This is a genomic window from Nocardioides sp. NPDC101246, from assembly GCF_044767415.1.
GTDB lineage: Bacteria > Actinomycetota > Actinomycetes > Propionibacteriales > Nocardioidaceae > Nocardioides.
The window spans coordinates 167,542-224,044 of record NZ_JBIWNX010000012.1 but is presented as its reverse complement, the minus strand read 5'-3'; the positions used below and the strand labels follow the sequence as shown (position 1 = coordinate 224,044).

54 protein-coding genes and 1 tRNA gene (2 of these 55 running past the window's edge) are annotated in these 56,503 nt (G+C 69.8%); 27 read left to right on the top strand and 28 right to left on the bottom strand.

The genetic code is table 11. From position 1 onward, the window contains the following. Positions 1–148 carry the 5' end (the start) of an LCP family protein gene (locus ACIRON_RS22170; RefSeq protein ID WP_402995526.1) on the bottom strand. 1,946 nt of this gene lie to the left of the window's left edge, so the window shows 148 of its 2,094 coding nt (coding positions 1–148); it begins with the start codon at positions 146–148; the stop codon falls past the left edge of the window. 203 nt (positions 149–351) lie between these two features. On the opposite strand from ACIRON_RS22170, the gene ACIRON_RS22165 reads away from it, so the two are divergent. Beyond that, positions 352–424, top strand: a tRNA-Arg gene (locus ACIRON_RS22165). A 40-nt stretch (positions 425–464) separates the two neighbouring features. Here ACIRON_RS22165 and ACIRON_RS22160 read toward each other — a convergent pair. The 5 genes from ACIRON_RS22160 to ACIRON_RS22140 are packed head-to-tail and all read right to left on the bottom strand — an operon-like array spanning position 465 to position 4,906. Then, complete coding sequence (locus tag ACIRON_RS22160) at positions 465–1,670, bottom strand: pyridoxal phosphate-dependent aminotransferase (RefSeq protein ID WP_402995524.1); 1,206 nt, start codon at positions 1,668–1,670, stop codon at positions 465–467. A 21-nt stretch (positions 1,671–1,691) separates the two neighbouring features. Then, positions 1,692–2,363 (bottom strand): GntR family transcriptional regulator, encoded by a 672-nt coding sequence (locus ACIRON_RS22155; RefSeq protein WP_218131244.1) that lies wholly within the window; start codon positions 2,361–2,363, stop codon positions 1,692–1,694. Positions 2,364–2,384: 21 nt separating this feature from the next. Continuing rightward, entirely contained in the window at positions 2,385–2,882 is a 498-nt protein-coding gene (locus tag ACIRON_RS22150) for a flavin reductase family protein (protein WP_402995522.1), read from the bottom strand. Position 2,883: 1 nt separating this feature from the next. After that, on the bottom strand, positions 2,884–3,315 hold the full coding sequence (locus tag ACIRON_RS22145) for an ester cyclase (RefSeq protein WP_402995520.1): 432 nt from the start codon (positions 3,313–3,315) through the stop codon (positions 2,884–2,886). Beyond that, complete coding sequence (locus ACIRON_RS22140) at positions 3,308–4,906, bottom strand: BCCT family transporter (protein ID WP_402995518.1); 1,599 nt, start codon at positions 4,904–4,906, stop codon at positions 3,308–3,310. Before ACIRON_RS22140 ends, ACIRON_RS22145 begins: the two co-directional genes overlap by 8 nt. A gap of 242 nt (positions 4,907–5,148) precedes the next feature. Here ACIRON_RS22140 and ACIRON_RS22135 point away from each other — a divergent pair, with 242 nt between their 5' ends. From ACIRON_RS22135 to ACIRON_RS22110, 6 genes are read left to right on the top strand one after another with little or no spacing between them, the layout of a single operon-like run. Next, positions 5,149–5,754 (top strand): amino acid synthesis family protein, encoded by a 606-nt coding sequence (locus ACIRON_RS22135; RefSeq protein ID WP_176883630.1) that lies wholly within the window; start codon positions 5,149–5,151, stop codon positions 5,752–5,754. Beyond that, entirely contained in the window at positions 5,751–6,302 is a 552-nt protein-coding gene (locus ACIRON_RS22130; RefSeq protein ID WP_402995515.1) for an amino acid synthesis family protein, read from the top strand. Before ACIRON_RS22135 ends, ACIRON_RS22130 begins: the two co-directional genes overlap by 4 nt. A gap of 10 nt (positions 6,303–6,312) precedes the next feature. Further along, positions 6,313–7,044, top strand: coding sequence for an alpha/beta fold hydrolase (locus ACIRON_RS22125; protein WP_402995513.1), 732 nt, complete (start codon positions 6,313–6,315; stop codon positions 7,042–7,044). Beyond that, the gene (locus ACIRON_RS22120) at positions 7,037–8,524 is read left to right on the top strand and encodes an aldehyde dehydrogenase (protein WP_402995512.1); all 1,488 of its coding nucleotides are present in this window, start codon (positions 7,037–7,039) and stop codon (positions 8,522–8,524) included. Before ACIRON_RS22125 ends, ACIRON_RS22120 begins: the two co-directional genes overlap by 8 nt. A 3-nt stretch (positions 8,525–8,527) precedes the next feature. Further along, positions 8,528–8,749 carry a tautomerase family protein gene (locus tag ACIRON_RS22115; protein ID WP_402995511.1) on the top strand — a complete coding sequence of 74 codons (222 nt, stop codon included), beginning with the start codon at positions 8,528–8,530 and terminating at the stop codon, positions 8,747–8,749. Continuing rightward, positions 8,746–9,789: an LLM class flavin-dependent oxidoreductase gene (locus tag ACIRON_RS22110; RefSeq protein WP_402995510.1), complete on the top strand. Its 1,044-nt coding sequence runs from the start codon at positions 8,746–8,748 to the stop codon at positions 9,787–9,789. The genes ACIRON_RS22115 and ACIRON_RS22110 overlap by 4 nt, the downstream gene beginning before the upstream one ends. Before the next feature lie 3 nt (positions 9,790–9,792). On the opposite strand, the gene ACIRON_RS22105 is transcribed toward ACIRON_RS22110, so the two are convergent. Next, positions 9,793–10,968 carry a saccharopine dehydrogenase family protein gene (locus ACIRON_RS22105; protein WP_402995508.1) on the bottom strand — a complete coding sequence of 392 codons (1,176 nt, stop codon included), beginning with the start codon at positions 10,966–10,968 and terminating at the stop codon, positions 9,793–9,795. A 148-nt stretch (positions 10,969–11,116) separates the two neighbouring features. Here ACIRON_RS22105 and ACIRON_RS22100 point away from each other — a divergent pair, with 148 nt between their 5' ends. From ACIRON_RS22100 to ACIRON_RS22090, 3 genes are read left to right on the top strand one after another with little or no spacing between them, the layout of a single operon-like run. After that, positions 11,117–11,878: a response regulator gene (locus tag ACIRON_RS22100; RefSeq protein ID WP_402995506.1), complete on the top strand. Its 762-nt coding sequence runs from the start codon at positions 11,117–11,119 to the stop codon at positions 11,876–11,878. Positions 11,879–11,909: 31 nt separating this feature from the next. Further along, positions 11,910–12,176 (top strand): DUF2277 domain-containing protein, encoded by a 267-nt coding sequence (locus ACIRON_RS22095; RefSeq protein WP_091044268.1) that lies wholly within the window; start codon positions 11,910–11,912, stop codon positions 12,174–12,176. Then, entirely contained in the window at positions 12,176–13,084 is a 909-nt protein-coding gene (locus tag ACIRON_RS22090; protein WP_402995504.1) for a Sir2 family NAD-dependent protein deacetylase, read from the top strand. The genes ACIRON_RS22095 and ACIRON_RS22090 overlap by 1 nt, the downstream gene beginning before the upstream one ends. Here ACIRON_RS22090 and ACIRON_RS22085 read toward each other — a convergent pair. The 7 genes from ACIRON_RS22085 to ACIRON_RS22055 form a co-directional block, all read right to left on the bottom strand. Next, on the bottom strand, positions 13,070–13,336 hold the full coding sequence (locus ACIRON_RS22085) for a hypothetical protein (RefSeq protein ID WP_091042652.1): 267 nt from the start codon (positions 13,334–13,336) through the stop codon (positions 13,070–13,072). The two genes, ACIRON_RS22090 and ACIRON_RS22085, sit on opposite strands and share 15 nt — an antisense overlap. Positions 13,337–13,564: 228 nt before the next feature. After that, positions 13,565–14,251: a metal-dependent transcriptional regulator gene (locus tag ACIRON_RS22080; RefSeq protein WP_091042654.1), complete on the bottom strand. Its 687-nt coding sequence runs from the start codon at positions 14,249–14,251 to the stop codon at positions 13,565–13,567. Positions 14,252–14,352: 101 nt separating this feature from the next. Further along, on the bottom strand, positions 14,353–14,853 hold the full coding sequence (locus tag ACIRON_RS22075) for a MarR family winged helix-turn-helix transcriptional regulator (protein WP_402995501.1): 501 nt from the start codon (positions 14,851–14,853) through the stop codon (positions 14,353–14,355). Next, the gene (locus tag ACIRON_RS22070; RefSeq protein ID WP_402995499.1) at positions 14,850–16,475 is read right to left on the bottom strand and encodes an MDR family MFS transporter; all 1,626 of its coding nucleotides are present in this window, start codon (positions 16,473–16,475) and stop codon (positions 14,850–14,852) included. The genes ACIRON_RS22075 and ACIRON_RS22070 overlap by 4 nt, the downstream gene beginning before the upstream one ends. Positions 16,476–16,828: 353 nt before the next feature. Continuing rightward, entirely contained in the window at positions 16,829–18,817 is a 1,989-nt protein-coding gene (locus tag ACIRON_RS22065; protein ID WP_402995497.1) for an ABC transporter ATP-binding protein, read from the bottom strand. 115 nt (positions 18,818–18,932) lie between these two features. Further along, the gene (locus tag ACIRON_RS22060) at positions 18,933–20,681 is read right to left on the bottom strand and encodes an ABC transporter ATP-binding protein (RefSeq protein WP_402995495.1); all 1,749 of its coding nucleotides are present in this window, start codon (positions 20,679–20,681) and stop codon (positions 18,933–18,935) included. Beyond that, entirely contained in the window at positions 20,682–21,326 is a 645-nt protein-coding gene (locus ACIRON_RS22055; RefSeq protein WP_402995493.1) for a TetR/AcrR family transcriptional regulator, read from the bottom strand. A gap of 180 nt (positions 21,327–21,506) precedes the next feature. Here ACIRON_RS22055 and ACIRON_RS22050 point away from each other — a divergent pair, with 180 nt between their 5' ends. The 8 genes from ACIRON_RS22050 to ACIRON_RS22015 all read left to right on the top strand — a co-directional run bounded on the left by ACIRON_RS22050 (position 21,507) and on the right by ACIRON_RS22015 (position 31,007). After that, on the top strand, positions 21,507–23,219 hold the full coding sequence (locus ACIRON_RS22050) for a S8 family peptidase (RefSeq protein ID WP_402995491.1): 1,713 nt from the start codon (positions 21,507–21,509) through the stop codon (positions 23,217–23,219). Positions 23,220–23,290: 71 nt separating this feature from the next. Beyond that, on the top strand, positions 23,291–23,914 hold the full coding sequence (gene pnuC, locus ACIRON_RS22045) for a nicotinamide riboside transporter PnuC (protein ID WP_402995489.1): 624 nt from the start codon (positions 23,291–23,293) through the stop codon (positions 23,912–23,914). Further along, the gene (locus ACIRON_RS22040; RefSeq protein WP_402995487.1) at positions 23,907–24,941 is read left to right on the top strand and encodes an AAA family ATPase; all 1,035 of its coding nucleotides are present in this window, start codon (positions 23,907–23,909) and stop codon (positions 24,939–24,941) included. The genes pnuC and ACIRON_RS22040 overlap by 8 nt, the downstream gene beginning before the upstream one ends. Further along, the gene (locus tag ACIRON_RS22035) at positions 24,938–26,503 is read left to right on the top strand and encodes a hypothetical protein (RefSeq protein WP_402995485.1); all 1,566 of its coding nucleotides are present in this window, start codon (positions 24,938–24,940) and stop codon (positions 26,501–26,503) included. The genes ACIRON_RS22040 and ACIRON_RS22035 overlap by 4 nt, the downstream gene beginning before the upstream one ends. Then, positions 26,500–27,162 (top strand): hypothetical protein, encoded by a 663-nt coding sequence (locus ACIRON_RS22030; RefSeq protein ID WP_402995483.1) that lies wholly within the window; start codon positions 26,500–26,502, stop codon positions 27,160–27,162. Before ACIRON_RS22035 ends, ACIRON_RS22030 begins: the two co-directional genes overlap by 4 nt. Then, positions 27,159–29,039: a hypothetical protein gene (locus tag ACIRON_RS22025; RefSeq protein ID WP_402995481.1), complete on the top strand. Its 1,881-nt coding sequence runs from the start codon at positions 27,159–27,161 to the stop codon at positions 29,037–29,039. Before ACIRON_RS22030 ends, ACIRON_RS22025 begins: the two co-directional genes overlap by 4 nt. Next, complete coding sequence (locus tag ACIRON_RS22020; protein ID WP_402995479.1) at positions 29,032–29,658, top strand: hypothetical protein; 627 nt, start codon at positions 29,032–29,034, stop codon at positions 29,656–29,658. The genes ACIRON_RS22025 and ACIRON_RS22020 overlap by 8 nt, the downstream gene beginning before the upstream one ends. A gap of 2 nt (positions 29,659–29,660) precedes the next feature. Further along, complete coding sequence (locus ACIRON_RS22015) at positions 29,661–31,007, top strand: hypothetical protein (RefSeq protein ID WP_402995477.1); 1,347 nt, start codon at positions 29,661–29,663, stop codon at positions 31,005–31,007. Here ACIRON_RS22015 and ACIRON_RS22010 read toward each other — a convergent pair. The 3 genes from ACIRON_RS22010 to pdxH all read right to left on the bottom strand — a co-directional run bounded on the left by ACIRON_RS22010 (position 30,991) and on the right by pdxH (position 35,136). Then, on the bottom strand, positions 30,991–32,415 hold the full coding sequence (locus ACIRON_RS22010; RefSeq protein WP_402995475.1) for an ATP-binding protein: 1,425 nt from the start codon (positions 32,413–32,415) through the stop codon (positions 30,991–30,993). The genes ACIRON_RS22015 and ACIRON_RS22010 overlap by 17 nt on opposite strands. 73 nt (positions 32,416–32,488) lie before the next feature. Then, entirely contained in the window at positions 32,489–34,483 is a 1,995-nt protein-coding gene (locus ACIRON_RS22005) for a beta-galactosidase (RefSeq protein WP_402995473.1), read from the bottom strand. 5 nt (positions 34,484–34,488) lie between these two features. Next, entirely contained in the window at positions 34,489–35,136 is a 648-nt protein-coding gene (gene pdxH, locus ACIRON_RS22000) for a pyridoxamine 5'-phosphate oxidase (RefSeq protein ID WP_402995471.1), read from the bottom strand. Between the two features lie 69 nt (positions 35,137–35,205). On the opposite strand from pdxH, the gene ACIRON_RS21995 reads away from it, so the two are divergent. Continuing rightward, positions 35,206–36,309 carry a citrate synthase 2 gene (locus ACIRON_RS21995; RefSeq protein WP_402995469.1) on the top strand — a complete coding sequence of 368 codons (1,104 nt, stop codon included), beginning with the start codon at positions 35,206–35,208 and terminating at the stop codon, positions 36,307–36,309. Positions 36,310–36,366: 57 nt separating this feature from the next. Here ACIRON_RS21995 and ACIRON_RS21990 read toward each other — a convergent pair whose 3' ends face one another. Further along, positions 36,367–36,840, bottom strand: a complete 474-nt coding sequence (locus tag ACIRON_RS21990; protein WP_402995467.1) for a GNAT family N-acetyltransferase — start codon at positions 36,838–36,840, stop codon at positions 36,367–36,369. Positions 36,841–36,883: 43 nt separating this feature from the next. Here ACIRON_RS21990 and serC point away from each other — a divergent pair, with 43 nt between their 5' ends. Further along, positions 36,884–37,999 (top strand): phosphoserine transaminase, encoded by a 1,116-nt coding sequence (gene serC / locus ACIRON_RS21985; RefSeq protein ID WP_402995465.1) that lies wholly within the window; start codon positions 36,884–36,886, stop codon positions 37,997–37,999. 69 nt (positions 38,000–38,068) lie between these two features. On the opposite strand, the gene ACIRON_RS21980 is transcribed toward serC, so the two are convergent. The 3 genes from ACIRON_RS21980 to ACIRON_RS21970 form a co-directional block, all read right to left on the bottom strand. After that, the gene (locus ACIRON_RS21980) at positions 38,069–39,028 is read right to left on the bottom strand and encodes a hypothetical protein (RefSeq protein WP_402995463.1); all 960 of its coding nucleotides are present in this window, start codon (positions 39,026–39,028) and stop codon (positions 38,069–38,071) included. After that, entirely contained in the window at positions 39,025–40,236 is a 1,212-nt protein-coding gene (locus ACIRON_RS21975) for a class I SAM-dependent methyltransferase (protein WP_402995461.1), read from the bottom strand. The genes ACIRON_RS21980 and ACIRON_RS21975 overlap by 4 nt, the downstream gene beginning before the upstream one ends. A gap of 134 nt (positions 40,237–40,370) precedes the next feature. Next, positions 40,371–40,892, bottom strand: coding sequence for a TetR/AcrR family transcriptional regulator (locus ACIRON_RS21970; protein WP_402995459.1), 522 nt, complete (start codon positions 40,890–40,892; stop codon positions 40,371–40,373). A gap of 142 nt (positions 40,893–41,034) precedes the next feature. On the opposite strand from ACIRON_RS21970, the gene ACIRON_RS21965 reads away from it, so the two are divergent. Next, positions 41,035–41,406 (top strand): DUF4267 domain-containing protein, encoded by a 372-nt coding sequence (locus ACIRON_RS21965; RefSeq protein WP_402995457.1) that lies wholly within the window; start codon positions 41,035–41,037, stop codon positions 41,404–41,406. Positions 41,407–41,408: 2 nt separating this feature from the next. Here the strand turns inward: ACIRON_RS21965 and ACIRON_RS21960 are convergent, their stop codons facing one another. Continuing rightward, positions 41,409–44,207, bottom strand: coding sequence for an FAD-binding and (Fe-S)-binding domain-containing protein (locus ACIRON_RS21960; RefSeq protein WP_402995455.1), 2,799 nt, complete (start codon positions 44,205–44,207; stop codon positions 41,409–41,411). Between the two features lie 150 nt (positions 44,208–44,357). On the opposite strand from ACIRON_RS21960, the gene ACIRON_RS21955 reads away from it, so the two are divergent. Both ACIRON_RS21955 and ACIRON_RS21950 read left to right on the top strand, forming a co-directional pair. Then, on the top strand, positions 44,358–45,716 hold the full coding sequence (locus ACIRON_RS21955) for an MFS transporter (protein ID WP_091042709.1): 1,359 nt from the start codon (positions 44,358–44,360) through the stop codon (positions 45,714–45,716). A gap of 18 nt (positions 45,717–45,734) precedes the next feature. Next, positions 45,735–46,697 carry an ornithine cyclodeaminase family protein gene (locus ACIRON_RS21950; protein WP_402995452.1) on the top strand — a complete coding sequence of 321 codons (963 nt, stop codon included), beginning with the start codon at positions 45,735–45,737 and terminating at the stop codon, positions 46,695–46,697. A 126-nt stretch (positions 46,698–46,823) separates the two neighbouring features. Here ACIRON_RS21950 and ACIRON_RS21945 read toward each other — a convergent pair whose 3' ends face one another. Then, entirely contained in the window at positions 46,824–47,756 is a 933-nt protein-coding gene (locus ACIRON_RS21945; RefSeq protein ID WP_402995450.1) for an NUDIX domain-containing protein, read from the bottom strand. Beyond that, the gene (locus ACIRON_RS21940; protein ID WP_402995448.1) at positions 47,756–48,988 is read right to left on the bottom strand and encodes a geranylgeranyl reductase family protein; all 1,233 of its coding nucleotides are present in this window, start codon (positions 48,986–48,988) and stop codon (positions 47,756–47,758) included. The genes ACIRON_RS21945 and ACIRON_RS21940 overlap by 1 nt, the downstream gene beginning before the upstream one ends. A gap of 126 nt (positions 48,989–49,114) precedes the next feature. Between ACIRON_RS21940 and ACIRON_RS21935 the strand changes: the two genes are divergently transcribed. Genes ACIRON_RS21935 through ACIRON_RS21925 form a run of 3 tightly spaced genes read left to right on the top strand, consistent with a single transcriptional unit; the run spans position 49,115 to position 51,911 of the window. Continuing rightward, on the top strand, positions 49,115–50,173 hold the full coding sequence (locus ACIRON_RS21935) for a FecCD family ABC transporter permease (protein WP_402995446.1): 1,059 nt from the start codon (positions 49,115–49,117) through the stop codon (positions 50,171–50,173). A gap of 17 nt (positions 50,174–50,190) precedes the next feature. Then, positions 50,191–51,159: an ABC transporter substrate-binding protein gene (locus ACIRON_RS21930; protein ID WP_402995444.1), complete on the top strand. Its 969-nt coding sequence runs from the start codon at positions 50,191–50,193 to the stop codon at positions 51,157–51,159. Further along, complete coding sequence (locus ACIRON_RS21925; protein ID WP_402995442.1) at positions 51,156–51,911, top strand: ABC transporter ATP-binding protein; 756 nt, start codon at positions 51,156–51,158, stop codon at positions 51,909–51,911. The genes ACIRON_RS21930 and ACIRON_RS21925 overlap by 4 nt, the downstream gene beginning before the upstream one ends. A 7-nt stretch (positions 51,912–51,918) precedes the next feature. Here the strand turns inward: ACIRON_RS21925 and ACIRON_RS21920 are convergent, their stop codons facing one another. The 3 genes from ACIRON_RS21920 to ACIRON_RS21910 form a co-directional block, all read right to left on the bottom strand. Then, positions 51,919–52,404 carry a pyridoxamine 5'-phosphate oxidase family protein gene (locus ACIRON_RS21920; protein ID WP_091042725.1) on the bottom strand — a complete coding sequence of 162 codons (486 nt, stop codon included), beginning with the start codon at positions 52,402–52,404 and terminating at the stop codon, positions 51,919–51,921. A gap of 77 nt (positions 52,405–52,481) precedes the next feature. After that, positions 52,482–52,940, bottom strand: coding sequence for a DUF4232 domain-containing protein (locus ACIRON_RS21915; RefSeq protein WP_402995439.1), 459 nt, complete (start codon positions 52,938–52,940; stop codon positions 52,482–52,484). A 293-nt stretch (positions 52,941–53,233) separates the two neighbouring features. After that, entirely contained in the window at positions 53,234–53,620 is a 387-nt protein-coding gene (locus ACIRON_RS21910) for a winged helix-turn-helix transcriptional regulator (protein WP_402995437.1), read from the bottom strand. 109 nt (positions 53,621–53,729) lie between these two features. Between ACIRON_RS21910 and ACIRON_RS21905 the strand changes: the two genes are divergently transcribed. Continuing rightward, positions 53,730–54,611 carry an alcohol dehydrogenase catalytic domain-containing protein gene (locus ACIRON_RS21905; RefSeq protein WP_402995435.1) on the top strand — a complete coding sequence of 294 codons (882 nt, stop codon included), beginning with the start codon at positions 53,730–53,732 and terminating at the stop codon, positions 54,609–54,611. 63 nt (positions 54,612–54,674) lie between these two features. Here ACIRON_RS21905 and ACIRON_RS21900 read toward each other — a convergent pair whose 3' ends face one another. Beyond that, positions 54,675–56,503, bottom strand: the final stretch of a protein-coding gene (locus ACIRON_RS21900; RefSeq protein WP_402995433.1) for a DNA-directed RNA polymerase subunit beta'. The gene runs 2,047 nt beyond the window's last position; 1,829 of the gene's 3,876 nt are visible here — the last part of the coding sequence; its start codon lies off the right edge, out of view; the stop codon is at positions 54,675–54,677.

Below are 56,503 nucleotides of genomic sequence, written 5' to 3'. Positions count from 1 at the left end.
GACGCGCGGCCCGCCGCCCACCACCGGGCTCCGCGGATGGCTGGTCGGTCGGTACGTCGGCGACCCGAGCACCACGACCCGACGGAGTCCCCCCGGACTCGTCGTTCGCAGGCTCGTCGGCGCCGTACATCCACTCGAATCCGGACACGCCGGAGCCTGAATCCGCACCCCCACGTCGGGGAGGCATGGAGGAGTCAGGCATAGATCACCGTCATTCGTCGCTGGACTTCGGGGGGATTCGGGTTGAGTCGACGGTGACTCAACCTACGCGAGCGCACCAAGTTTGGCCCCTCACCGCATCGAACCCCAAACCGTAGTATTACCCGCCACCATGGCAAGATATCCGCGAATGCCCCAGTAGCTCAGTGGATAGAGCAGCCGCCTCCTAAGCGAAAGGTCGCAAGTTCGACTCTTGCCTGGGGCACAACAAGCACCAGAAGCCTGGACCGAGGCGACGGTGAATCTCACGCGAACAGCTTCTGCAGCCGTCCGACGCCCTCGACGAGGTCGTCGTCGCCCAGCGCGTAGGAGAGCCGCAGGTAGCCCGGAGTGCCGAACGCCTCGCCCGGGACGACCGCGACCTCGGCCTCGTCGAGGATGTAGGCCGCCAGGTCGGCCGAGGTGTCGATGACCTTGCCGTCGTACGACTTCCCGAGCAGCCCCTTGACCGACGGGTAGACGTAGAACGCACCTTCGGGGGTCGGGCAGTAGACACCGTCGATCTCGTTGAGCATCGCGACGATCGTCTGCCGGCGCCGGTCGAAGGCGACCTTCATCTCGTCGACGGCGGTCAAGTCACCGGCGAGCGCCGCGATGGCGGCGCGCTGGGAGACGTTCGAGACGTTGGAGGTCGCGTGGCTCTGCAGGTTGGTGGCGGCCTTGACGAGGTCGGTGGGGCCGACCAGCCAGCCGACCCGCCAGCCCGTCATCGCGTACGTCTTGGCGACCCCGTTCACGATGACGCAGTGGTCCCGGAGCGAGGGGCAGAGGACGGGCAGGGAGCCGGTCGAGACGCCGTCGTAGAGGAGGTGCTCGTAGATCTCGTCGGTCAGCACCCACAGCTCGTGCTCCTCGACCCAGGCGCCGATGGCCCGGATCTCGTCGGCGGTGTAGACGGCGCCGGTCGGGTTCGACGGGGAGACGAAGAGGAGCACCTTGGTGCGCTCGGTGCGCGCCGCCTCGAGCTGCTCGACGGTGACCTTGTAGTCCTGGGTCTCGTCGGCCACCACCTCGACGGCGACGCCCCCGGCGAGCTGGATCGACTCGGGGTAGGTGGTCCAGTAGGGCGCCGGGACGATCACCTCGTCGCCCGGGTCGAGCATGGTCGCGAAGGCCGAGTAGATGGCCTGCTTGCCGCCGTTGGAGACCAGGACCTGCGCCGGCGTGATCTCCAGTCCCGAGTCGCGAAGGGTCTTCTCGACGATGGCCTGCTTGAGCTCCGGCAGGCCGCCGGCGGGCGTGTAGCGGTGGTTCTTCGGATCCCGAGCGGCCTCGACGGCGGCGTCGACGACATAGGACGGCGTCGGGAAGTCGGGCTCGCCGGCGCCGAACCCGATGACCGGGCGGCCCTCCGCCTTGAGCGCCTTGGCCCTGGCGTCGACCTTGAGCGTGGCGGACTCGGCGATGGCACCGATACGGGCGGAGACGCGGCGGTCACGAGGCGAAGTCATAGCGCAGATCCTAGGTCGGCCTCAGCCGGGCAGCTGAAGCCCGGCCATCAGCGCCTGGCGGCTGGCGCGTACGTGCTCCCGCATCACCCGCTCGGCGCTGTCGCCGTCCTTGGCGATGATGAGCTCGAGGACGAGGTGGTGCTCGCGGTCGGACTGGAGGGCCCGCCCGGGTTGGCTGAGCGAGGTCGTGACCAGGCGGGCGTAAGCGAGCTGGTTCATCAGGGTCCGGTAGTGGGACTCGAGCTTGCCGTTGTCGGCGCCGCGGATCAGCAGATCGTGGAACTCGCCGACCAGCCGGGCGTAGGTGTCCCGGTCGTCGCGGGCGACCGCGGCGTCGGCCTCGCGGAGGTTCTCCTCCAGCGCGTCGACCTCGGGCACCCGACCCCGCTGCGCCAGCAGCCGGGCGGCGGCCCCCTCGAGCAGCTCCTTCATCTCGAAGAGCTCGGTGATCTCCCGACGGGACGGCGTGGTGACGAAGGTGCCGACCCGCGGGCGCACCTCGACCAGACCCTCGGTCTGCAGCTGCTTGAGCGCCTCGCGCACCGGGGTGCGGCTCACCCCGAACTCCTCGGCCAGCGCGAGCTCGGACAGCGGCGCGCCCGGGTCGATCGCACCGGTGATGATGCGCTCACGGAGCCCCTCTATGACGCGGCCCTGCATCAGGCTCGACGTCCCGTTCGGACGTGCACTCATCCGACTCTCCCCCTGTGGTCGTCAGCCCAGGCTCGGCAGCGCCGAGCCGTCGAAGAACTGGCCGGAACTGTAAACCATCGCGGCCCGCTCGGAGGCCGTGGCGTGAAGGACGCGGCAGATGAACACGGTGTGCGTGCTGGCCTGCAGCCGCTCCCGGATCTCGACCTCCATCTGCGCGCTGCTGCGCTCGATGAGCGGGCTGCCGTGCGGCCCGGGGACCCAGTCGACCTGCGCGAACTTGTCCGGCGACTTGCCCGCGAACACGTTGACGACGTCGAGCTGGTCGACCGAGAGGATGTTGATCGCCAGGTGGTCGGTCGTATAGAGGCAGTCGTGCGTGGAGGACGTACGTTGCACGCAGATCATCACCGTCGGCGGGTCGAGCGAGATGCTGGCGAAGGCGTTGACCGCCAGGCCGCGGGGCGTCTCCTCGTCCATCGCCGTCACGACGGTGACACCGGTGACGAACTTCCGGTTGACCTGCTTCATGGTGTCGAGGTCGGGGCTTGCGACGGTCATCTCAGTTGTCCTCTCCGACGTGGATGATGCCGAGGGCGGCCAGGAGCGCCCGCGGGTCCCAGGTGACGTGCTCCTCGACGACGAGGCCGTCCTCGAAGCGGGCGAAGGTCGCGCCGCTCACCACGACCTTCTTCCGGGTCGGCGGCACGCCCAGGAAGCCGTGGGTGTGGGTGCCGGTGCTGTGCCACCGGATCGCGGCCAGGTCGCCCTCGACGACGACGTCGTCGACGGTCGTGACCAGGTCGGGGAAGGAGGAGCGGGTCGTGAGGATCATCGCCTTGAGCGCCTCGAGGTCCTGCGCCTCGGTGTTTCCGCTGGTCACCCGGCGGTAAGCGGGTGCGATGAGATCGTCGAGCGCGTCGACCTCCCCGTCGTCCCAGGCGGCACCCCAGGCCGTCACGATCGCCCGGCGGCGGGCTTCGGGGTCATGCATCGTGGTTCTCCTTCAGGTTGGATCGGGCGTCCCTCCGGTCGGCGGAGAGCTCCTTGTAGAAGGCGACCGCCAGCCCGGCGATGATCACCAGGAAGGGCAGCGAGGTGACGATCACGGTGTTCTGCAGGGCGCTCAGTCCGCCGGCCAGCATGAGGACGATGGCGGTGATGCCGGTGAGGACGCCCCACAGGATCAGCACCCAGCGGCGCGGGTCGAGCGAACCCTTGGAGGTCATCATCGACAGGACGTACGTGTTGGCGTCGGCGCCCGAGACGAAGAACATGACCACCAGCAGGATCGCGATCGCCGAGGTGAGGCCGGCCAGCGGGAAGTGGTCGAGGGTCGCGAAGAAGGCGCTGTTGATGTCGGTCGCGGTCTGCTGGGCGATGTCACCGCCCTCGTAGAGATCGATGTGGATCGCGGTGCCGCCGAAGACGGTGAACCAGGTGAAGAAGACGACGCTCGGGACCACCAGCACACCCACGATGAAGCCGCGGATCGTACGTCCCTTGGAGATGCGCGCGAGGAAGACGCCGACGAAGGCGCCCCAGGACACCCACCAGGCCATCATGAAGTAGGTCCACCACTGCATCCACTCCAGGCCACCGAAGGCGGTGCCCTGCAGGCTCATCCGGAAGAAGTCGCTGGCCCACATGCCGATCGACTCGGTGTAGAGGTTGGCCACGAACACGGTCGGACCGACGACGAGGACGAAGACGAAGAGCGCCACGGCGAGGACCGAGCTGGCCTGGCTGAGGTATTTGATGCCCTTGCTGACCCCGGTGACCGCCGACATCGTGAAGACGGCGGTGACCGCGGCGATGATCAGGACCTGGCTGACCGAGGTGACCGGCATGCCGAAGAGGCGCGCCAGACCGTTGTTGACCTGCAAGGCCCCCAGGCCGAGCGAGGTGGTGGTCCCGAACAGGGTCGAGAAGACCGCGAGGACGTCGATCAGCTTGCCGATCGGCCCGTTCACCCGCTCGCCGAGCAGCGGGTAGAACAGCTGGCTGACCAGCGTCGGGCGGCCCTTGCGGTAGGTCGAGTAGGCGATCGCGAGCCCGAAGATGGCGAAGATCGCCCAGGCCTGCAGACCCCAGTCGAAGTAGGAGTACTGCATCGCGCGCACCGCGGCCGCCGGGGTGTTGGGGTCGGCCAGGCCGTGCGGCGGGGTGGCGAGGTGCGAGATCGGCTCGGCGACGCCGTAGGACACCAGGCCGATGCCCATGACCGCGCTGAGGATCATCGCGAACCAGGTGATGGTGCTGAACTCCGGACGGTCGTGGTCCTTGCCGAGCCTGATGTCGCCGGCCGGGCTGAACGCCAGGAACACCAGGAAGATCAGGATCGCCAGCGTCACCACGAGGTAGGTCCAGCCGAACGTCGAGGTCACCCAGTTGAGCGAGTCGGCGGTGACGGCGTTGAGGTTGTCGGTGAACAGCACCGCCCAGGCCACGAAGACCGCCGAGACGCCCACGCTGGCCCAGAACACCGACCCCAGTCGGTTGGCCCTGCGGTCGTCGTTCCCTGCGGACGGGGGCGGCAGCTCGTCGACGGCAACCGCCGTCGCGGTATCGAGATGGTCGGTCATGGGGGACCTCCCCTTGTCAGAGTCGAAGTGTCGAAGTCGAGGGGCCAGTCGCGATGCGCTCTGGCATACAAGAGGACGTTACGCACGTCACAAACATGCTGTCAAGGGGTGGCATACAAGCAGATGTCGTACGCCCCGAAGTTAACGTTTCTGCAGGTTAAGCGGATGAGTCAGGCTCATTTCCGAGAGCCTCACCCGAACGGTCTTGACGTATGCAAGAGCACCGTCTTATGGTCTGTTGTATGCAAGAGATTCCCTGGCTGCGCAAGCTGGTCACCTACCGCGACGAGGTCGTGCTCGAGGCCGGCCGCACTCCCGCCGTTCCCGCCCGGCGCGCCAGCGTCGCGGCCGTCATCAGCAACCCGTGGCTGGGCACCGGCCCGGAGCAGGACCTGAGCGAGGCGGTCGCGGAGATCGCGCCGACACTCGCCCGCCTGCTGACCGACCGGCTCCTCGACTCCCTCGGCGGCGTCGACGCCGTCGAGGCGTTCGGCAAGGCCGCTCTGATCGGCTCCGCGGGCGAGATCGAGCACGGCGGCGCGCTGATCCACACGCCCTACTTCGGCAACCTGATGCGCGAGTTCCTCGGCGGCGAGTCGATCATCTGCTTCGCCGACACCCGTGCCGACGCCGGCCAGCCGCTCGTCGTCCCGCTGTGGCACAAGACCCACGCGGCGACCCGCAGCCACTACCAGACCGTCGACGTACGCGTCTCCGACGCACCCCGCGCCGGCGAGATCGTCGTCGTCGCGGCCGCCTCCACCGGCCCCCGGCCGCACCCGCGGATCGGCGACCGCTCCACCGACCCCGCCATCACGTCCCTCACCCTGGAAGGTGCCCCGTCATGAACGTCCGCAAGATCGTCACCGTCGTCGAAGAGATCCGCTCCGAGGGCGGCCGGCCGGTGTCGCCGCCCGCGAAGGTGGCGATCGTCGCCGCCGTCATCGACAACCCGTGGGCCGGTCAGGGCTTCGTCGAGGACCTCGGCCCCGGCATCGACGAGAACGCCTCCGACCTCGGCGCACTCATCGCCCCGCTGGTGATCGAGGCCCTCGAGGAGGTGCCCGAGGCGTACGGGAAGGCGGCGATCGTCGGCCTGGACGGCGAGATCGAGCACGGCTCGGCGCTGATCCACACGCTGAAGTTCGGCGACCACTTCCGCAAGGCGGCCAACGCGACGACGCTGCTCCCGGCCGTCGAGAAGCGCGGCCCGGCGGGCGTGCTGTTCGACATCCCGCTCAAGCACATCACCGACGCGACCATCCGCTCCCACCACCAGACCGTCGAGGTCCGGATCCCCGACGCGCCTCACCCCGGCGAGATCGTCGTCGCGCTGGCCGCCGCCGCGCAGGGACGCCCGCAGCAGCGGCTCGCGGCGCTCTCGACCGAGCAGTGAGCTGACGACCGTGGCCCGCCCCACCGTGGTCCTCCTGCACGGAGTCGGTCTCGACCGCTCCGTGTGGGAGCCGCTCACCGAGCTGATCGGAGGGCGGTACGACGTCGTCGCGCTGGACCTGCCGGGCCACGGCAGCCGGCAGCCGGTGTCCGCCGGCATCACCCTGAGCGACCTCGCCGACGGTGTCGCCGAGTCGATCCCGGCCGGCGCGCACGTCGTCGGGTTCTCGCTGGGCGCCCTGGTCGCCCAGCACCTCGCCGTCCACCGCCCCGACCTGGTTCGGACCCTGACCTGCGTGAGCTCGGTCTGCGACCGCACCCCCGACGAGCGGACCGCGGTGCTCGCCCGGCTCCGGGTCGCCGAGTCCGCGCTCGCGGCCAGCTCGGAGGCCTCGATCTCGCGTTGGTACGACGGCACCGACGTCCCTGAGCAGATCGTCGCCCACACCCGCGAGGTCCTGCTCGCCAACGACGAGGAGTCCTTCCTCGCCTGCTACCGGGTGTTCGCCACCGCGGACGCCGAGATCGCGCCCCACCTCGGTTCGATCGCGGTCCCGACGCTGGCCATCACCGGCGCCGAGGACCCCGGCTCGACCCCGGAGATGTCGCGCCGGCTCGCGGCCGCGGTGCCGGGAGCATCGGCCGTCATCGTGCCCGGCGCCCGCCACATGCTTCCCGTACAGGACCCGGCGGCCCTCGCCGCCCACCTGACCGCCTTCATCGGAGAGTCCGCCCATGTCTGAGACCAAGCGCCATCACCACTTCATCGGCGGCGAGCACGTCGCCCCGAGCTCCGGCGAATACTTCCCCAGCATCAATCCCGCCACCCGCGGCGTGCTCTACGAGGCCGCGCGCGGCGGCGCCGAGGACATCGACCGTGCGGTACGGGCCGCCCGCGCCGCCTTCGAGGACCCGGCCTGGCGCGACCTGAGCCAGACGAAGCGGGGCCACCTGCTGCGCCGGCTCGGCGACCTGATCGGCGAGAACGCCGAGGAGCTCGCCCGGATGGAGTCGAGCGACAACGGCAAGCTCCTGCGCGAGATGCGCGGCCAGCTGGCCGGTCTGCCCGAGTATTACTACTACTACGCCGGACTGGCCGACAAGATCCAGGGCTCGACGATCCCGACCTCGGACCGCCGCGTACTCAACTACACGACGCGCGAGCCGCTCGGCGTGGTCGGCGCGATCACCCCGTGGAACTCTCCGCTGACGCTCACCACGAGCAAGCTCGCCCCGGCGCTCAGCGTCGGCAACACCGTGGTGATCAAGCCGTCCGAATACACCTCCGCCACCGTGCTGCGGCTGGCCGAGCTCGTGCTCGAGGCAGGCTTCCCGCCCGGTGCGGTCAACGTGGTCACCGGCTTCGGCGCCGAGGCCGGCCAGGCGCTGGCCGACCACCGCGACATCGCGAAGATCTCCTTCACCGGGAGCACCGCCACCGGCGCCCGGATCGCCGCGAACACCGCCAGCCGGTTCATCGGGTCGACGCTGGAGCTGGGCGGCAAGTCCCCCAACATCGTCTTCGAGGACGCCAACGTCGCCAACGCCGCGATGGGCGTCGTGGCCGGGATCTTCGCCGCCGCGGGCCAGACCTGCATCGCCGGCAGCCGGGTCTTCGCCCACCGCTCCGTCTACGACGAGCTCCTCGAGCGCGTCACCGAGCGCGCCCGGACCATCAAGATCGGCGACCCGCTCGACGAGGCGACCGAGCTCGGCCCGCTCGCCTTCGAGGACCAGCGAGACAAGGTCGCCGGCTACGTCGACCTCGGCCGCTCCGAGGGCGCCAAGGTCCTGACCGGCGGCAACGCCACCGACGCCGGCCTCGGCGGCTTCTTCTACGAGCCGACCGTCCTGGTCGACGTCGACAACGACATGCGCGTCGTACGCGAGGAGATCTTCGGCCCGGTCGCCGCGATCATGCCGTTCGAGACCGAGGAGGAGGTCCTCCGGCTCGCCAACGACACCGAGTACGGACTGGCCGCCGGCGTCTGGACGAGCAACCTCTCCCGGGCCCACCGGGTCGCCGACCGGCTCGAGGCCGGCACCATCTGGATCAACACCTACCGCGCGATGTCGCCGATGTCGCCGCGCCAGGGGTTCAAGAACAGCGGTGTCGGCATCGAGCACGGCACCGAGACCATCAAGGAGTACACCCGCCTCAAGAGCGTGTGGGTGAACACCAGCGAGGACCCCGTCGCCGACCCGTTCGTGCTGCGGAGCTGAGCGATGCCCAACGTCGAGATCACCCTGGGCGCCGGCCGCTCCCCCGAGCAGCTGCGCGACCTGATCCACGAGGTGCACGGCGCGGTCCTCCGCACCGTCGGCACCCGCCCCGAGCACGTCCGCGTCGTCGTACGCGAGGTCCCGCGGTCGCTGTGGGCGACCGGCGACGTGACCCTCGCCGAGATGGACGCAACCACCACCACCGAGATGAAGGAGCCGTCATGAGGTTCTCGTTGTTCGCACACATGGAGCGCTGGGACGAGCAGGTGACGCATCGTCAGCTGTTCGAGGACCTCACCGAGCTCACCCTGATGGCCGAGGCCGGCGGGTTCAGCACGGTGTGGATCGGCGAGCACCACGCCATGGAGTACACGATCTCCCCCAGCCCGATGCCGCTGCTGGCCTACCTGGCCGCGCGCACCTCGACCATCCGCCTCGGAGCGGGCACCATCATCGCGCCGTTCTGGAACCCGCTCCGGGTCGCCGGCGAGTGTGCGCTCCTCGACGTGATCAGCAACGGCCGGATGGAGGTCGGGCTGGCGCGCGGGGCGTACCAGATCGAGTTCGACCGGATGGCCGACGGGCTGGCCGCCTCCGACGGCGGCAAGCACCTGCGCGAGCTGGTCCCGGCGGTGCGCGAGCTGTGGCAGGGCGACTACGCCCACGACGGCGAGATCTGGCAGTTCCCGACCTCCACCAGCGTGCCGAAGCCGGTCCAGCAGCCGACCCCGCCGATGTGGATCGCCGCGCGGGACCCTGCCTCCCACGACTTCGCCGTCGCCAACGGCTGCAACGTCATGGTCACTCCGCTGATGAAGGGCGACGAGGAGGTCGCGGCGCTCAAGGACAAGTTCGACACCGCGGTCGCCGACCACCCCGAGGTCGAGCGCCCCGACCTGATGGTGCTGCGCCACACCCACGTCCACTCGGCCGACGACCCCGAGGGCTGGCGCCCGGCCGCGGCCGGCATCTCCCGCTTCTACCGCACCTTCGACGCGTGGTTCGGCAACAAGACCACCCCGGTCAACGGCTTCCTCGAGCCCAGTCCGGAGTCGAAGTTCGAGGGCCGCCCCGAGTTCGAGCTCGAGTCGCTGCACCGCACCGCCATGATCGGCACCCCGGAGGAGGTCATCGAGCGCCTGCGGACGTACGAGGAGCTCGGCATCGACGAGTTCAGCTTCTGGATCGACAACAGCCTCTCCCACGAGGAGAAGCGCGCCTCCCTCGAGCTGTTCATCAAGGAGGTCGTGCCGGCCTTCGCCTAGTCGTCAGCCGGCGTCGACGACCTCGAACCGGATCCCGGCGGCCTGGAGCCGCTCGAGCAGCGCATCGCCCATCGAGACCGCCGTGGTCACCGACCCGGCGGTCTCGGGCAGCGTGTCGAAGGCCAGGCAGAGCGCCGACTCGGCGAGCATCTTCGCCGTCTCGGTGTAGCCGGGGTCGCCGCCGGAGACCTTGGTGTGGATCTTCCGGCCGCCGGACTCGGCGACGAAGTCGACCGTGAACCACGACTTCTCCCGCCGACCCTCGGAGGGCCCGGTGCCCTGCTTGACCCGCTCGCCGAGCTTGGCCCGCAGCGGCGGCACCTGCATCGCGAGGGCCAGGGCGCCGACGCCCACCACGCCGCCGACGGCGAACCTCAGCGTCTTGGTCCCGGCGAAGTGCGAGTAGGTGAAGGCCGGACCGTACGCCTCCAGGGCCCGCCCGGAGCGGGCGACGATGAACGGGTCGATCGTCGGTAGCGGCAGCAGCCAGTAGCCGAGCTCGCGGTCGCGGCCGAGACTCGGCTTAGCGGCTCGAGACCTACGCCCCACCGGCCGCTCCTCGATCGCCCGGCGCTCGCGCGAGGCCGCGGCCATCTCACGGGGCCGCGACATCTGCCCCAGGGCCGAGTGGAAGGTGCCGCCGGAGAAGGTGGCGTTGGAGCGGACGACGCCCTTCATCGTCAGCGGCCCGGTGATCTCGCCGCCGGCGGCGAGCTCGCGCACCGTGTAGAAGGCACCGAGGTCGTGCGGGATCGAGTCGAACCCGCAGGCGTGCACGATCCGGGCGCCGTTGGCGCGGGCGGTGGCGTCGTACTTCACGAACATCCGGTCGACGAACTCCGGTTCTCCGGTCAGGTCGACGTAGTCGGTGCCGGCCTCGGCGCAGGCCTTGACCAGCGGCTCGCCGTACTCCAGGTAGGGCCCGACGGTGGTGATCACGACGCGAGCACGAGCCGCGAGCGCGGCCAGCGAGGATGAGTCGTGCACATCGGCCTGGAGGAGCTCGACGTCGGCGGAGCCGAGCGCGTCGCGGACGGTCTCGAGGCGCGACAGGGAGCGTCCCGCGAGCGCCCAGCGCAGTCCCTCGGGCGCGTGCTCGGCAAGATATCCGGCGACCAGACCGCCTGTGAATCCGGTCGCGCCGAACAGGACGATGTCGAGATCGCGGGAAGACGTCATAACCGCTACCTTTCCAGAAGCAACGAAATCCGAGACGGCACGGGTCTCTCAGTGATCAAATGTTGCATCAATAGGGATACTCTTGAGCGGTTTCTTTCGGCATCATCCCCAACAACGAGATGAGTGAGACGAGCCTGTGGGCGACGCGGTGATCAGCGTTCTGCTGGCCGACGGCCACGATGTCGTGCGTGTCGGCGTGCGTACGGTCCTGCTGCCCGAGCCCGATATCGAGGTCGTGGGTGAGGCCCGCACCGCCGCCGAGGCACGCATGCTGATCGCGACGCTCCGTCCCGACGTACTCATCATGGACGCCCACATGCCCGACGCCTCAGGCGTGGCGCTGTGCCGCGAGGCGCTGGCGATGAAGAGCGACATCCGCTGCATGATCCTGGCCAACGACGCCGACGACGAGGTGATGAGCCAGGCGATCATGGCCGGTGCGGCCGGTTACGTGCTCAAGCAGATCGAGGCGACGAGCCTGGTCTCCGGCGTACGCCTGGTGGCCAGCGGCCACACCCTCTTCGACCCCGAGGCGGCCGCCAAGGTGGTCCAGAACGTCGAGCAGCGCCGTCGGATGCACGAGGTGGTCGCCGACCTGACCCCGCAGCAGCGACGGATCCTGGTGCTGCTCGCCGAGGGCATCTCCAACCGCCAGATCGCCGACCGCCTGGTGCTGGCGGAGAAGACCGTGAAGAACCACATCACCGGTCTGCTCGCCAAGCTCGGCGTCAGCCACCGCACCCAGGCCGCCCTGATGGCGAGCCAACTGCTCGAGGAAGGTGTCGTGCCGCGGCCGGCGCCCCCTGCCGACGACGTGCGGCAGGCCAAGGGACCCGCGACCAACGGCGGGCCGATGCCCCCGCATCCGCGTGGCCAGGCCCCCTCCCACACCCCCGGCCGATCCCGATAACCGTCGCGTCGATCCAGGTACCGTGGATGGCATGTGCCGCAACATCCGCCCGCTCCACAACTTCGAGCCGCCCGCCACCAACGATGAGGTCGCCGCTGCCGCCCTGCAGTTCGTGCGCAAGGTGAGCGGCACCACCAAGCCTTCGGCCGCCAACCAGGAGGCCTTCGACCACGCCGTCGCCGAGATCGCCCACATCACCCGGCATCTCCTCGACGATCTGGTCACCAACGCTCCCAAGAAGAACCGCGAGGTCGAGGCCGCGAAGCGCAAGGCTCGCGCCGAGGCGAGGTACGCCTGATGCCCCTCGCCCCCGGGGCGATAGCCGAGGATTCGTACGCATCAGCCCTGGCTCTCCTCCAGGACCGGCGCCTCGTGGTGCTGACCGGGGCCGGCGTCTCGACCGACTCGGGCATCCCCGACTACCGCAGCCCGGGAAGCCCGTCACGGCAGCCGATGACCTACCAGCAGTTCATCTCGGGGCCGCAGGAGCGGCAGCGCTACTGGGCGCGCAGCCACCTCGGCTGGCGACGGATGGGCAGCGCGGTGCCGAACGCCGGCCATCGCGCCCTGGCCGCGATCGACCCCGAGCTGCTGATCACCCAGAACGTCGACGGTCTGCACGAGCAGGCGGCGCCGGAGCTGGCCCGGAGCGGCCGGATCGTGACGCTGCACGGCCGCGTGAGCGACGTGATCTGTCTGTCCTGCCGCACGCTGAGCCCGCGCCGCGAACTCCAGGAGCAGATGGAGGCGCTCAACGCGGGCTGGGCCGAGGCGCACGCGGATGTGGAGACCCGGCCGGACGGTGACGTCGCGCTCGAGGAGACCCAGGACTTCGTCGTGCCCGACTGCGAGATCTGCGGTGGCATCCTCAAGCCGGACGTCGTCTTCTTCGGCGAGAACGTCCCCAAGGATCGGGTCGCCCGGTGCATGGCGGCGGTCGACGCGTTGGCGGGGCCGGGAAGTGTCGAGCTCCGCGGCGAGCGGCACGAGGGGGAGGGCGTGCTGCTCGTCGCGGGCTCGAGTCTGGCGGTGATGAGTGGCTATCGATTCGTGCGCCGGGCGGCGAAGGCCGGGATCCCCGTCGTCATCGTGAACCGCGGCGCCACCAGGGGCGATGGGGAGGCTACGTACAAGCTGGAGGTCGGGACCAGCGAGTTCCTCACCACCTTGGCACAGAGCAGGTTCAGCGGCTCAGGCAGAGCGTGACTGCGGCAGGTCGGCCATGCGGCCGGCGGCCTCGTCGACGGAGAGTCTGGCACCGATGAAGAAGTGGTAGACCGGGCCTTCGTCGATCAGCAGCACCTTGGCGCTGTGGTAGTCGCCGCCGAGGTCGGTGAGCACGATCTCCTCGCCGCGCTCGAGGTGTCGGGTCAGGCCGGTGTCGGTGTGGTGGACGGCGACTGGGCGGAACGTCTCATCCAGCTCGCGGCCGCGAGCGGGCAGATGAACGACCTCCATAGAGCTCTCCCCTCCGGAGACCCCCGCAAGTCTCGACATGACAATTGCTGAAGGTCTCGCTCCAGCAGGTCTTGCACGTCAAACATAAGCATCTAGGACGTAATCGGTCCAGAGTCGTGTGCCAGATTCTGCTGACGTCGAGAGAATTTCACCCGCGGTTACAAAAGAGGGCGCAGCGTTGCCACTTCGAAGACGACTCGTGGAGCCGATCGGGGACGAATCTGCGGGTCAGAGGGCCTTGACGAAGATATGGTCGGCGGCCTCGGGGATGATCTCCGCGGTCTCCCCACCGGAGCCGAGCATGACCCCGTCGGCGGTCGCCTTGATGGCGACGGTCTGGTCCGGGGTCGCACCGACTCGGCGCAGGGCGCTCATCAGCGACTCGTCCTTCTGCATCTCCTCGGAGATGCGGCGCACCAGGACCGTGGCCCGCTCGGAGGTCGCCGCGGCCGTGAGCGACTGGACGCCGGCCATGAAGTCCTCGTCGGCGGGCTTGCCGCCGAGCTCGTCGAGACCGGGGATCGGGTTGCCGTAGGGCGACTCGGTCGGGTCGCCGAGCAGGTCGAGCAGTCGCTTCTCGACCGTGTCCGACATGACGTGCTCCCAGCGGCACGCCTCCTCGTGGACGAGCTCCCAGTCGAGGCCGATGACGTCGGTGAGCAGCCGCTCGGCGAGGCGGTGCTTGCGCATCACCCGGGTGGCGAGGCGAAGGCCCTCGTCGGTGAGCTGCAGGTGGCGGTCACCCTCGACGGTGAGCAGACCGTCGCGCTCCATCCGGGCGACGGTCTGGGAGACCGTGGGGCCGGACTGGTGGAGACGCTCGGCGATGCGGGCGCGCAGCGGAACGATTCCCTCTTCGACCAGCTCGTAGATGGTGCGGAGGTACATCTCGGTGGTATCGATGAGATCGCTCACGGGCTAATCCTACATCCTTGAATCAGTCAGAAAAACCGAACCCAGCAGGGTGTGTCCCGAGCGAAGTCGGCCTGCAGGAGAGATCATCACTGCACGATCCCCTAGGAGCCCTGGCGTTCTAGGGCTTCGTTGTATCTGGAAAGCATAGCGCTGAGCCGGTCGATGTCGTCGGGACTCCAGTCGGCCAGCCGGTCGTTGAAACGTACGCGGCGCTCCCGGGTCACCCGGTCGAGCCCGTCGCGGGCCCCGGCGGTCACCGAGACCAGGCTGGCCCGCCCGTCCTCGGGATCGGGGTGGCGCTCGAGCAGGCCCAGGTCGATCATGGCCTGCACCATCCGGCTGACCGCTCCCTTGTCGATCCCGAGTCCGTCGACCAGCGCGGAGGCACGCACCGGACCACGCTCGGCGATCCAGGTCAGCATCAGGTAGCCGCCGGGAGGCAGATCCGGGTGAATCATCCGGCCGCGTGCCTTCATCGCCCGCTTGGCCCGCCACACGAGCACACCGACCTCGGACTCGAGCCGGCTGAGCGACTCGGCGCGCGGGCCGTCGTCGACCTGCTCGCCCTGGGCGGCGTTGTCCATGGCTGGCACCTCTGTCATCTGCGGCCGGCTCCTCCCGCCTCGAGCTCGGCGGCGACCTCAGGAGCGATCTCTTCCTCGGTGAGGTCCTCGATCGTAGTCTTGAGCGGAACCTCCTTGATACCCAGGATCGCAACCAGCGCGACGACCGCGCAGGGGATGGCCACCAGGAAGAGATCGGCCGTGGCGACGGCGAAGGCGTGCTCGTAGAGCGCCTGCATCGCGCTCGGCATGCCGGCCGGGTCGGCGAGCCCGCCGCTCTGCAGGCTCTGGAGCTCCTCGGGGGTGATCTTTCCGCTGGCCACCAGCTCGGGGACGCCGTCGGTGATGACGTCCTCGACCCGGTGGGAGAGCACGGCGCCGAGCGCGGCGATGCCCATCGAGCCGCCCATCGACCGGAAGAAGGCGACGACCGAGGAGCCGGCACCCATGTCCTTGCTGTCGAGGTTGTTCTGCACCGCGAGGACGAGGTTCTGGTTGGTGGCACCGACACCGAGACCGACGACGGCCATGAAGGCGCCGACCAGGGCAAGGTTGGTGTGCTCGTCGATCGTGCTGAGCAGGTAGAGCCCGATCGGCAGCATGATGCCGCCGAAGACCAGGTAGCGCTTCCAGCGCCCGGTGGAGCTGATCAGACGTCCGGTGATCATTCCCGCGCCGGAGAGCCCGAGCACCATGCAGATCGACATCAGGCCGGCGTGGGTCGGCGTCATCTCGCGAGCGGTCTGGAAGTACTGCTGCAGGTAGACCGTCGCACCGAACATGCCGGCACCGACGAAGAACGAGGCAAAGGTGGAGAGGACCATCGTGCGGTCCCGGAAGAGGCGCAGCGGGATGATCGGCTCCTTGGCGAACCTACCCTCGACCAGGATCGCGAGGGCCAGCACGACGACGCTGCCGGCCACCAGGGCGTACGACGTCAGCGAGGCCCACTCGAAGGAGCTGCCACCCAGGGTGACCCAGATCAGCAGCGTCGAGACACCGGCGACCAGGAGGAAGGCGCCGAGGTAGTCGATGCTGACCTCGCGGCGTACGTGCGGGAGGTGCAGGGTCTTCTGGAGCAGGATGAAGGCGACCACGGCGAACGGCACGCCGACGTAGAAGACGCCGGGCCAGCCGACCGGGGAGTCGACGATCACGCCGCCTACCAGCGGGCCGATGACCGTCGCCAGCGCGAAGACGGCACCGATGTAGCCGGAGTAGCGGCCGCGCTCACGCGGGGGGACGATCATCGCGATGATCACCTGGATCAGCGCGACGATGCCACCCATGCCGAGGCCCGCGATGACGCGGCCGGTGATGATCACCGGCATCGAAGGAGCAAGTCCACAGATCGCCGAGCCGACGATGAAGAGACCGAGGGCGACCTGGACCAGGACCTTCTTGTTGTAGAGGTCGGCGAGCTTGCCCCAGATCGGGGTGGTCGCGGTCATCGCCAGCATGCTCGAGACGACGATCCAGGTGTAGCCGCCCTGGGTGCCGTCGAGGTCGGTGACGATCCGCGGCAGGGCGTTGGCGACCGACGTGCTGGACAGCATGGCGACGAAGAGCGCCATCAGCAGGCCGGAGAGGACCTCCATGATCTGGCGGTGGGTCATCTGCGGCGCCGCGATGGCCTGCGAGGACTGCTGGGACTCTGACAAGTGTGGACTCGGCTCTCACGCGAATTGGTTGAACATCGGCAACCAATGTACGTCGGATTAGTTGCTAAACACAACTTGTCGCCGGTCACGGCTGGTCCTGACAGTCCGAAAACGGGGCGACCCGCAGACGGGCCAGGTGGCCAACCCGGTGGATGAGTCCGGTACGCCTGCGGGTCGGGTGGCTGCCGTTGGATTGCCAGCCCTAATCCATAGTTGGAGAAGCTGCTAGCGAGCAGCCACCTCACGCATCCGATCGTTCTTCATCTGATCAGATCACCTCCTTTCCCGTGTGCCTCAACGGTAGGCGCCGAGGCAGGCCGGGTTCAAAGGGTTATTTCTCAGAGCCTCACACCTCAGGCCGGCTCCTCCACGAGAGCGTGGCTGAACTGCGACTGGTAGAGCTCGGCGTACGCACCCTTGGCCTCGAGCAGCTCGGCATGGTTGCCCTGCTCGACGATCGCGCCGTCGCGCATGACCAGGATCAGGTCGGCGTCGCGGATCGTGGAGAGCCGGTGGGCGATCACGAAGGACGTACGGTCCGAGCGCAGCGCCGCCATGGCGTGCTGCAGGAGCAGCTCGGTGCGCGTGTCGACCGAGGAGGTGGCCTCGTCGAGGATCAGCAGCGACGGCTCGGCGAGGAAGGCGCGCGCGATGGTGACCAGCTGCCGCTCGCCCGCCGAGAGGTTGCCACCCTGGTCGGTGATCAGGGTGTCGTAGCCGTCCGGCAGCGAGTGCACGAACCTGTCGACGTACGTCGCCCGGGCCGCCTCGAGGAGCTCCTCCTCGGTCGCGCCCGGCCGTCCGTAGAGGATGTTGTCGCGGATCGTGCCCTCGAAGAGCCAGGTGTCCTGGAGCACCATGCCGGTGCGTTCGCGCAGGTCGGAACGGGGAATCGAGGCGATGTCGACTCCGTCGAGGGTGATCCGGCCGGCATCGAGCTCGTAGAACCTCATGATCAGGTTGACCAGGGTGGTCTTGCCGGCACCGGTGGGGCCGACGATCGCGACGGTCTGCCCGGGACGGGCCACCAGGGACAGGTCCTCGATGAGCGGCCGGTCCTCGTCGTAGGAGAAGCTGACGTGCTCGAACCGGACCTCGCCGGCTCCGGCTCCGCTCAGCCCAGCGCCGACGTCGGGCGACTGCTCCTCGGCGTCGAGCAGCTCGAAGACCCGCTCGGCCGAGGCCACGCCCGACTGGAGCAGGTTCATCATCGAGGCGAGGGTGGTGATGGGCTGGGTGAACTGGCGCGAGTACTGGATGAAGGCCTGCAGGTCACCCAGGCTCAGGGCTCCGCTGGCGACGCGGAGCGAACCGATCACGCAGACCACCACGAACATCAGGTTGCCGACGAACATCATCAGCGGCATCAGGATCCCGCTGATGAACTGGGCCTTGAAGGACGCGGCGAAGAGCTTGTCGTTCTCCTCGGCGAAGGTCTTCTCGACCTCCTCCTGACGCCCGAAGACCTTGACCAGGTCGTGGCCGGAGAAGGTCTCCTCGATGTGGCCGTTGAGCTTGCCGGTGTGGCGCCACTGGGCCACGAACTGGCCCTGCGACCGCTTCATCACCGCGCCGGTCACCACCAGCGAGACCGGCACCGCGAGCAGCGCGATCAGGGCCAGCACCGGGCTGATCCAGAACATCATGAACAGCACCGTGACCAGCGTGAAGAGAGCGGTCAGCACCTGGCTGAAGGTCTGCTGCAGGGTCTGGCTGATGTTGTCGATGTCGTTGGTGACCCGGCTGAGCAGCTCGCCTCGCGGCTGCTTGTCGAAGTAGGACAGCGGGACGCTGTGGACCTTCTTCTCGACGTCCTCACGCAGACCCTTCACGGTGCCCTGGACGACCGAGTTGAGGATCCAGCCCTGCACGAAGGAGAGCAGGGAGGCGACGAGGTAGACGGCGAGCACGACGAGCAGCGCGCTGCGCAGGGCGTCGAAGTCCACGCCCTGGCCCGGGGTGACGTAGTCCATCCCGGAGAGCATGTCGGCGAGCGTGTCGTCGCCCTGGGCACGCAGACCCTCGACCGCCTGCTCCTGGGTCACCCCCGCCGGCAGCTGCCTGGAGAAGACACCGCCGAAGATGATGTTGGTCGCCTTGCCCAGCAGCCACGGTCCCAGCGACATCAGCGTCACGCTGATCAGGGCGAGCACGATCGTGGCGGAGGCATGGACCTTGTACGGCGCCATCCTTCGCAGCAGCCGCTTCGCCGAGGGGACGAAGTTCATCGCCTTGTCCCCCACCGCGCCGCCCGCGCCCATCGGGCCCGGGCCGCCCTGGGGACGTACGATCCGCTCGGTCTTCTTCATCTGGCCGTTCTGGCCGGCCTTCGGGTCGCTCATGCCGCGGCCTCCTCCTCGGATGCTGACCGAGGTATCTCGGTGCGGATGCAGTTCCCTCGTGGAGTTCCACGAAGGAGGTGATCGTTCACCGAGTTACCTCGGTGAGCATTCAGCCTCATGCCGCCGCCTCCTCTGCGCTGAGCTGGGAGGAGACGATCTCCTGGTAGGTGGCATTGCCGGCGAGGAGCTCGTCGTGGGTGCCCTCGCCGACGACGGCGCCGTCCTCGAGGACGAGGATCTTGTCGGCGTCGCGGATGGTGGAGACGCGCTGGGCGACCACGATGACCGTGGCGTTGCGGGTCTCGGGGGCGAGCGCGGCCCGGAGCCGGGCGTCGGTCGCGACGTCGAGCGCGGAGAAGGAGTCGTCGAAGAGATAGATGTCGGGCCTCCTCACCAGCGCCCGGGCGATGGCCAGGCGTTGCCGCTGGCCACCGGAGACGTTGGTGCCGCCCTGGTCGATCTCGGCGTCGAGGCCGGTGCCGTCCTCGGGGGCCATCCGCTCGACGAAGTCACGCGCCTGGGCGACCTCGAGCGCATGCCAGAGCTCCTCGTCGGTGGCGTCCGGCTTGCCGTGGAGCAGGTTGGAGCGGACGGTGCCGGTGAAGAGGAACGCCTTCTGCGGCACCAGCCCGAGCGAGCTGCGCAGGGCGGCCGGGTCGAGGTCGCGTACGTCGATCCCACCCACGCGAACGGCTCCGGCCGTCGCGTCGAAGAGCCGCGGGATAAGGCCCAGAAGGGTGGTCTTGCCGGCGCCGGTGGAGCCGATGATCGCGACGGTCTGGCCGGGCCTGGCCTCGAAGGTGAGGTCGTGGAGAACGGGGTGGTCGGCACCGGGGTAGGTGAAGCCGGCCCCGGTGAAGTCGACGTGCCCGTGCCGGGAGATCTCGGTGACTCCCGCCGCCGGCGGGGTCACGCTGGTCTCGGTGTCGAGGACCTCGGCGATCCGGTCGGCGCAGACCGCGGCGCGCGGCACCTGCATGAGCATGAAGGTGCCCATCATGATCGACATCAGGATCTGCATCAGGTACTGCAGGAAAGCGGTCAGCGGGCCGACCTGCATCAACCCCTCGTCGACCCGGATGCCGCCGAACCAGATCACCGCGACGCTGGCGACGTTGATGACCAGCATCATCAGCGGGAACATCGTCGACATCCAGCGCCCGGCCCGCAGCGCGACGTCGGTGAGCTCGTCGTTGGCCTTCGCGAAGCGCTCGGTCTCCTGACGCTCGCGGACGAACGCGCGGATCACCCGGATGCCGGTGATCTGCTCACGCAGGATGCGGTTGACCGCGTCGATGCGCTCCTGCACCTTGCGGAAGTTGGGGACCATGCCGCGCACGACCACGGTCATGGAGATGAGCAGCACGGGGATGACGACCGCGAGCAGCCAGGAGAGCCCGGCGTCCACGCGGATCGCCATCGCGACGCCGCCGATCATCATCATCGGCACCATCACCGCGAGCGTGCAGGTGAGCACGGCGAGCATCTGGACCTGCTGGACGTCGTTGGTGGTCCGGGTGATCAGCGACGGGGCGCCGAAGCGGCCGACCTCGCGAGCGCTGAAGGAGCCGACCTTCGCGAAGATCGCCGCCCGCAGGTCGCGGCCGAAGCTCATCGAGCTCCGGGCGGCGAAGTAGACGCTGGTGATCGAGGCGAGGATCTGCACCAGCGCGACGCCGAGCATGATCGCGCCGATCTCGAGGATGTAGCCGGTGTCGCCCTTGGCCACGCCCTTGTCGATGATGTCGGCGTTCAGGCTGGGCAGCAGCATGAAGGCCGAGGTCGAGAAGAGCTGCAGGATCGCGATGACGACCAGGAATCTCTTGTACGGGAGCAGGTAATCCCGCAGCAGTCGGAGAAGCATTCAGTCATTCCCTCTGGTCAGGCTGTGCTTGATGAGAATCCCCCCGAGCAGCACGTCGATGACGTCCTCGCTGCTCAACGGCTGATTCGTTCGGTTCAGACCGGGGAGCAAGGCCCCGATCGTGAGGCTGCGCAGCACCAGCGCGGCCTTGCGCGGCGGCAGCCGCAGCTCGTTGACGTGCGGCTCGAAGACGAGCCTGGTCAGGTTGTCGACGAGGGCCTTGTTGGCCTCGATGAGGAACTTCGGAGGACCGTGCTGCGGACGTACGCCCTCGGGGTCGGGCTGCTCCATCACCGCCGAGCGCACCGCCATCATGACGAGGACGCCTCGCTGGGAGGACGCGGTGAGCAGGTCGATGACGGCCCGGAGCTTGTCCTCGATGTCCGTCTTGCCCTCGACGACGTCGGCCATCGACTGGCCGGCCCGGACGGGGTTGAAGACGTTCTCGGCGACGGCCCGGTAGAGCTCCCGCTTGTCGCGGAAGTGCCGGAAGATGGTGCCTTCGGCGACTCCGGACGCCTCGGCGATGAGCCTGGTCGTCGTTGCCGTGCCGTGCTCGATCAGCAGCGCCTCGGTCGCCGCGATGATCGCTGCGCGCCGGTCTGCTGCGGGAATCGGCTTGGCCCGCGTACGTCGTTCGTCCACGTTGACGAGCGTAAGTGAGTGAGCACTCACTCGCAAACCAATTATTGGGGGGATGGTCCCGCCAAACCCTGTTCGCACCGATGCCGACTAGGGCATGCTGGGACGCTATGTCGGGCCGACAAGGGCCATGGCAGCGGTGGTCCCGACAATCTCGGCCACCGGATCCGGAATGGAGACAGCATGCGTAGGTTGTTGACAGGCGCGACCGCGGTCGCGCTGGGGGTCACCGGCACCCTCGTCATGGCGAACTCGGGCAACGCCACCTCCGACCAGGAGGTCCGCTATGTCGTGGCATATGCCGAGGGATCCTCGGCCGCCAGCGCCCGTGCCGCGGTGAAGGCCGCGGGGGGCGAGATCGTCTCGGAGAACAGTGACATCGGCGTCGCCACGGTCACCGCGGGCGAGGACTTCGCCCGGGCGGCGAACGCCTCGAGCGCCCTCGTCGGCGCCGCCCAGGACAGGATCGTGGGCGCCACCACCCCTGACGCGGCGAGCAAGGCCCGCAAGCAGGAGGTGTCGAAGGTCGAGACCGAGTTCCGTGGCACCAAGGGCAGCGCACCGAAGGCGCCGAAGCACAAGCCCAAGACCGAGCCGCTCTCCGGCCTGCAGTGGGACATGGCCCAGATCGACGCCGCGGCGGCCAACAAGACCGAGCGCGGCAAGGGTGTCCGCGTCGGCATCCTGGACACCGGTGTCGACGGGTCGCACCCCGACATCGCCCCCAACTTCGACGCGAAGCTGAGCCGCAACTTCACCACCGACATCCCGGTCGACGCCAACGGCGCCGCGGTCGACGGTCCGTGTGAGGACGAGCCCGACGCCTCCTGCACGGACGCGGCCGACGTCGACGAGAACGGCCACGGTACCCACGTCGCCTCGACCATCGCCTCGCCGGTCAACGGCGTCGGCATCTCCGGCGTCGCCCCGCAGGCCGACATCGTCAACCTGCGCGCCGGCCAGGACTCCGGCTACTTCTTCCTGCAGCCGTCGGTCGACGCGCTGACCTACGCCGGCCGCAACGGCATCGACGTGGTCAACATGAGCTACTACGTCGACCCGTGGCTGTTCAACTGCACCAACCACCCGGCCGACTCCGCCGCGGACCAGGCCGAGCAGGTCACGATCATCACCGCGATGCAGCGTGCCCTCGACTACGCCCGCGCCCGTGGCGTCACCCTCGTCGCGGCCGCCGGCAACCAGGCGATCGACTACACCAAGCCGCAGACCGACGCGAGCAGCCCCGACTACGCCAGCGAGCCCGGCGAGGCCGCCTACGTCCGTGACCTGCTCGACCCGGAGTCGTGCGTCTCGATGCCCACCGAGGGCAACGGGGTCATCGCGGTCAGCGCCACCGGTCCGTCCGAGCGCAAGTCCTACTACTCCAGCTACGGCGACGGCTTCGTCGACGTCGCGGCACCTGGTGGGGATGCGTACGACACCGCGGACGGGACGCGCGACTACGCCGCCACCATCCTGGCCGCCTACCCCTACGACCTGGGCGTGGCCGAGGGTGCGATCGACCCGGCGACCGGCGAGGTCCTGGTGCCGTGGGCGGTCTCGGACTGCTCCAGCGGTGAGTGCTCCTACTACCAGTACCTGCAGGGCACCTCGATGGCCTCCCCGCACGCCGCTGGTGTGGCCGCGCTGATCGTCGGCAAGTACGGCAAGCACGACCGCTCCGGCAAGACCCTCTCGCCCCGTACGGTCGAGAAGATCCTGCGCTGGTCGGCCACCGACAAGGCCTGCCCGGTGCCGGCCGACTTCACCTACGTACGCCACCTGCCCAACGGCACGACGGCGACCTCCACCCACACCTGTGAGGGTGGCAAGGCGCCGAACGGCTTCTACGGCAGCGGCATCGTCAACGCGAAGGCGGCGGTCGGCCGACGCTGATCACCTCCTTCGACCCGGCCCGGATGCTCATCTCGAGCATCCGGGCCGTTCCATTCCTTTAAGGTTCGGCCATGCAGAGTTGGTTGGTGGCGCACTGGGTCGAGATCGCCGGGGTGGTCACCGGGGCGGCATGCGTGATCCTGGCGGCGCGGCGGAGCATGTGGACCTATCCGATCGGGATCGCGAACACCGCGCTCTACCTGGTCGTCTTCGCCGAGAGCGCGCTCTATGCCGACGCGGCACTGCAGGTCATGTTCATGGTGCTCTCGGTGACCGGCTGGGTCGACTGGGCGCTGGCCCGGAGGCGGGAGTCGGCGGCGCACCTGCGCCGTGACGAGGCGTTCGTCGGGGTCGCCTCGGCCGGGACCCTCCTGCTCATGGCGCTCGGGTTCGTGGTGGCGCTGGCGGCGATCGCGTACGTCCTGCACGCCTTCACCGACTCCACCACCGAGGTCCCGGACGCCGCCGTCACCGCGGGCAGCGTGATCGCGCAGATCATGCTCAACCGGCGCTGGTGGCAGTGCTGGCTGGTCTGGCTGGCCGTCGACGTCGTCTCCGTCGGCCTGTACGCCTACAAGGGGCTGTGGCCGACCGCGGTGCTCTACCTCGGCTTCTGTGTGATCGTCCTGGTCGCGCTGCGGGACTGGCGCCGGGTGCTGGTCCCGACCCGCGAGCCGGAGGTCGCGGGTGTCTGAGAGGTCTTTCCAACACGGGTTGGTGCTCGGGAAGTTCTATCCGTTCCACGCAGGCCACCAGGCGCTCATCCGGACCGCGCTGCGGGCCTGCGACCGGGTCACCGTCGAGCTCCTCGGCTCGCAGGTGGAGACCATCCCGCTCGAGGTGCGCGCGGAGTGGCTGCGCGAGGAGCACCCGACCGCCCACGTGGTCGCCGCGATGGACGAGGCGAGGGTCGACTTCGACGACCCGGCGGCGTGGGACGAGCACATGGTCGTCATCTCCGAGCTGCTCCCGGCCCCGGTCGACGCGGTCTTCTCCTCCGACGCCTACGGCGAGGAGCTCGCCCGGCGGCTGGACGCGACCTGGGTCCAGGTCGACCCGGGGAGGGCCTTCAACGCGGTCTCCGGCACCGCGATCCGTCGCGACCCGACCGCCCACTGGGCCGAGCTGCCCGCCCCGGTCCGTGCCTGGCTCACCGAGCGCGTCGTCGTGCTCGGAGCGGAGTCGACCGGGACCACGACGCTGGCTTCGAGACTGGCCGTCGACCTGGGGACACACTGCGTCCCGGAGTACGGCCGGCTCTGGTCCGAGATCCGCCCCGGCGGCCTGTTCACGCCCTGGCGCAGCGACGAGTTCGACCTGATCGTGGACCGGCAGATCGGCTGGGAGGACGCCGCCCGGCGCCGGGTGCCGAAGCCCGTCCTGGTCTGCGACACCGACGTGCTGGCGACGACGCTGTGGCACGAGCGCTACGTCGGCCCGACACCCGCTCACCTGGTGGCCCGCGCCACCGCACACAGTCCGGTCGCCTACGTCCTGGCCGGGGACGAGATCGACTTCGTGCAGGATGGGATGCGCGACGGCGAGCACGTCCGGCACGGGATGCAGGAGCGGTTCCGCGAGGTGCTGGCCGGCCAGCCGGTGCCGTGGATCGAGGTCCGCGGCAGCGTGGCCGAACGCCTCGCCGCGACCCACGAGTTCCTCGAGCCGCTGCTCGGGCGAAGCAACCGGATCGGCCCGTCATTGGAGGAGCTCGAAAGATGAGTGATCGTTGGCAGAAGACGTCGGCCTCGCCGACGGTGCCGCACGTCCAGCACGGTGGGCCGCGTGACGGGCTGACCGCCGCCGACCTCTTCAGGTCTCCGGACGAGACCGTGGCGCTGGACGAGAAGCTGCGGCGTACGTACTTCTGGCTGGTCAACAAGGCCGTGATCTCGCCGTTCTACGACGTCGAGTTCGACGCCGCGAAGGCCAACCGGTTCCCGCTCGGCGACGCCGGGGCGGAGATCACGCTGCCGACCCAGCCGGCCTACTCCTCCAACGTTCTGCTGCCGCTGCTCACCTTCGCGGTCGGCGGGAAGTGCCTGATGGTCGGCGGGCCCGGACGCGGCAAGACGACGCTCGCGGTGCTGATGGGCGTGCTGTCCGGGGCGGCCCCGGAGGACGTACGCCGCCACCTGCAGCAGGGGCAGCCGCAGCTGACCGTGTCGGACCTGGTCGGGCTGCCGCTGCCGCGTGACCTCGTGGCGGCGGGGTCGCTCGCGGAGATCACGATCGCCTGGAAGTCGTGGCTGACTGAGAAGGTCAAGATCGTCGACGAGTACAACCGCATCCCCACCAAGACCCAGTCGGCGCTGCTGACGATGGTCGCCGAGGGGTATGTGGAGAGCCATGACCAGCTGCGCAGGACGGCTCCGGCGGAGGGCGTCGAGAGCTGGTTCTTCACCGCCAACGACGACTCCGGCGGCGGCACCTTCCAGGTCATCCAGGCCCTCAAGGACCGACTCGACGTCACCGTCCAGGCCTTCGGCTTCAACGGCCGCTTCTTCGACGAGCTGGTCACCCGGGTCGAGGCCGGCGAGCGCCCCGAGGAGCACGTCCCGTCCTCGCTGGTCTTCTCCCCCGACGAGCAGTCGACGATGCTGGCCGCGATCCGGGCGGTGCCGCTGCCCGCGGACGTACGCCGGAAGCTGGAGTACTTCACCGGGCAGTTCGAGTTCGTGCAGCACGGCGGGCGGCGCTTCGAGTACCGCACCAAGGACGTCGTCGCGACCGCCGGCGGCGACGTGAGCGCGGTCATCGACGCCAACTCCGGCGCCGACCTGGTCGTCGATCTCGGCGCGCAGACCCTCAACGGACTCTCCGTCCGAGCCCTGCAGACCCTGATCCTGTACGCCAAGGCCTCGGCCTGGTTCCGCGGCGCCTCGTCCGTCGGGCTCGACGACGTGCGTGCCATGGTGCCGTTCGTGCTCCGCGGGAAGCTGCTGCCCAACCCGCAGCACCCGCGTTTCGAGGCCGGCGACAAGGAGCTCGCCCACGACCCCGCCTCCTGGCTCGTCGACCTCTTCGACACCGCGATGAAGCAGTTCGTCGCGCTCGGTCTCGAAGCTGCCGACCCCGTCGGCGACCTGCTCGCCGAGCTCGGCGGCGGGCTGGACGGGCTCGACCGGCTGACCGTCTCGCAGCGGCTGACCCGGATCGAGTCGGAGGTCGGCCGGATCTCGAAGGTCGGCAAGATCTACGGCCGCGACTACGACGACCTGGTCGCGCTGAAGTATCTCCACCAGCGCTACTCCAACTACCTCCACTGGCTGGAGGGGGCGTGATCCGGCGGCCCGGGCACTCGGTCAACGCATCGTCCCGGCGCGAGCCGGTGAACCTGCCGGTCGTCGCCGGCCTCGACCTGGAGCTCGCCGAGACCAACGTCGCGCGCTGGGGCGGGGACACCGGACTCTTCGGTACGTCGCTGGCGGCCGGCTTGTCCGCCGGCCGCACACCCGAGGCCGCGGCGGTCCAGGACCTGGCGGCCGTCGCCGCCTGGCGAGCGGGAGTCATCGGGCTGCGTACGGACGCCCTCCGGGCGCTGTCGGCCGGAGTCGATGCCGGGCTGACCGATGCGCTCGGCGCGACGCTCGGGATGCCGGGCGCCGAGGTGGCCGGATTCGCCGAGGGGCAGCGTACGGACCGATTCTTCTGGCCCGCCTGGCAGCACCTCGGGCGTGCTTATCTGATCGCCCGGATCGGCGGGTTCGCGGGGCTCGGCGGGCCCTGGCTGGCGCATCCCGGTGACGTCATCGCGGCGGGTGAGGGGCGGTGGCTGGTGGAGGTCGGCGAGGAGCTGTGGCAGGTCGACGCCGACCTGTTCGGCCACTCGGTCTCCCTGGCGGGCGACGATCCGGCGGACTCTGACGCAGGCACCGCCGGCATCCGGGTGGTCAGCGTGCCCACGTCCTACCTGCTCGAGGTCGTGCGGGAGGCGGCGTGAGGGCACCGACCGCGGCGGAGCGCGAGGCCTGGGAGGAGGCCCTCGACCTGTGGGGCGTGGACCTCCACGACCCGGTCGTGCACACCCGCTCCAAGGAGCGCAGCTTCGCCTGGTTCGGGTTCCCGCCGGAGGTCAACGTCGACCCCGGCGAGCTCGTCCGCCACGGCGGAGAAGGGCATCTGACCAGCGTCTTCGCTCACGAGATCGGTCACCACGTGCTCTCCCCGAGCACCCGGGTCGACTCGCTGAAGATCCGTCAGCAGATGGCCCGGGTGATCGACCTCTACGACCGGCAGCACCGCCTCGACCTGGCCGCGGCGAGCGGGTTCTGCGCCAACCTGTGGTCCGACATGCTGATCAACGACCGGGTGATGCAGCTGCAGCGCGCTCGGCTCGCCCCGGACGACACCCCCGACATAGTGCAGCTCACCCGGGCCCTCGCGGCGCCCGCGCTGGCCAAGGGTCTGCGCGGCGCCGACGACAACGAGCTGTGGTGGGTGGTGCAGCGGGCGTACGAGCTGCTCTGGCGGCTCCCCGAGGGCACCCTGGCCTGGCCGGAGGCTCCGACAGGGTGGAAGGCGGCCTACGAGCGAGAGATCCAGCGCCTCCGGCAGCAGGTCAAGAACCAGCGCCGCAAGGGCCTCCCCAAGGAGCGCGCCGACCGGTGGCGGGCCCAGCGCGAGGTGCAGCAGCGGGAGCGCGATCTCGCCGACCTCGAGTACGACCCGCGGGCCGGCCTCGACCCTGCTCATGACGCGACGACGGTGGCCGACGTGGTGCGTACGCTCGCCGCCGACCCGGTCAGCGGCGCGGTGCCCTGGGCGATGGTGATGGTGCCCTACCTGCTGCTCGGATTCCAGGACACCGGATGTCACGAGGAGTCGCCGGGAGCGCCCACCGCGGCCGAGCTCGCCGGCGCGATCGGTGACCCGCGACTGCAGAAGCCCCTGGTCCATCCGGAGGACGCCGAGGTGGTCGTCGCGGAAGGCTCCGCGGGAGCCGCCGACGACGGCAGCGGGCAGGCCCTCGGCCTGGCCCGGACGCTGGAGCTGCTGGCCGGCGCCGACCCCAACGCGGTGATGGCGGCCTGGTACGAGGCCGAGGCCCGTCCGCACGTCGCACCGCTGGTGCAGCGCGGGCTCGCTCCCGCCGGGCCCGCGATCCCTGGTCCGTTGGAGGAGTGGGGGCTCGGCGACGACCTCGCCGAGCTGGACTGGCCGGCGACGCTGACCACGGGAGCGGTGTTCGTGCCGGGGGTGACCACTCGGCGGCGTACGTTCATCCCGGACGAGCCCGAGCCGGACGACGAGCCGGTACTGCTCGACCTCTACCTCGACTCCTCGGGGTCGATGACGCATCCGCAGCGCGGTTCGGCGGCGATCGTCGCCGGGACGATCCTGTCGCTCTCGGTGCTGCGTGGCGGCGGTCGCGTGCGCGTCACCTCGTGGAGCTCGGCCGGGCAGGTCGCCGGCGAGAGCACCTACACCCGCGACCGGGTCGAGATCATGCGCCAGCTGACCACCTACTTCGGCGGCGGCACGACCTTTCCCCTGGACCTCCTGCGGGCCCGCTACCCCGAGAGCCAGCGACCGGCCGAAGGGCAGCGCCACCTCGTCGTCCTCTCCGACGCCGGGCTCGACACGTTCCTGGGCCGCGGCCAGGAGGAGTACGCCGACGTCGCCGCCGACGTGCGGCGCGTGATCGACACCGGGTCACTGATGATCATCGGACACTGGCGCGGGCAGTCGCGCGAGCAGGCCGAGCGGCTCGGCTACGACGTCGCCGAGATCCCCGACGTGATGCAGGCGCCCGCGGCGTGCGCCGCGCTCGCCGCACGGATCGCCGCCTACACCCCGGAAGGAGCAGCCCGTGGCTGACGAGGAGCTGTTCGAGGCCTGGCTCGACGAGGAGCTCGATCTCGATGCCGCCTGGGACGGACTGACGCCTGGACCGACGGTCGACGAGGTGATGGCGCGGATCTCGACCACGCCGTCGTGGTTCCTCGACGAGGCCGTCGACGTCGTGGCGCTGGCGGGAGACGTGCTGGACGAGTCCGGTGGCCCGGTCATCGCGGCTGCCCGGAAGGCCTCGGCGACCTCGAAGGTCGTGGCACGGCAGAGCGCCGCGGTGGTGCTGTGGCTGGTCTCCTCCCAGGAGCTGGCCGGGCCGCTCTCGACCGCTCTCCGCGTCGACCGGCTCGACCGGGCACTGCTCGCGATGTCGCTGCGGCTCGCCGCGGTCGTCGAGCCGCAGCGATGGGTCGACGAGGCGGAGCGCCGCGAGGAGGCCGCACGCACTCTGCTGCTGTGGTGCGGCCAGTGGCCGGGCGGCGAGAGCGAGCAGAACGCCCGAGCCATCCTGTCCCGCCTCGACTCCGCCGCCCGCGCCGAGGCGCTCGAGCGGGCCCGGCGCGACCGCGAGCACCGATCCGAGATCCGGCGGCGGCTCGAGGAGGCCCGAGCGCGTGAGGCCGCCAGCCGCTACAGCCCGGAGTGACCGTGACGGAATCACCGAAGGACCCGCTTGACCTGGCCGAATACACCCCAATGGCCTCGGCGGCCCTCACCGACGCCGAACGCTGGCCGGGCCTGTCCGCCGCCGGATCCGCACGGCTGGCCGCGGCCGACGGCCATCCCGCGGCACCGGTCTGGCGGCACCGGGTCGGCCACCGGCTCACTCCGGCCGAGCAGGAGTCGGCCCGGTCACAGCTTCCGGTCACGGGCTGGCTCGAGGAGCATCTGGCCGTGGCACGGGAGCTGCCCGCGTACCGGCGGCATCGGGGGCCGCTCGACGCGCTCGGCGACTTCCCGCTGATCAACCGGCAGAACCTGGTCGACGACATCGGCGGGTTCGTGCCGCTGGACGCCGACTACGGGCGGATGCTGCACGGAACCTCCTCGGGGAGCACCGGCGCGGCGCTGGTGATGCCCGACGACCCCGACGAGCTGGCCCGCGGGTTCCACTGGCTGCGTGACATCGTCACCCGGCTGAGCGGCGGCTGGGCGCCGGATCCGGACCGGTTCGCCGTGGTGCAGGTCGTGTGGCAGCGCCAGGCGTTCACGTACGTCTCGGTCGCACCCGGCTTCGGCGAGAGCCTGGTGGCGCGCGTCAACCTGCATCCCGGCGAGTGGCAGACGGCGGACCAGCGGGCGTTCCTGCGTGACGCCGACCCGCAGGTGATCTCCGGGCATCCCACGTCCCTGGAGCACCTGCTCGACCTCCGTGACGTCGTACGCCCGATCGCGATCATCTCCTCGGCGATGGCGTTGAGCGCGACGCTGCGCGCGGACCTGGAGCACACCTTCGCGTGCCCGGTGATCGACGTCTACGGGCTGCACGAGACCCGGCCGGTGGCGGTCAGCACCGACGGCGGCCCGTTCGTCGTCGCCGACCGCCGGGTGCACGTCGAGATCCTCGGCCCCGACGGCTCCGCTCTTTCCGAGGGCGAGATCGGCGAGATCGTCGTCACCGCAGGTGAGAACGCCTTTCTGCCGCTGGTCCGCTACCGCACCGGTGACACCGGCCGTCTGGTCCGCGTCGGCGGCAGGCTCGCGATCGATGCCCTCGAGGGGCGCGAGGCCACCGTCTTCACCACCCCGTCAGGCGCCTCGGTCCCCTGCGTCGACCTCACCCAGCACCTCCAGGACGCCGGCGCCCGCGGCTGGTCGGTCGAGCAGGCCGCCGACGGCACAGTCGTCGCGACCATCGCCGGCGGCGACGCGGCCCTCGCCACCGAACGCCTCGCCACCATGCTCGCCCGCGACGTCACCGTCCACCGCGTCGAGACCCTCGCCGACCTGAGCGAGGGCAAGCCCCGCCGCTACCGGTCTAGCGCCACGCGCTGAGCAGGTCGTCGGCAGTCCAGACCTTCGCGAACGCCGCCCCCGGCTCGGCACCAGCCGGACAGACTCCCACCAGATCTGTAAGCGGGTCGGCGCCTGGCACTGCAGCCGAGTCCTGCGCCAGCTGATGCAGGTCGCGCTCGCTCAGTGGCTTGTCCGAACGCCACTTCACCGTGCCTACGAACGCGATCTGATGTGCCGGGCGCGTGTTGGCACCCACCAGATCGATCTCCGGATTGTTGCTGCGCGGCCACCACCCGCCGACGGCTCGCACGTCGGGCCAGTCCTCACGCCCCAGCCTGAAGACGGCATCGCGTACGACCGGTTCGATCACCCGACCGCGCCACGACGTGTAGCCGGTTCGCACCCTCGCGAGCGCCACGTCCGGGCGGCCAGAGTCGACATCGAGCAGAGACGGCTCGACGAACGCCAGCCAGAACTTCAAGGCCGGATCGGCGATCCGGTAACGCCGGTCCTTCGGCGCGGATCTGGTCGAGAGCGGCTCGTCGGCCGCGGTCACCCGCTTGTCCGCCAGGAGGGCCAAGGTGCGCGTGAGGGTTGCGCTGACCGCGGCGGGCCCGAGGATGCCTCGCTGGATCGAGGTGAAGGTTCGCTCGCCCAGTCCGCCGATCGCCCGGAGCACCTGGCGAGCGGTGCTTCCTTCGCCGAACTCGGAGTCGAGGATCCGAGACCCATGGACCAGCAACGCACTGGTCGAGTGGCTGAAGCTGTCTGCGAGGAAGTCGTCGAGGGTCATCCCCGGCTCCCACTCCTGCGCCACCAAGGGCTGGCCGCCGGTCACCAGATGGGCATCGAAGGCATCGACACCGTGCGTTCCGGTCATCTCCGCGACGTCGCTCGGCGACAACGAGTGCAGCACCATCTCGGTGGCTCGTCCGTGGAACGGCTCCTCGGGACCGGTCAGCCGCTCCATCATCCCGAGATCGCTGCCGAGCAGAAGGAGCATGACCGGTTTGCGGGACAGATGCAGATCCCAGGCGCGCTGCAGCTCACCGGCACCTCCCGACGTGGCCTCCAGGAGCCAGGGGATCTCGTCGAGGATGACCACCGATGCGCGGTCTTCGGGAAGCAACGTCGCGAGCTGTTGGAGGGCGGTCGACAGGCTCTGCGACGACATGCCCCGGGCGAGATCGGCCAGCGGCAGATTCGAAGCCGCGATCGCCTCGTAGAACGACGCAAGCTCCTGAGCCAGGGAGGCCCCTCGGGCGGCTTGAAAGTGGACGTACGGCACCTGGTGCCGAGCGACGAACTCGGCTGCCAGACGCGACTTTCCGACGCGCCGCCGGCCACGGATCAGCACCGCCGCCCCACGATCGAGCCGCCTGCCGCGCGTGACGGCCGCGAACTCACGGTCGAGTGCAGCCAGCTCTCGAGCTCGCCCGACGAACATGGATCACCTCACACCCTCCAAAAATACTTTCACCGATGATTGTATCGCAAGTGAAAGTATTCTCGATAGACCCTTAGCGAGTCTCCCGGATGACCGCCACCTGACCCGCGCGGACCAGGTGCGGGCCGCCCTCGTTACCGGAGAGCAGGTCGGTGCCGCGCACGGGGACGATGACCGCCTCGTGGGTGTGGTTGATGACGAAGACGTACGTCCCCTGCTCACCGACCCGCCGGATCGCCTCGACGCCCTCGGGGAGGCCCCCGACGACCGGCTTGGTCGTGGTGAAGATTTGGGTGGCCAGGGTGTCGAGGGCGTCGGGAGCGAGCTCGGTGCCGACGTACCAGGCGGCGCCCTTGCCCACGCGTCGACGTGTGACGGCCGGGTCGCCGGCACAGTCGCCGGTGGCGTACGCGGCCACGACATCGGCCCCGACCGCGCGGCCGCGCTCGCTCCAGATCGCGCCGGAGCCGTAGGCGGTCAGCGGGATCTCGTCGCCCTCGGGAAGCGGGCAGAACTCCTCGATCCGGACCCCGAGAAGATCCGACAGCGCGCCCGGGTAGCCGCCCAGCCGGATGTGGTCGTGCTCGTCGACGATCCCGGTGAAGTAGGTGGCGACCAGCGTGCCGCCGGCCTCGACGAAGGTGGTGAGCCGGTCGACGGTCGTCTCGGAGAGCAGGTACTGCACGGGCAGCACCACGACGTCGTAGCCGTCGAGCGGGTCGGCGACGCCGACGATGTCCACACCGAGGTTGCGTGCCCAGCAGGCCTTGTGCCAGGCGCGGGCGGTCGCCATCGGGTCGACGTCGACCGACGGGTGCGAGTCGAAGGTCGCCGCCCACCACGAGTCCCAGTCGAAGACGATCGCGACGCTCGCCTGCTCCACCCGGGTGCCGGCGACCTCCGCGATCGCGGAGAGATCAGCCCCGAGGCGTACGACGTCTCGCCACAGCCGGCTCTCGGTGCCGGCGTGCGGGACCATCGCCGAGTGGAACTTCTCCGCGCCACCGCGCGAGGCGCGCCACTGGAAGAACAGGGCGCCGTCCGCGCCGCGGGCGACGTGCTGGAAGGAGTTGCGACGCATCTCGCCGGCGGTCTTGGCGATGTTGCGCGGCTGCCAGTTGACCGCGGAGGTGGAGTGCTCCATCAGCAGCCACGGTTCACCGCGGGCCCAGGAGCGGGTCAGGTCGGCGGTCATCGCGAGCTGCGGGGTGCGGTCCTCGTCGGCGGCGGCGAGGTAGTGGTCGTTGGAGACGAGGTCCCCGACATCGACCCAGCTCCGGTAGTCGAGCGACTTGCGGAACCCCATGAAGTTGGTGGTCAGCGGCTTGTCGGAGTGCGCCCGCACCGCCGCGGCCTCGACCCGGTAGAGGTCGCGGATCTCGTCGGAGCAGAACCGCCACCAGTCGAGCTGCTGTCCGGGGTTGGCGAAGTTGCCGTAGGAGACCTGTCGCGGCGGCCCGATCTGGTCCCAGCGGGTGTAGCCCTGGCTCCAGAAGGCCGTCGCCCACGCCTCGTTGAGTCTCTCGACCGCGCCGTAGCGCTCCTGCAGCCAGTGCCGGAAGGCCACCGCGCTGGCATCGCAGTAGCAGTGGTCGTTGTGGCAGCCGTACTCGTTGTTGACGTGCCACATCGCCACCGCCGGATGGTCGTCGTAACGCTTGACCAGCTCGGCGATGAGGGTCGTGGCGGCATCGCGGTAGGCGACCGAGGAGGGACAGTACGCCTGGCGCGCACCGAACGCGCGCGGGTTGCCGATCTGGTCGACGAGCGTCGATTCCGGGTGACGCTCGAGGAACCACGGCGGCGGGCTCGCGGTCGCGGTCGCCAGGTCCACGGCGATCCCGCCGGCGTGCAGCTTGTCGAGCACCCGGTCGAGCCAGCCGAAGTCGTACGTCCCCGGCTCGGGCTCCAGCAGGGCCCAGGAGAAGATCCCCACGCTGACCAGGTTGACCCCGGCCTCCCGCATGAGGCGTACGTCCTCGTCCCAGACCTCCTCCGGCCACTGCTCCGGGTTGTAGTCGGCGCCGTAGGCGATCCGCCCGCCGAGCGCCTCGGTGACCTGTTCCATCCCCCTCACGGGGCCAGCCGCTCGGTGCGCCAACTCTCGCCCTCGCGCAGGTAGACGAGCCGGTCGTGCATCCGCCCGGGCCGTCCCTGCCAGAACTCGACCCGCTCCGGCTCGACGCGGTAGCCGCCCCACTCCTCCGGTACCGGGACCGGCTGACCCTCGAACTGCGCCTCGATCCGCTCGTACGCCGCCTCCAGCTCCTCGCGCCCGGCGACGACCCGGCTCTGGTGGGAGGCGTGCGCGCCGAGCTGGGAGCCGCGCGGACGCTGGGAGAAGTAGGCTTCGACATCCTCCCGGGAGAGCTCGTGGGCGCGCCCGTCGATGCGTACCTGTCTCTCCAGCGGATGCCACGGGAAGAGCACCGCGCAGCGCGGGTTGTGCCCGAGGTCGGAGCCCTTGCGGGAGGCGGTGTTGGTGAAGAAGGTGAAGCCCTCGGTCGAGAAGCCCTTCAGCAGCACGGTCCGCGACGAGGGTGCGCCGGCAGCCGAGACGGTGGAGACCACCATCGCGTTGGGCTCGACGATGCCCGCGTCGCGAGCCTCGGCGTACCACCTCTCGAACATCAGGAACGGGTCGGTCGCGAGGTCGTCCTCGTGCAGCCCGCTGCGGGTGTAGTTCTCTCGTGCTGCCGCCAGCTCAGCCGCCAGATCCATGCCGTCGAGCCTATCTTCTGGGCGGGTGGGGCAGAATGCGGAACGACACTAGGAGAATGGGAGACGGCAGTGAGCCAGGTACAGCACGGTCTCGAGGGCGTCGTGGCCTTCGAGACCCAGATCGCGGAGCCCGACAAAGAGGGTTCGGCCCTCCGTTACCGCGGGGTCGACATCGAGGACATCGTCGGACGGGTTCCGTTCGAGAACGTCTGGGGTCTGCTGATCGACGGCTCATACGGCCCCGGGCTGCCGCCCGCGGAGGCCTACAACCTGCCGGTGCACACCGGTGACGTGCGCGTCGACGTCCAGGCCGCAATCCCCATGCTCGCGCCCGCCTTCGGGTTCGGGCAGACCTACGACATCTCCGACGAGCAGGCCCGCGAGGACCTCGCCCGCGTGGCCGTCATGGTCCTCTCCTACGCCGGCCAGTCGGCCCGCTCCATCCACCTGCCGGTGGTGCCGCAGCGCGAGGTCGACAAGGGCAGCACCTTGGCCGAGAAGTTCCTGATCCGCTGGCGCGGCGAGGCCGACCCCGCCCACGCCCACGCGATCGACGCCTACTGGTCCTCGGCCGCCGAGCACGGCATGAACGCCTCCACCTTCACCGCCCGGGTGATCACCTCCACCGGCGCCGACGTGGCCGCGGCCTTCTCCGGCGCGATCGGCGCGATGAGCGGTCCGCTGCACGGCGGTGCCCCCTCGCGCGTGCTCGGCATGATCGAGGACGTCGAGAAGTCCGGCGACGCCGACGCCTATGTGAAGGGCCTGCTCGACTCCGGCGAGCGGCTGATGGGCTTCGGCCACCGCGTCTACCGCGCCGAGGACCCGCGTGCGCGCGTCCTGCGCCGCACCGCCCGCGAGCTCAACGCACCTCGCTTCGAGGTCGCCGAGGCCCTGGAGAAGGCCGCGCTGGCGGAGCTGCGGGCCCGTCGCCCCGACCGCGTTCTGGAGACCAACGTCGAGTTCTGGGCCGCGATCGTCCTCGACTTCGCCCAGATCCCGGCCAACATGTTCACCTCGATGTTCACATGCGCCCGCACCGGTGGCTGGTCCGCCCACATCCTCGAGCAGAAGAAGACCGGGCGGTTGATCCGTCCGAGCGCCATCTACACCGGTCCCTCCCCCCGCCCCGCCGACGCGGTCGAGGGCTGGAACGCCGACTGGGCGAAGTAGGCACACCCGGGTTGTGAAGTCGAGAGTGACCTATAGATCACTCTCGACTTCACAACCTCAGAGGCGCTTGGCCATGCAGACCACGAGGTCGTCGTCCTTGTAGTAGCCGAAGGGCTCGACGTCCACATAGCCGTAGGCGGCGTAGAGGCCGATGGCCTCGTGCTGGAGGCCGCCGGTGGTGAGGACCATGGCCTCGAAGCCGGCGCTGCGGGCCGAGGCCTCGACGTGGGCGAGCATCCGCTTGGCGAGGCCTTGGCCCTGGGCCTCGGGCACGACGTACATCCGCTTGATCTCGGCGGTCATCTCGGTCCCGAGAGCGGGCTCGCCGGAGCGTCGCCAGGCGCCGGAGGCGACCGGGACCTCGTCGAGGTAGGCCAGGAAGTAGGTGCCCGCGGGCGGCTCGAACATCTCCGGGACCGTCGGGTCGTAGTCGGGTTCGCCGTAGCGTTCCACGTAGAACTCCTGGACCCGGTCGACCAGCTTCTGGGCATCCGGGTGGTCGTACGCGACCCGGCGAATCTCAACAGACACGTCGGTATTCTGGCCGATGCCCGCAACTTGCGAGAATGGGTTTATGACGCTGCAGATCCCCGCCGACCTCCTGCCCGCCGACGGACGTTTCGGGTCCGGGCCGTCCAAGGTGCCCACCGGCCGCCTGGAGGCGCTCGCCGCGACCGGGGTGTCGGTGATGGGGACCTCTCACCGGCAGCAGCCGGTGAAGGATCTCGTCCGCCGCGTCCAGACCGGGCTGGCCGACCTGTTCTCGCTGCCGGAGGGCTACGAGGTCGTCATCGGCAACGGCGGGTCCGTGGCGTTCTTCGACCTGGTGACGTACGCCCTGGTGCGCGAGCGCAGCCAGCACGCCGTCTTCGGGGCGTTCGGCAAGAAGTTCCTCTCCGCGGCCGAGGCGGCGCCCTGGCTGGCCGATCCCTCGGTGATCTCGGCCGAGCCGGGGGCCCTGGCCGTGCCGACGCACGAGGCCGACGTCGATGTCTATGCCTGGACACACAACGAGACCTCGACGGGTGTGATGGCTCCGGTCGTACGTCCCGCCGGCGCGGGTGCGGACCAGCTCACCGTCGTCGACGCGACCTCGGCGGCCGGCGGGCTGCCGCTCGAGGTGGCCCAGAGCGACGTCTACTACTTCGCACCGCAGAAGTCGTTCGCCTCCGACGGCGGTCTGTGGCTGACCCTGCTCTCCCCCGCCGCGATCGCGCGGGCAGAGGAGATCGCGGCGAGCGGGCGGCACATCCCGTCGTTCTTCTCGCTGACCGAGGCGATCAAGCAGTCCCGCAGCGCGCAGACCGTCAACACCCCCTCCGTCGCGACGCTCTTCCTGATGGCCGAGCAGCTCGACTGGATGAACTCCTCCGGCGGGCTGGACGCGATGGTCGCCCGCACCACCGCCTCCTCCGACGCGCTCTACGCCTGGGCCGAGAAGGCGCCGTACGCCCGCCCGTTCGTCGAGGACCCCACCCATCGCTCCCTCGTCGTCGGCACCGTCGAGCTCGACGCCGGCATCGACAAGGACGAGCTGCGCCGCGTCCTCGCCGAGAACGGCGTCGTCGACCTCGACGCCTACCGCGGCATCGGCACCAACCAGCTCCGGATCGCGATGTACCCCTCCGTCGACGCCGCCGACATCGAGGCCCTCACCGCCTGCATCGACTGGGTCGTCGACCGCCTCTGATCCGCCGAGTCGGCGCATCCTGACGCACAACCCCGCCGAGTCGGCTCGTCATGACGAGCCGACTCGGCGTCAGCTGCGCTTGCGGAAGATGAAGTACGCAGCGACGGCGAGCGCCACCAGGGCGATCGGGCCGGCGGAACCGCCGTCGTCCTCACCCTCGCCTTCGCTCGCCGGCTCGGCCTCGTCCGGGGCGGGGTCGGCGGTCGGATCAGCCGTCGGGGACGGCTCCTCGCCGAGGACCTCGCTGATCAGCGCGGGGTCGACCCGGATCACCTCTGCCCGGATGCCCTCGCTGGTCACGACCACCTCGCCCTTCGAAGTGACCCCGATGGCCTCGCCCTGCTCCTGGTCGGGGGTCCGGAACGAGCCCACCCGGTCCATCGAGGGCCAGTCGTAGATCGTGGCGGAGTAGTAGCCGCGTACGACCAGGTGCTTGCCGTCGGGGAAGAAGGCGCCGTCGGTGGCCATCGGGATGACCGGGGCGACCTCCTTCAACCGGTTGGGACCGTTGGGATCGAGGCGCTTGGGGACCGCGTAGAGCCGCCCGCCACCCCAGTCCTTCGTGGCGACGAAGACGCGGCCGTCGGGGTGGGCCAGCAGGGACTCGGCGTTGTGCGGCCCGTCGGGATAGACGAGCTCGTAGACGGTCGGCGAGACCGTGCGCTCGCCCCGCCCGATGCGCACCTTCGCGATCCTGATCGAGTCCCAGACACTGTTGTTGTCGCCGATGTCGCCGACCCAGACGTGGTTGCCGCCGGCGGGCGCGAGGCCTTCGACGTCGACCGGGTCGGCGGCCCAGTGGGTCACGCCGACCGTGTCACCGCGCGAGTCGACGGTGAAGACGCGGCCGCTGTCCCCGGAGTCGTTGGTGGTGGCGTACAGGCCCTTGCCGAGCGGCGTCAGCGCGCTGGCCTCGCTGATGGTCGGGTCGGAGAAGGCGAAGAGCACGTCGTCGCCGGCCGCGCTCGCGGGCACGGACGTGATCAGCAGCAGTCCGAGCGCGCCCGCGGCGGCGACGACCGCTTTCATCGGTCGGCGAGCAGCTCGCCGAGCTTCGGACGTACGCCCCACTCAGCCACCAGCTCGTCGTACTCCTTCTTCACCGAGCCGCCCTTGACCGGCGAGCCGGTGCGGATCGCGCGAAGCATGGTGTTGCGCGGGGTGTGCTGGCTCTCCACGAACTGCACCACCTCGACGCGGTAGCCGGACAGACGCAGCAGGCTCGCGCGCAGCGCGTCGGTCAACGTGTCGGCGAAGCGCTCGCGGAGGATGCCGTGGCGGGTGAGCATGGAGTAGGGCGCCGGGGTCGGGGCCTTGCGGAGCTGGGCCGCGATGTCGTGGTGGCAGCACGGCGCGGCCAGCACCAGCGGGGTCTCCCACTCGATCGCGCGGGCGAGGGCATCGTCGGTGGCGGTGTCGCAGGCGTGCAGAGCGAGCACGACGTCGGGCTTCTCGGTGAGCTGTACGCCCTCGATCGTCCCGGCCACGAACTCGGCCTTCACTCCCAGCTCGGCAGCGATCTTCGAGTTGTGCTCCCGCGACTGCTCCTTGACGTCGACGCCGGTGACGACGACGGGGAGCTCGCGGACCTCGGTGAGGTAGCGCTGGGCCGCGAAGGTCAGGTAGCCGTTGCCGGCACCCAGGTCGATGATCCGCAGCGGGTCCTCGGCGCTCGGCGTGCGGACCTTGCCGGACTTCATCGCGTCGGTCAGGGCGGCATCGAGCTGGCGCAGGAACTCCTCGACCTGGCGGTACTTCGCCTGGCGCGACGGCTTCAGCTTCCCGTCCTTGTCCGAGAGCCCGAGCACCCGGAAGACCGGATCGGACTCCGGCAGCAGCCGTTCTTTCGCCTGGTCATGGCCTCGTTCGACCTCGACCGGCGCGGTCAGCTCCGTGGTCGAGACCAGCGCCGTCGTGGGCGACTTCGCCTGGATCTGGGTCTGCTCGGTCGCCGTCGTCACGATCCAGTTGGCGAACGGTTCGTCGAGGAGATCGTCCAGTGCCGAACTATCTCCGACGGGATGATTCGCGGTGAAAGCCTGAGTCGCGTCGTACGTCGTGATCTGCAGGTGGCGCCCGGCCTTCAGGTCGACGTAGCGGATCTCGGCGCGACGCCACTTCGGCGTGGTGCCACGCTGCTTGCCCGACGCGACCGCCTTGACCAGCTGCTCGGGATCGAGGATCACCGACCGCATTCGGTTCAGCGCCCGCAACAGCGGCTCGGACTCCCTGCTCATCCCAGCACCCCCGCGACGATGACGATCAGCAGAAGGGCGACCAGCGCGCCGGGAATGATCATTCGGCGATAACGCGGATTCACCGTCTCAGTCTAGGCGCGAGGCGTACGCCGACGCCCATCGTCGCCGTCGGCTCAGGTGTTGAGCAGGTCGACGAGCACTCGCAGGCGAGCAGCCTTGTGCTGCGGAAGGAGCCGCTTGTTCCGGGCCAGGGTCGCCTGCCCGTGCAGGGCACTCCACACCACCTCGGCGACCGTCTCCTTCGCTGCGTCGACCGGAAGCGCGGATACGGACGTCACGATCTCCTCGAAGGCCTGCTTCATGGTGTCGGGTGTCTCCTCGACCGCGAACGCCAGGGTGGTCGGGGCATCGAACATCAGTCCGTACGTCGCCGGCCACTCCTCCGCGAAGTCGAGATACGCCTCGGCGAGCCGGTTCATCACCTCACGAGGCGCCCGGGCACGTCCGCGCCTGGTCCGGATACGCTCCCCCAGCTCGTCGAACCCCTCGAGCGCGACGGCGGCGGCGATGCCGGCCTTGCCTTCGGGGAAGTGGCCGTAGAGCACCGGCTGGCTGTACTCGATGGCATCCGCCAGGCGGCGCACCGTCACCGCCTCCCAGCCGTCCGCCTCGGCCATCCGACGGGCAGTGCGCACGATGTTCCGAGCCCGGTCGGCCCGCTCCTGTGTCTGCCTCTGCTGGTTCACCACACCCCGAATCTAGCACTGCTAGACGGATCCATCACTCATGCCCTAGCATCGCTAGAAAATCTAGCAATGCTAACTCAGGAGCACGGAAATGCTGCACACCATCGGTCTCACCATCGTCTGGATCGTCGTCGTGATGATCGTCTACGTCGGCGTGATGTATCTGCTCAAGAACGAGCCGAACGGGAAGGGCTTCGGCATCCCGGTCCTGCCCGCCCCCGACGCCAGAGCCTGGTGGCAGGTCAAGGGTGCGCGTGACATCGGCACCGGACTTCTGCTGGTGCCGCTGATCTTCCTGGAGCCGGACGCGTTGCCCTGGGTCGTCCTCGTCGAGGCGATGATCCCGTTCAGCGACATGCTCATCATCCTCGGCGCCCACGGGAGCAAGGCGCGGGCGTTCGGAATCCACGGCCTGACCGCGGCGCTCATGCTCGTCGCGGTCGTCCTGCTCTGGGTGGGCTGAGACTAGACGCGGGAGGCGAAGAGCTCGGCGAGGTGCATGGTGGGCACCGAGGCGAGGTCGTCGAGCTGGACCCGGCAGGACATCCCATCGGCCAGCACGATCGCGTCGGGCTGGGATCGGACCGCGGGCAGCAGGTGGGTCTCCGCGACCGCGACCGACACCTCGTAGTGGCCCTCCTCGACCCCGAAGTTGCCGGCGAGGCCGCAGCAGCCGGAGACCTTGGTGACCTTCGCGCCGGCCTGCGTCAGCAGCGCCTCGTCGGCCGTCCAGCCGAGCACGGCGTGCTGGTGACAGTGCGGCTGCGCGACGACCTCGACGCCGGTCAGGTCGGGCAGCTTCACGCGGCCCTCGCCGACCAAGCGGGTGACCAGCTCGGCGAAGGTGAGCATCCCGTCGCGTACGACCTCGGCCTCCGGGAGCGCGGAGAGCTCCACCGAGTCCGACCGCAGCGTCGCGGTGCACGACGGCTCGAGCCCGACGACGGGGACACCAGAGGCGACATAGGGCGCGAGCGTACGAACCGTCTTCTCCATGATCGCGCGCGCGTCGTCGAGCTGGCCGGTGGTGATCCAGGTGAGCCCACAGCACGCCTTCTCGCCGATCACCCGCACCGTCAGACCCTGCGACTCGAGCCAGGCGAGCGCGCCGTGACCGGACTGGGCGAAGAAGTGGTCGGTGAAGGAGTCGGCCCAGATCCATACGTCCGGGGTCTCGGGGAGCTTCGCGGTCGGCGCCGACCGCTTCAGCGTCTTCGGCGCGAACGCGGGGATCGAGCGCCGCTGGTCGATGCCCGCGGTCTTCTTGGCGATCTTCGCCAACGGGCCGATCTTGAGCGACGCGTTGGCCATGCCCGTGAACGGCGCCGCGAGCCGCGCCCACTTCGGCAGCTGCCCGAGAAGGGCGTGCGAGCGCGGCCGCCGCTCCCCGAGGACGTCGTGCTTCTGGTAGAGCGCCTCGGACTTGTACGTCGCCATGTCGATGCCCGTGGGGCAGTCGGACGCACATCCCTTGCAGGCCAGGCACAGGTCGAGCGCCTCGCCCACCGCGGGGTCGCCGAGCCCGCCGACGAGCGACCCGTCGAGCGCCTCCTGCAGCACGCGCGCGCGTCCACGAGTGGCGTCCTTCTCCTCGCGCGTGGCGAGATAGGAGGGGCACATCACCCCGACGGTCTTCGGCGCGACGCACTTGCCCACGCCGGTGCAGCGGTGCACGGCCGCACCCAGGTCACCGTGATCATGGATGAGCCGCAGCCCGGTCCGGGGAAGGGCACGAGGCCGCACCGGACGCAGGTCGTCGGTGATCGACGCGGGCCGCACGATGTTGCCCGGGTTGAGCAGCTCCGAGGGGTCACAGATGCCCTTGACCTGCTCGAAGAGGTCGATGGAGGTCGAGTCGTACATGAGAGGAAGCAGCTCCGAGCGCACCCGTCCGTCACCGTGCTCGCCCGAGAGCGAGCCGCCGTACGTCACCAGCCGAGAAGCGCATGCGGTCATGAACTCCCGGAACACCTGCGCCGACTCCGGCGAGTCCGGGGCGAAGGGGAAGTCGATGCGGCAGTGGATGCAGCCGTCGCCGAAGTGACCGTAGGGATAACCGTGCAGCCCGAAGTCCGACAGGATCCCTTCGAAGTCGCGCAGCCAGGCACCGAGGTGCTCCGGCGGGACCGCGGCGTCCTCCCAGCCGGAGTGGGCCGGCGTGGGCAGCGAGACACCGGCGAGACCGGCGCCGTCCTCGCGGATCCGCCACAGGGCGGCCGCCTCCAGAGGATCGACGACCACCCGCGACTCGAGCGCACCCGACTCCGCGGCGAGACGTTGCACCAGGTCAGGAGCGTCCTGACCGGCGACCTCGACCATCAGCCAGCCGGCTCCCTTGGGGAGATCCGGCACCGCGCGGCCCTTGGCGCGCACCAGGTCGGCGATCCGGGCGTCCATCCCCTCGCAGGCGATCAGCCGCCCCGGCGCCACCTGCAGGAGCGAAGGCACCGCGTCGGCGGCCTCCACCATCGTCGGGTAGCCGAGCACGAGCAGCAGCCGCCCGGGTGAGTCCTCGACGAGCCGTACGGTCGTCTCCAGGACGGTCGCCAGGGTGCCCTCGGTGCCGGCCAGGAACCGGTCGACCCGCCCGCCCTTCTCGGGCAGCAGGTGCTCGAGCGAGTAGCCCGAGACCTGACGGCCGAAGCGGCCGAACTCGGTGCGCACGTGGGCCAGGTGAGAACCCACGAGCGCCTGAAGCCGCTCCGCGGTCTCCCCCGAGGAGACTCCGTCCGCGTAGGCCGCCTGCTCGCCGTTGCCGAAGAGCACGGTCAGCGCTTCGATGTTGTCGACCGTGCGGCCATAGCCCAGCGCACGGTTGCCGCAGGCGTTGTTGCCGATCATCCCGCCGATGGTGCAGCGGGTGTGGGTGGACGGGTCCGGCCCGAACCGCAGCCCGTGCGGGGCGGCGGCCCGCTGCAGGTCGGCATGGATGACACCCGGGTCGATCCGCGCGGTCCGCGCCTCCGGGTCGATCTCGTAGATGGTCCGCAGGTCCCGGGTGTCCACGACGATCCCGGACCCGACGGCGTTGCCCGCGATCGAGGTGCCCGCACCTCGCATCGTCACCGGCGCCCCGGTCGCACGGGACACCGCGTGCACGGCGAGCAGCTCGTCGCGGGACTGCGGCCGTACGACGACCGAGGGCACGACCCGGTAGAGGCTCGCGTCGCTGGAGTAGAGCGCCCGGGCCAGCGGCGAGTCGTCGACCCGGCTGATCCCCTGGTTGCGCAGCTCATTCGCCAGATCCGAGGCAGTCGCATTCACCCGCTCATTGTCACAGACCGGCAGGTCGCCACCGCCCAGCGCCCATCGCAGGCGACCACAACCCGAACCCGTCTCACCAACCGATATCGGACTCTCATATAATGGGACAGCCCGCGAGAGTCGGGCACTTCCAGACCTCGGAGAGAGACCATGTCCGCCACCCCCGCACCGGCCAACCCGCGCTCCCGCGTGCTCGTCGCCAGTCTCATCGGCACGACGATCGAGTTCTACGACTTCTACGCGTACGCGACCGCAGCCGTCCTCGTGTTCCCCGCCCTCTTCTTCCCGGCCGGAGACCCGACCACCGCGCTCCTGGCGAGCTTCGCCGTCTTCGGCGCGGCGATGGTCGCCCGCCCGATCGGCGCGATCTTCTTCGGTCACCTCGGCGACCGTCTCGGCCGCAAGACGACGCTGGTGATCTCGCTGCTCACGATGGGCATCGCGACCTTCCTGATCGGTGCGCTCCCGACGTACGAGACCGTCGGCTGGGTCGCCACCGCGCTGCTCGTGCTGATGCGCCTGGCCCAGGGCTTCGCGCTCGGCGGCGAGTGGAGCGGTGCCGCCCTGGTCGCGACCGAGAACGCCCCCGAGGGCAAGCGCGCGATCTTCGGTACGTTCCCGCAGCTCGGCGCGCCGCTGGGCTTCATCCTCTCCAACGGCCTGTTCCTGGCGATCGCGGCGCTGCTCTCCGCCGAGGGCGCCGACCCGACCAAGCCGTCGGACGCCTTCCTGGCGTGGGGCTGGCGAGTGCCGTTCCTCTTCTCCGCGGTCATGGTCATCGTCGGCCTGTGGGTCCGGCTGCGTCTGGTCGAGAGCGACGTCTTCACCAAGAGCCAGGATGCCGGCCTGGTCCGCAAGGTTCCGCTCGCCTCGGTCGTGCGCAACCAGGGCAAGCAGCTGATCCTCGGCACCTTCTTCATGCTGGCGACGTACGTCCTCTTCTACCTGATGACCGCGTTCTCGCTGTCGTTCGGCACCGCCGCCACGGACCTCCCGGTGCCCGGCCTGGGCTACGGCTACACGACCTTCGTGCTGATGCTGATCTTCGGCGTCATCTTCTTCGGCATCTTCACGATGGTCTCGGGGCCGCTGGCCGAGCGCTTCGGCCGCCGCCGGCTGCTGATCGCGGTCACCCTCGGGATCATCGTCTTCGGCCTGGCCTGGGTGCCGCTGGTCAACGCCGGCACCGTCGGCGTGATCCTCTGGCTGGTCCTCGGCTTCTCCCTGATGGGACTCACCTTCGGCCCGATGGGCGCGCTGCTGCCGGAGCTGTTCCCGACCAGCGTGCGCTACACCGGCTCCGGCATCTCCTACAACGTCGCCTCGATCCTCGGCGCCGCGGTGGCGCCGTTCATCGCGGTCGCGCTGTGGAAGCAGGCCGACGGCTCGCCCGTCCTGGTCGGCGTCTACCTCTCCGTGATGGCCGTGATCACCCTGATCTCGCTGCTGATCGGCAAGGAGACCAAGGACGTGGCGCTCGAGGAGACCCCGGAGAAGGCCACCGTCTGACCGTCTAACCTGGCGAGGGTGACCGTCAGGATCATCTCCGCCACAGACGTACGCAGCATCTTCACGCCCCGCCTCGCGCTGGAGTCCCAGCGCGAGGCGTTCACTCGACTCGGAGCCGGGGAGGCCGTCCAGCCTCCCCGGCTGCTCGTCCCGGGGCCGGGCTCGTCGGTCTCCTTCTGCTACTCCTCCCGGATCGCCCGCGACGCCCCCGCGGTGAGCAAGTTCGGCAGCGTCAACCCGGCCAACGCCGCCCGCGGCCTGGGTGCCGTGCACTCGGTCATCACGGTCCTCGACGCCGAGACCGGCGCACCGCGCGCGATCATCAACGGCGACAGCGTCACCGAGCTGCGCACCTCGGCCGCGACCACGCTCGCGATGCAGCAGCTGGCGCCGTCCGCCGGGACCGTTCTCGTCGTCGGCACCGGCGCCCAGGCCCGGGCCCACCTCGCGGCCTTCGCCGTGACCCACCCCGACGCCGAGCTCCGGCTCTTCGGCCGGAACCCGTCCGCCGCCGCCGAGATCGCCGCCGAGCACGGTGCCGCTGCGCAGTCAGACCTGGAACAGGCCGTACGCAGCGCCGACATCGTCGTCCTCTGCACCTCGTCGCTCACCCCGGTGATCGAGGATGCCTGGGTCACCGACGGCACCACCGTGGCCAGCGTCGGCTCCTTCGCCCCCGACCGCGTCGAGCTGCCACCGTCGCTGTTGGGACGCGCCACGGTCGTCGTCGACCACCGGCCGTCGGCCTTGACCGACTCCGGGCCGGTCGTCGACGCCGTCGCCTCCGGGGCAGTCGACCCGGACCAGATCGTCGACCTCGGCGCCGTCCTGACCGGCGCAGCCACCCTCGACCGCGCGCGAACCGACGTCACCGCCTACCTCTCCGTGGGCGTCGGCGTACAGGACGCCGCAGCGGCAGCGATGATCCTCGCCGCGGCCGAAGAGCGGGCCGTCGGCGCCCGCATCGATCTCGACCAGTAGCCATGACCCGCAGTCCGATCCCGGCCCTGCCGAGTCGGCGCAAACTGACCAAGATCCCTGCCGAGTCGGCTCGTCATGACGCGCCGACTCGACACGGATCTTGGTCAGGACGAGCCGACTCGGCAGCTAAGCCGTTGCTTCGGCGGCCAACGCGGCCTTCACCACATCGAGCAGCGGCAGCGTCGCCAGCTCCTCACGGGTCACCCAACGTACGTCGTCGGTGGTGCCGTTCTGCTCGACCACCGTGGGGCTCGCGCCGTCGGCGACCGTCGCGGCGAAGATCAGGTGGACGCCGTGGAACTCCTCGTGACGACCGCTGGGGGCCGTGCCGGTGATGTTCACGTCGTGCACGTCGAGCACAGCGCCGACCTCGCAGGTGAGGCCACACTCCTCGACGACCTCGCGCTTCAGCGCCTCGCGCGGCTGCTCGCCGAAGTCGACCCCGCCGCCAGGCAGCGTCCAGGTGCCCGAGTGGTAGCCGAGCGGCGAGATCCGGGTGAGCAGGATCGCGTCGTCGGAGGGGCGGGTGATGAGCGCGTACGCGGCCAGCCGCTGCATCCGCGACGGCTTGTGCACCTCGAGGGCGTCGGTGACCAGCGGAGACGTCGGGATCTCGCCGCTCGTCACCGCAGCCAGGGGCAGCCAGGCCGCCTCCGCGGTGGACCCGTCGACCTCCATCGTCTGCGGTTCGGGAGCGTCGTGGGGCACCCAGCCGTCGTAGACGATCCGGATCGCGTGCGAGTTGACCCGCCGACCCAGCCGCCAGGCCTTGGCCTGGTGGACGGAGTAGACCCGTGCCTCGACGCCGACCTCGACCGGCACCCCGGCCTCCTCGTAGACCTCGCGCACGACCGCGTCGCGCGGGTCCTCGCCGTGGTCGATCCCACCGCCGGGCAGCGTCCACCGCTCCTCCGGCGTGACCTTCTCGGAGAGCCGACTGAGCAGGATCTCCGGCTCGGCGGCCGCACCGGCCCGGATGATGACGGCGTACGCCCCCACCCGCTGCACCTTCGGAAGCTTGCGTCGCCGCCCACCGCGGCCCCGATTCCGCGTCGCCATCAGCTGAACGGGGGTCGGGAGTCGAGAGCCAACGAGCGGCGACCGGCCCAGCGCCACACCTTGGCAGCCCGGTCACGGTCCTCGTCGGTGACCAGGTTGCCCATCCACCGCAGGGCCAGCGTCATCAGCCAGTCGGAGCGCATTCCCGCAGGTCCGAGGGTGGATACCAGCTTGGGGCGGGTCGCGACCCCGGCCAGACGGCGGGCGATCGAGAACGCCTCGCCGTAGTGCTCGCGCAGCGTCGCCGGCCAGGCGGTGGCCAGATCCTCGCCCGCGATCAGCGCGTCGGCGACCATCCGCCCGGTCTCCAGGCCGTAGTCGATCCCCTCGCCGTTGAGCGGGTTCACGCACCCGGCGGCATCGCCGATCAGCGCCCAGTTGGCGCCGGCGACACCGGAGACCGCACCACCCATCGGCAGCAGCGCGGACTTCTCCGCCCGCAGCTCGCCCGTGAGCCCGAACTCCTCGCGGCACTGCTCGGTGTAGTGCCGCATCAGCGGCTTGATCGCGACGTCCGCCGGCCGCTTCGAGGTGGCCAGCGCACCGGCACCGATGTTCACCTCGCCCGAACCGAGCGGGAAGATCCAGCCGTATCCCGGCAGCGCCTCACCGGACTCGTCACGCAGCTCCAGGTGGGAGGAGATCCACTCGTCATCGGCCTGGTCCGAGGAGATGTAGGCGCGCCCGGCGACGCCGTAGACGGTGTCGCGGTGCCACTCCCGGCCCAGCACCTTGCCGAGCGGCGAGCGCACGCCGTCGGCGACCACGACCGACCGGCAGGTGACCTCATGGCCACCTTCGAAGACGACCGCCGCGATCCGGTCCCCGTCCCGTCGCACGTCCACCGCGCGCACACCGTCGACGGCGGTCGCGCCGGACTTGATCGCCACCGTGCGCAGGTGGTCGTCGAGCTCGGTCCGCGGCACCGCAGACCCCCACGACGGCAGCGTGCCGCCGGGCCAGGGCAGGTGCAGCGTTTGCCCGAAACCGTGCGCCCGGAGGCCCTTCGAGACCGGGTGCGCACGCAGCCAGTCCTCCAGCCCGAGCCGGACCAGCTCGTGGGTCGCGCGCGGGGTCAGCCCGTCACCGCAGGTCTTGTCACGCGGGAAGACGGCCGCGTCGGTCAGCAGGACATCGACCCCGGCGCGCGCCAGCCAGGCCGCCGCGGCCGAGCCCGCGGGCCCTGCCCCCACGACGAGCACGTCAGCTGACTGCGGAAGGGACGAGGTCATGCTCATATCTTCCCAGAACCGTCCTACGGCCCGCGAAAGAACCCTCACCTCTGGCCGAAGCGAGCCTCTGCTAACTTATTGCAAGTTCTTCGCATTAGTCCTGAAGCAGCCTCGGAAGGCCCCCACGTGCACGACCCTCTCGGCGTACGTCGCCGCCGCCGGCGCGCCGTCGTCTGGCTCCTGGGCCTCCTCGCCGCCGCCGTGGTGACGGTCGTGGTCGCCGTCGGGCTGGGCGCTGCGTACGTGAGCCCCGGGACGGTCGCCCAGATCCTCGGCCACCACCTCCTCGGCCTACCCGAGGCCGGCTGGAGGGCCACCGAGGAGGCGATCGTGTGGAAGGTACGCCTCCCCCGCGTGCTCCTCGGCGCCCTCGTCGGAGCAGGCCTGGCCGTCACCGGCATGACGCTGCAGGCGATGGTCCGCAACGTGCTCGCCGACCCCTACCTGCTCGGGATCAACTCCGGCGCCTCCAGCGGAGCCGCGGCGGCGATCCTCTTCGGCGCGGGCACGGGCCTGGGGGCGTACGCCCTGCCCGGCTCCGCCTTCCTCGGCGCCCTCGCGGCGTCGTTCCTGGTGTTCGCCCTTGCCCGCAGCGGCGGCCGGGTCACCTCGCTGCGACTGCTGCTCTCCGGTGTCGCGGTCGGCTACCTGCTCTACGGCCTGACCAGCTTCCTGATCTTCGCCTCGGGCTCTGCCGAGGGTGCGCGATCGGTGATGTTCTGGCTGCTCGGCTCGCTCGGCCTGGCCCAGTGGAACGGCCTGCTCGCCGTCGTGGCCGTCGCAGTGCTCGCCACCATCACCCTGCTGACCCTGTCCGGTCGCGGTCTCGACGCGCTCGCGATCGGCGACGAGACCGCCCACACCCTCGGCATCTCCCCCGACCGCTTCCGCACCCTGCTGCTGATCGTGGTGGCCCTGACCGTGGGCGTCGTCGTCTCCGCCGCCGGCAGCATCGGCTTCGTCGGCCTCGTCGTGCCTCACCTCGCCCGCCGCGCGGTCGGCTCCGCCCACTCCGTGGCGATCCCGGCCGCCGCCCTCATGGGCGCGATCCTGCTGGTCTGGGCCGACGTGCTCGCCCGCGTGCTCCTCCAGCCCCAGGAGATCCCGATCGGGATCGTCACCGCGCTCCTGGGCGCCCCGTTCCTCATCGTCCTCATCCGGCGCTTCTCCGCGCGCGACGTCTGACCCGTCAGGAGCCACGAATGATCCGCCCCATGCTCGCCACCGCCGCCCTCGTGCTGGCCACGACCACCGCCTGCGGCACCGACGCCGCCGGTGATGAGGCCACCACGGACGGCTTCCCGGTCACCATCGAGAACTGCGGCGCCGAGGTCACCTTCGAGGCTCCGCCGGAGCGCGTCGTGATGCTGAAGAGCTCCGCCGTCCCCTATCTGCACGCGCTCGGCGTGATGGACCAGGTCGTGGCCAGGGCCGGCGAGTACCCCGCCGACTACTACGACACCGAGACCCAGGCAGAGCTCGACGACATCCCGCTGCTCACCGACGAGATGGACACCAGCGGCCACCTGCAGATCTCCAAGGAGATCGTCATCGCCGAGGAGCCCGACCTGGTCCTGGGCGAGGTCGACAACCTCTCTCGCGACACCCTCGACGCCGTCGACATCGATCTCCTCGAGGAGCCGGCGATGTGCCCCGAGGGCGTCGACGACCCCGGTTTCGATGACGTCTACAGCCAGCTGGAGGCCTACGGGAAGGTCTTCGACCGCGAGGACGAAGCCGCCCAGGCTGTCGCTGACCTGCGCAAACGCGTGACCGAGCTGGAGAAGGAGAAGGTCGGCGAGGGACGTACGGCCGCCGTGCTCTACCCCACCGTCGGCGGCGGCGTCACCTACGCCTACGGCACCAGGTCGATGGCCCATCCGCAGCTGGAGGCGGCCGGGTTCGAGGACGTCTTCGCCGACGTCGACGAGCGCGTCTTCGAGGTCTCGACCGAGGATCTCCTCGAGCGCGACCCCGACGTGATCATCCTGCTCCACAACGCCGGCGACCCGAAGGAGGTCGAGGAGTCGATCACCCAGCTCGCCGGCGCCGAGGACCTCACCGCGGTCAGGAACGGCGACGTGATGGCGCAGCTGTTCAACTTCACCGAGCCGCCATCGGCCCTCTCCGTCGACGGTCTCGAGCGGATCATCGACAGGTTCGGCCGGTGATCGAGGCGACGGGCCTGTCCTGGACGTACGCCACCACGACGATCCTCGAGGACGTCGACGTCGCCTCCCACGAGGGCCGGGTGCTCGGCCTGATCGGCCCGAACGGCAGCGGCAAGACCACCCTGCTCCGGCTGCTCTACGGCGCCCTCCGCGGCGGCGGCACCGTCGAGATCGACGGCGACGACCTCGCCACGCTCCCCGCCAAGCATGTCGCCCGGCGCCTGGCCGTCGTCGTCCAGGAGTCCGGCACGGACACGACTCTGACCGCCGGCGAGATGGTCCTTCTAGGACGTACGCCTCATCTGTCCGCCTTCGCCAGGGCTGGTGACCACGACCTGGCGATCGCGGCGGAGTGCCTGGAGCGGGTCGGCGGGACCCACCTCGGGCCGCGCTCCTTCGCCGCTCTCTCCGGGGGCGAGCGGCAGCGGGTGCTCATCGCCCGGGCGCTGGCGCAGGAGGCGACCCACCTGCTCCTCGACGAGCCGACCAACCACCTCGACATCCGCTACCAGCACGAGATCCTGTCCCTGGTGCGGAAGCTCGGGACGACGGCGATCGTCGTGCTCCACGACCTCAACCTGGCAGCTCGCTACTGCGACGACCTGGTGCTGCTCGACCGGCGCCGCGTCGCCGCGCGCGGCACCGTCGACGAAGTGCTCCGCCCCGAGATCCTGGAGCCGGTCTACGACATCGGCATCGAGCGGCTCGAGCTGCGCGAGGAGATCCACCTCCTCTTCCGCCCCGCGAACTGACCCCGCCTCAGAGCTCCGGGTCGGCCTCGACCCTGGTCTCGGGTGCGGCCTCGTCGTCCGGGTCGACGCCGGGAAGGTGCGCCTCCCAGAGCTCGACCTCCATCACGTAGAGCCGCAGCGACGCCTCGCCGCGCAGCTGCTCCGGCTTGAACGCCCGAGCCGTCCCGACCAGCCGGTGGAACGCCACCTCGCAGCGTTTCTCGAGCTCGAAGTCGGGCACCTGGCGCGCCATCCCGGTGACGTACGCAGCACTCGCCCCCGACCCCGGCAGCACCGAGGAGTCGAAGATGACTCCGGCCACGCGCGGGTCGCGGACGATGTTGCGGGAGTGCTGCGCATCGGGCGCCGAGACCCAGTAGAGGTCTCGATAGCCGTCGTGGGAGAAGTAGACCGGCGAGGTACGCGGGCGCCCGTCGGGATCCGAGGTCGCCAGCACCAGGTAGGCGACCTCGTCGACGATCCCGCGGACGTGTCTGTCCAGATCAGCTGCCATACCCCAGAGGGTAAACAATTTTCCCAGCGGTGACCTGCGTATACGCGCGGCAGCTCGAAGCCGCGCCTGGGGCGCTCCTAGTGGAACGCGTGATGAGACAGGAGCGACACGTTCTTGTCCGCACACCCGGTCGTCCGGTGGCGGACGAACTGGGAGTCGTAGGAGTCCGGCACGAAGACCCGGAACCCGTCCACCTCGGTCGGCTTGCAGGCCGAGGCCGGGTAGTTCTCGGCCGTCGACTCGGAGATCTCGCTGACCGCCACCTGACCCGGCTTCATGATCACCGTGCGCCACTTGCCCTCACGCGCCGCGGGCGCGCCCACCTGGGTGCCGTCGCCGCCCCCGACGTACGACAGCCCGCCGAAGCCACCGAGGGCACACGCTTGGTCGGAGACGTTGGTCAGCGTGATCTCGCCGAACCGTGAGCCCGCGCCCGCGTCGGTCGCGCGATAGCCGGCCTTCAGGTCGGCGTCGGCACACTTCGGCGTCACCGGATCCGCCGGCGCAGGGTCGAAAGAAGAAGACTCAGTCCTCACCGGCGAACCCCCCGTGGCCGCCGGTGAGGACTGAGTCGGGGACGATGCCGCGCTGCTCGCTTGGGAGGGGTCCGCGGTCCCGGAGGCAGATGGTGACGCGTCGACCGCCCCGTCCGTCGTCGACGCACAACCTCCCGCCGCGAGCACGCCGAGGATCCCGAGACCGACCATCATCAGCCGCATGTGCCGCATCGTCGCTCCTCGAGTAGCAGACAATTCATCGTCCCACCCCTGAGACGTGCGGGCGTCCCGGTCCGTTGCATCTCAATTCGAGATTTCTTCAGACCCTGCCGTCAAGGCCTGCCGTCGTACGCCGTCCGAGCAGCGTCGACCTCCGGCATGTGCTCCTCGGCCCAGGCCTTGAGGTGGCCGAGGACCGGAAGCAGCGTCTGGCCGAGCGGGGTGAGCTCGTAGTCGGTCCGCACCGGCACCGACGGGGTCACCGTGCGGATCAGCAGGCCGTCGCGCTCCATCTTCCGCAGCGACTGGGTCAGCATCTTCTGGCTCACCCCCTCGATCTGCGAGGCCAGCTCCGAATACCTCAGCGGCCCGCGGAGCCCCAGCGCCACGATCGCCAGGCTCACCCACTTGTCACCGATCGTGTCCAGCAGCCGCCGGCTCGGACACAGCGCGTTGAACGCGTCGAATCCGCTGGGCCGCTCGGCCGTCGTCGTCCCCATGGCAGACCTCCAGGTGCGTACGCCACTTCAAAGTGCCTTCTTCCCAAAGGAGAGTAGGGCACCGAAAGTAGTACTGCAAGGACGCCATCCACCGCAAAGGACGAACACCATGTACGCACTCATCTCCCGCGCCGGCGACCCGACCCCGCGCCTCGAGGAGCTCCCGGCACAGCCGCTCGGCCCCGACGACATCCGGGTCGAGGTCGCCGCGGCCGGCTTCACCCTCTTCGACGCCTTCGTCGCCGCCGACCACGCCCCCATCGGCCTGCCCGACGTGATCGGGCTCGGCTTCGACTTCAGCGGCGTGGTCACCGAGATCGGCGAGGCCGTCTCCGGATTCGCCGTCGGCGACAGGGTCGCCGGGTTCCACGGCGACCCGGCCGCCGGCACTCGCGCCCACGCGACCGAGGTCGTCCTCGCCGCCGCCGACGCGGCCACCCTTCCCGACGGCCTCGCCCTCGAGGCAGCCGCCGCGGCTCCGCTCAACGCCCTCACCGCCCGCCAGGCGCTCGACCTGCTCGGCACCGAGCGCGGCAGCCTGCTCGTCACCGGAGCCGCCGGCGGCGTCGGCCTGTGGGCACTGGCTCTCGCCAAAGCCGACGGTTGGACGGTCGACGCCGTGGTACGCCCCGGCACCGAGCATCTCGTCACCGGCGCCGACCGCACCCTCACCGAGATCGAGCCGGGCACCCACGACGCCGTCCTCGACCTCGCGGCCCTCAACGAACCGGCCTTGGCAGGCGTACGCGACAACGGCCGTTACGTCAGCGTCAAGCCCGGCCGGGCCCCGGAACCGGAGCGCGGCATCGAGGTCTCGACGGTGATGAGCCACGCCGACGGGGCGGCACTCGCCGATCTCCTCCAGCTGGCCGCCGACGGCACCGTGCCGACCAGGATCGCCGCGACCCGTCCGCTCAGCAAGGCCGCCGAGGCCTACCAGGAGGCCGTCGCGGCACCGGGCTCCGACGGGCGCTGGCTGCTCGTGCCCTGAGGACGTACAAATGGCGAAGGCCCCGCCTCCCGAGGGAGGCGGGGCCTTCGTCTGACTACTGGATCACGACTGGTACGAACCGAAGTCGAAGTCGTCCAGCGCGACGGCCTGGCCGCCGGTGTTGCCGAACTCGTAGTCGTAGTTGTCGTAACCGGTCACGGAGTACGCCGCGGCGCGAGCCTCATCGGTCGGCTCGACCTTGATGTTCCGGTAGCGCTCCAGGCCGGTGCCGGCCGGGATGAGCTTACCGATGATGACGTTCTCCTTCAGACCGCGCAGCGAGTCGGAGCGGCCGTTGATGGCAGCGTCGGTGAGGACGCGGGTGGTCTCCTGGAAGGAGGCCGCCGACAGCCAGGACTCGGTGGCCAGCGAGGCCTTGGTGATGCCCATCAGCTCCGGACGACCCGAGGCCGGCTTGCCGCCCTCGGAGACCACGCGCCGGTTCTCCGACTCGAAGTCGATACGGTCGGCCAGGTCGGACGGCAGCAGGTTGGTGTCACCGGACTCGAGCACCGTGATCCGGCGCAGCATCTGCCGCACGATGATCTCGATGTGCTTGTCGTGGATGGACACACCCTGCGACCGGTACACGGCCTGGACCTCGTCGACGAGGTGCTGCTGCGTCTTGCGGACACCGAGGATACGGAGGACCTCCTTGGGGTCCGGCGTACCGACGGTCAGCGGAGCACCGACCTCGATGTGGTCACCGTCGCCGACCCGCAGCCGCGAGCGGCGCGAGACGACGTACTCGATGACGTCCGAACCGTCGTCCGGGGTGACCAGGACCTTGCGGGCCTTGTCGGTCTCCTCGATCTCGATCCGTCCGGCGACCTCGGAGATCGGCGAGACACCCTTCGGCGTACGCGCCTCGAAGAGCTCGACGACACGCGGCAGACCCTGCGTGATGTCGTCGGCCGACGCCACACCACCGGTGTGGAACGTACGCATGGTCAGCTGGGTGCCGGGCTCACCGATGGACTGGGCGGCGATGATGCCGACCGCCTCACCGATGTCGACGAGCTTGCCGGTGGCCAGCGAGCGGCCGTAGCACTTGGCACACGTACCGGTGCGGGCCTCACAGGTGAGGACCGAACGGACCTTGACCTCGGTGATGCCGGCGCGAACCAGCTCCTCGATCTTGACGTCGCCCAGGTCCTCACCGGCGACCGCGAGAACCTCGCCGGTCGACGGGTGCTCGATGTCGACGGCAGCCGTGCGAGCGTACGCAGCGGTCTCGGCGTTGTCGTCCTTGACGACGACGCCGCCCTGGTCGACGCCGATGACCTTCGGCAGACCGCGCTCGGTGCCGCAGTCGTCCTCACGGATGATGACGTCCTGCGAGACGTCCACCAGACGACGGGTCAGGTAACCCGAGTCGGCGGTACGCAGCGCGGTGTCGGCCAGGCCCTTACGAGCACCGTGGGTGGAGATGAAGTACTCCAGGACGGAGAGACCCTCGCGGAAGTTCGACTTGATCGGCCGCGGGATGATCTCGCCCTTCGGGTTGGCCACCAGGCCTCGCATGGCGCCGACCTGGCGGATCTGGTTGAAGTTACCCGAAGCGCCCGAGGTGACCTGCATGTAGATCGGGTTCTTGCGGTCGAACGCGGCCTCCATCGCAGCACCGACGACCTTGGCGGCCTCGGTCCAGATCTCGACGAGCTCCTGACGGCGCTCCTCGTCGGTGACCAGACCACGCTCGAACTGCTTCTGCACCTTGGCAGCCTGAGCCTCGAAGGTCTCAAGGATCTCGGCCTTGTTCGGCGGCGTGGTGACGTCGTCGATGGAGACCGTGACACCCGAACGGGTGGCCCAGTGGAAGCCGTTGTCCTTGAGCGCGTCCAGCGACGCCGCGACCTCGACCTTGGTGTAGCGCTCGGCCAGGTCGTTGA

Bases quoted from the DNA above. Each gene is read 5' to 3' on its own strand.
- ACIRON_RS22160 (WP_402995524.1), bottom strand. From the start codon at position 1,670: ATGACTTCGCCTCGTGACCGCCGCGTCTCCGCCCGTATCGGTGCCATC.
- ACIRON_RS22155 (WP_218131244.1), bottom strand. From the start codon at position 2,363: ATGAGTGCACGTCCGAACGGGACGTCGAGCCTGATGCAGGGCCGCGTC.
- ACIRON_RS22150 (WP_402995522.1), bottom strand. From the start codon at position 2,882: ATGACCGTCGCAAGCCCCGACCTCGACACCATGAAGCAGGTCAACCGG.
- ACIRON_RS22145 (WP_402995520.1), bottom strand. From the start codon at position 3,315: ATGCATGACCCCGAAGCCCGCCGCCGGGCGATCGTGACGGCCTGGGGT.
- ACIRON_RS22140 (WP_402995518.1), bottom strand. From the start codon at position 4,906: ATGACCGACCATCTCGATACCGCGACGGCGGTTGCCGTCGACGAGCTG.
- ACIRON_RS22135 (WP_176883630.1), top strand. From the start codon at position 5,149: ATGCAAGAGATTCCCTGGCTGCGCAAGCTGGTCACCTACCGCGACGAG.
- ACIRON_RS22130 (WP_402995515.1), top strand. From the start codon at position 5,751: ATGAACGTCCGCAAGATCGTCACCGTCGTCGAAGAGATCCGCTCCGAG.
- ACIRON_RS22120 (WP_402995512.1), top strand. From the start codon at position 7,037: ATGTCTGAGACCAAGCGCCATCACCACTTCATCGGCGGCGAGCACGTC.
- ACIRON_RS22115 (WP_402995511.1), top strand. From the start codon at position 8,528: ATGCCCAACGTCGAGATCACCCTGGGCGCCGGCCGCTCCCCCGAGCAG.
- ACIRON_RS22110 (WP_402995510.1), top strand. From the start codon at position 8,746: ATGAGGTTCTCGTTGTTCGCACACATGGAGCGCTGGGACGAGCAGGTG.
- ACIRON_RS22105 (WP_402995508.1), bottom strand. From the start codon at position 10,968: ATGACGTCTTCCCGCGATCTCGACATCGTCCTGTTCGGCGCGACCGGA.
- ACIRON_RS22095 (WP_091044268.1), top strand. From the start codon at position 11,910: ATGTGCCGCAACATCCGCCCGCTCCACAACTTCGAGCCGCCCGCCACC.
- ACIRON_RS22090 (WP_402995504.1), top strand. From the start codon at position 12,176: ATGCCCCTCGCCCCCGGGGCGATAGCCGAGGATTCGTACGCATCAGCC.
- ACIRON_RS22085 (WP_091042652.1), bottom strand. From the start codon at position 13,336: ATGGAGGTCGTTCATCTGCCCGCTCGCGGCCGCGAGCTGGATGAGACG.
- ACIRON_RS22075 (WP_402995501.1), bottom strand. From the start codon at position 14,853: ATGACAGAGGTGCCAGCCATGGACAACGCCGCCCAGGGCGAGCAGGTC.
- ACIRON_RS22065 (WP_402995497.1), bottom strand. From the start codon at position 18,817: ATGAGCGACCCGAAGGCCGGCCAGAACGGCCAGATGAAGAAGACCGAG.
- ACIRON_RS22060 (WP_402995495.1), bottom strand. From the start codon at position 20,681: ATGCTTCTCCGACTGCTGCGGGATTACCTGCTCCCGTACAAGAGATTC.
- ACIRON_RS22050 (WP_402995491.1), top strand. From the start codon at position 21,507: ATGCGTAGGTTGTTGACAGGCGCGACCGCGGTCGCGCTGGGGGTCACC.
- pnuC (WP_402995489.1), top strand. From the start codon at position 23,291: ATGCAGAGTTGGTTGGTGGCGCACTGGGTCGAGATCGCCGGGGTGGTC.
- ACIRON_RS22035 (WP_402995485.1), top strand. From the start codon at position 24,938: ATGAGTGATCGTTGGCAGAAGACGTCGGCCTCGCCGACGGTGCCGCAC.
- ACIRON_RS22010 (WP_402995475.1), bottom strand. From the start codon at position 32,415: ATGTTCGTCGGGCGAGCTCGAGAGCTGGCTGCACTCGACCGTGAGTTC.
- ACIRON_RS22005 (WP_402995473.1), bottom strand. From the start codon at position 34,483: ATGGAACAGGTCACCGAGGCGCTCGGCGGGCGGATCGCCTACGGCGCC.
- pdxH (WP_402995471.1), bottom strand. From the start codon at position 35,136: ATGGATCTGGCGGCTGAGCTGGCGGCAGCACGAGAGAACTACACCCGC.
- serC (WP_402995465.1), top strand. From the start codon at position 36,884: ATGACGCTGCAGATCCCCGCCGACCTCCTGCCCGCCGACGGACGTTTC.
- ACIRON_RS21980 (WP_402995463.1), bottom strand. From the start codon at position 39,028: ATGAAAGCGGTCGTCGCCGCCGCGGGCGCGCTCGGACTGCTGCTGATC.
- ACIRON_RS21975 (WP_402995461.1), bottom strand. From the start codon at position 40,236: ATGAGCAGGGAGTCCGAGCCGCTGTTGCGGGCGCTGAACCGAATGCGG.
- ACIRON_RS21965 (WP_402995457.1), top strand. From the start codon at position 41,035: ATGCTGCACACCATCGGTCTCACCATCGTCTGGATCGTCGTCGTGATG.
- ACIRON_RS21955 (WP_091042709.1), top strand. From the start codon at position 44,358: ATGTCCGCCACCCCCGCACCGGCCAACCCGCGCTCCCGCGTGCTCGTC.
- ACIRON_RS21945 (WP_402995450.1), bottom strand. From the start codon at position 47,756: ATGGCGACGCGGAATCGGGGCCGCGGTGGGCGGCGACGCAAGCTTCCG.
- ACIRON_RS21940 (WP_402995448.1), bottom strand. From the start codon at position 48,988: ATGACCTCGTCCCTTCCGCAGTCAGCTGACGTGCTCGTCGTGGGGGCA.
- ACIRON_RS21930 (WP_402995444.1), top strand. From the start codon at position 50,191: ATGATCCGCCCCATGCTCGCCACCGCCGCCCTCGTGCTGGCCACGACC.
- ACIRON_RS21920 (WP_091042725.1), bottom strand. From the start codon at position 52,404: ATGGCAGCTGATCTGGACAGACACGTCCGCGGGATCGTCGACGAGGTC.
- ACIRON_RS21910 (WP_402995437.1), bottom strand. From the start codon at position 53,620: ATGGGGACGACGACGGCCGAGCGGCCCAGCGGATTCGACGCGTTCAAC.
- ACIRON_RS21905 (WP_402995435.1), top strand. From the start codon at position 53,730: ATGTACGCACTCATCTCCCGCGCCGGCGACCCGACCCCGCGCCTCGAG.